The 56,382-nt window shown below is 62.6% G+C and carries 57 protein-coding genes and 1 pseudogene (2 of these 58 only partly in view); 45 read left to right on the top strand and 13 right to left on the bottom strand.

Translation table 11 applies throughout. The features are described 5' to 3' along the window. The 6 genes in view from AC58D2_RS16165 to AC58D2_RS16140 are tightly spaced (at most 55 nt apart) and all read right to left on the bottom strand, a layout consistent with a single transcriptional unit that may run on beyond the window. Positions 1-500 carry the 5' portion of a YybH family protein gene (locus AC58D2_RS16165; protein WP_215227878.1) on the bottom strand. It extends 16 nt beyond the left edge of the window, so 500 of the gene's 516 nt are visible here — the first part of the coding sequence; its start codon is at positions 498-500; the stop codon falls past the left edge of the window. A 19-nt stretch (positions 501-519) separates the two neighbouring features. Then, the gene (locus AC58D2_RS16160; RefSeq protein ID WP_215227879.1) at positions 520-1,584 is read right to left on the bottom strand and encodes a copper resistance protein B; all 1,065 of its coding nucleotides are present in this window, start codon (positions 1,582-1,584) and stop codon (positions 520-522) included. Beyond that, a complete protein-coding gene (locus AC58D2_RS16155; RefSeq protein ID WP_497392016.1) occupies positions 1,581-3,443 on the bottom strand; it encodes a copper resistance system multicopper oxidase in 1,863 nt (620 codons plus the stop codon). The genes AC58D2_RS16160 and AC58D2_RS16155 overlap by 4 nt, the downstream gene beginning before the upstream one ends. A 55-nt stretch (positions 3,444-3,498) precedes the next feature. Further along, positions 3,499-4,059 (bottom strand): RNA polymerase sigma factor, encoded by a 561-nt coding sequence (locus AC58D2_RS16150; protein ID WP_215227881.1) that lies wholly within the window; start codon positions 4,057-4,059, stop codon positions 3,499-3,501. Positions 4,060-4,065: 6 nt separating this feature from the next. Further along, a complete protein-coding gene (locus AC58D2_RS16145; RefSeq protein WP_215227882.1) occupies positions 4,066-4,506 on the bottom strand; it encodes a periplasmic heavy metal sensor in 441 nt (146 codons plus the stop codon). Further along, entirely contained in the window at positions 4,503-4,787 is a 285-nt protein-coding gene (locus AC58D2_RS16140; protein ID WP_215227883.1) for a hypothetical protein, read from the bottom strand. The genes AC58D2_RS16145 and AC58D2_RS16140 overlap by 4 nt, the downstream gene beginning before the upstream one ends. Positions 4,788-4,932: 145 nt before the next feature. Here AC58D2_RS16140 and AC58D2_RS16135 point away from each other — a divergent pair, with 145 nt between their 5' ends. The 19 genes and pseudogenes from AC58D2_RS16135 to AC58D2_RS16045 all read left to right on the top strand — a co-directional run bounded on the left by AC58D2_RS16135 (position 4,933) and on the right by AC58D2_RS16045 (position 28,288). Continuing rightward, complete coding sequence (locus AC58D2_RS16135) at positions 4,933-5,589, top strand: DUF2231 domain-containing protein (protein ID WP_215227884.1); 657 nt, start codon at positions 4,933-4,935, stop codon at positions 5,587-5,589. Positions 5,590-6,037: 448 nt separating this feature from the next. Further along, a complete protein-coding gene (locus tag AC58D2_RS16130) occupies positions 6,038-6,514 on the top strand; it encodes a DUF411 domain-containing protein (protein WP_447953487.1) in 477 nt (158 codons plus the stop codon). A 95-nt stretch (positions 6,515-6,609) separates the two neighbouring features. After that, positions 6,610-8,905: pseudogene (locus AC58D2_RS16125) on the top strand (heavy metal translocating P-type ATPase). Then, positions 8,902-9,318 carry an ion channel gene (locus AC58D2_RS16120; protein ID WP_494227733.1) on the top strand — a complete coding sequence of 139 codons (417 nt, stop codon included), beginning with the start codon at positions 8,902-8,904 and terminating at the stop codon, positions 9,316-9,318. The pseudogene AC58D2_RS16125 and the gene AC58D2_RS16120 overlap by 4 nt, the downstream one beginning before the upstream one ends. A 63-nt stretch (positions 9,319-9,381) precedes the next feature. Further along, positions 9,382-9,894, top strand: a complete 513-nt coding sequence (locus tag AC58D2_RS16115) for a DUF305 domain-containing protein (protein ID WP_447954361.1) — start codon at positions 9,382-9,384, stop codon at positions 9,892-9,894. Next, positions 9,891-10,388, top strand: a complete 498-nt coding sequence (locus AC58D2_RS16110) for a DUF6692 family protein (RefSeq protein ID WP_447953485.1) — start codon at positions 9,891-9,893, stop codon at positions 10,386-10,388. Before AC58D2_RS16115 ends, AC58D2_RS16110 begins: the two co-directional genes overlap by 4 nt. A gap of 49 nt (positions 10,389-10,437) precedes the next feature. Continuing rightward, positions 10,438-10,947: a DUF2231 domain-containing protein gene (locus tag AC58D2_RS16105; RefSeq protein WP_215227887.1), complete on the top strand. Its 510-nt coding sequence runs from the start codon at positions 10,438-10,440 to the stop codon at positions 10,945-10,947. Positions 10,948-11,493: 546 nt separating this feature from the next. Next, on the top strand, positions 11,494-11,802 hold the full coding sequence (locus AC58D2_RS16100) for a hypothetical protein (protein ID WP_497392011.1): 309 nt from the start codon (positions 11,494-11,496) through the stop codon (positions 11,800-11,802). Between the two features lie 281 nt (positions 11,803-12,083). Next, positions 12,084-13,520 carry a tyrosine-type recombinase/integrase gene (locus AC58D2_RS16095; protein WP_254895206.1) on the top strand — a complete coding sequence of 479 codons (1,437 nt, stop codon included), beginning with the start codon at positions 12,084-12,086 and terminating at the stop codon, positions 13,518-13,520. Between the two features lie 372 nt (positions 13,521-13,892). Beyond that, positions 13,893-16,568, top strand: a complete 2,676-nt coding sequence (locus AC58D2_RS16090; RefSeq protein WP_497392009.1) for a TonB-dependent receptor — start codon at positions 13,893-13,895, stop codon at positions 16,566-16,568. A gap of 231 nt (positions 16,569-16,799) precedes the next feature. Beyond that, positions 16,800-18,224 (top strand): aldehyde dehydrogenase family protein, encoded by a 1,425-nt coding sequence (locus AC58D2_RS16085; protein ID WP_157228455.1) that lies wholly within the window; start codon positions 16,800-16,802, stop codon positions 18,222-18,224. Between the two features lie 76 nt (positions 18,225-18,300). Then, positions 18,301-19,935 carry a GMC family oxidoreductase gene (locus AC58D2_RS16080; RefSeq protein ID WP_082013366.1) on the top strand — a complete coding sequence of 545 codons (1,635 nt, stop codon included), beginning with the start codon at positions 18,301-18,303 and terminating at the stop codon, positions 19,933-19,935. Between the two features lie 129 nt (positions 19,936-20,064). Next, a complete protein-coding gene (locus AC58D2_RS16075) occupies positions 20,065-21,609 on the top strand; it encodes a class I adenylate-forming enzyme family protein (RefSeq protein WP_026108915.1) in 1,545 nt (514 codons plus the stop codon). Between the two features lie 66 nt (positions 21,610-21,675). Continuing rightward, complete coding sequence (locus AC58D2_RS16070; protein ID WP_011415062.1) at positions 21,676-22,470, top strand: enoyl-CoA hydratase/isomerase family protein; 795 nt, start codon at positions 21,676-21,678, stop codon at positions 22,468-22,470. A 31-nt stretch (positions 22,471-22,501) separates the two neighbouring features. Then, entirely contained in the window at positions 22,502-23,752 is a 1,251-nt protein-coding gene (locus AC58D2_RS16065; RefSeq protein ID WP_443018679.1) for a thiolase family protein, read from the top strand. 37 nt (positions 23,753-23,789) lie between these two features. Next, positions 23,790-24,935, top strand: coding sequence for an acyl-CoA dehydrogenase family protein (locus AC58D2_RS16060; RefSeq protein WP_017499968.1), 1,146 nt, complete (start codon positions 23,790-23,792; stop codon positions 24,933-24,935). A 105-nt stretch (positions 24,936-25,040) separates the two neighbouring features. Beyond that, complete coding sequence (locus AC58D2_RS16055; protein ID WP_011415065.1) at positions 25,041-25,943, top strand: SDR family oxidoreductase; 903 nt, start codon at positions 25,041-25,043, stop codon at positions 25,941-25,943. Positions 25,944-26,140: 197 nt separating this feature from the next. After that, positions 26,141-26,572 (top strand): TonB-dependent receptor plug domain-containing protein, encoded by a 432-nt coding sequence (locus AC58D2_RS16050; protein WP_231737070.1) that lies wholly within the window; start codon positions 26,141-26,143, stop codon positions 26,570-26,572. A 9-nt stretch (positions 26,573-26,581) separates the two neighbouring features. Further along, positions 26,582-28,288 carry a TonB-dependent receptor gene (locus tag AC58D2_RS16045; protein ID WP_231737069.1) on the top strand — a complete coding sequence of 569 codons (1,707 nt, stop codon included), beginning with the start codon at positions 26,582-26,584 and terminating at the stop codon, positions 28,286-28,288. A 164-nt stretch (positions 28,289-28,452) separates the two neighbouring features. Here AC58D2_RS16045 and AC58D2_RS16040 read toward each other — a convergent pair whose 3' ends face one another. Further along, the gene (locus AC58D2_RS16040) at positions 28,453-29,454 is read right to left on the bottom strand and encodes a LysR family transcriptional regulator (protein WP_017499965.1); all 1,002 of its coding nucleotides are present in this window, start codon (positions 29,452-29,454) and stop codon (positions 28,453-28,455) included. Positions 29,455-29,534: 80 nt separating this feature from the next. Between AC58D2_RS16040 and AC58D2_RS16035 the strand changes: the two genes are divergently transcribed. The 14 genes from AC58D2_RS16035 to AC58D2_RS15970 all read left to right on the top strand — a co-directional run bounded on the left by AC58D2_RS16035 (position 29,535) and on the right by AC58D2_RS15970 (position 40,909). Next, entirely contained in the window at positions 29,535-30,680 is a 1,146-nt protein-coding gene (locus AC58D2_RS16035; RefSeq protein ID WP_026108913.1) for a CaiB/BaiF CoA transferase family protein, read from the top strand. Positions 30,681-31,167: 487 nt separating this feature from the next. Next, positions 31,168-31,494 (top strand): helix-turn-helix domain-containing protein, encoded by a 327-nt coding sequence (locus AC58D2_RS16030; RefSeq protein ID WP_017499963.1) that lies wholly within the window; start codon positions 31,168-31,170, stop codon positions 31,492-31,494. 86 nt (positions 31,495-31,580) lie between these two features. Next, positions 31,581-32,327 (top strand): LuxR family transcriptional regulator, encoded by a 747-nt coding sequence (locus AC58D2_RS16025; protein ID WP_066113774.1) that lies wholly within the window; start codon positions 31,581-31,583, stop codon positions 32,325-32,327. A 92-nt stretch (positions 32,328-32,419) separates the two neighbouring features. After that, positions 32,420-33,034, top strand: a complete 615-nt coding sequence (locus tag AC58D2_RS16020) for an acyl-homoserine-lactone synthase (RefSeq protein WP_058454899.1) — start codon at positions 32,420-32,422, stop codon at positions 33,032-33,034. Positions 33,035-33,039: 5 nt separating this feature from the next. Next, complete coding sequence (locus AC58D2_RS16015; protein ID WP_082731460.1) at positions 33,040-33,921, top strand: phytanoyl-CoA dioxygenase family protein; 882 nt, start codon at positions 33,040-33,042, stop codon at positions 33,919-33,921. A 30-nt stretch (positions 33,922-33,951) separates the two neighbouring features. After that, entirely contained in the window at positions 33,952-34,260 is a 309-nt protein-coding gene (locus AC58D2_RS16010) for a helix-turn-helix domain-containing protein (RefSeq protein ID WP_082657684.1), read from the top strand. Between the two features lie 34 nt (positions 34,261-34,294). Further along, positions 34,295-34,774 carry a S26 family signal peptidase gene (locus tag AC58D2_RS16005; RefSeq protein WP_369815587.1) on the top strand — a complete coding sequence of 160 codons (480 nt, stop codon included), beginning with the start codon at positions 34,295-34,297 and terminating at the stop codon, positions 34,772-34,774. Then, positions 34,762-35,403 (top strand): lytic transglycosylase domain-containing protein, encoded by a 642-nt coding sequence (locus tag AC58D2_RS16000; protein WP_058454896.1) that lies wholly within the window; start codon positions 34,762-34,764, stop codon positions 35,401-35,403. The genes AC58D2_RS16005 and AC58D2_RS16000 overlap by 13 nt, the downstream gene beginning before the upstream one ends. Positions 35,404-35,472: 69 nt before the next feature. After that, complete coding sequence (locus AC58D2_RS15995; RefSeq protein ID WP_497391999.1) at positions 35,473-35,913, top strand: hypothetical protein; 441 nt, start codon at positions 35,473-35,475, stop codon at positions 35,911-35,913. Positions 35,914-36,535: 622 nt separating this feature from the next. Then, the gene (locus AC58D2_RS15990; RefSeq protein ID WP_017499955.1) at positions 36,536-37,507 is read left to right on the top strand and encodes an ArdC family protein; all 972 of its coding nucleotides are present in this window, start codon (positions 36,536-36,538) and stop codon (positions 37,505-37,507) included. Continuing rightward, entirely contained in the window at positions 37,504-37,938 is a 435-nt protein-coding gene (locus AC58D2_RS15985; RefSeq protein ID WP_017499954.1) for a DUF2958 domain-containing protein, read from the top strand. Before AC58D2_RS15990 ends, AC58D2_RS15985 begins: the two co-directional genes overlap by 4 nt. Positions 37,939-38,023: 85 nt before the next feature. Further along, positions 38,024-39,835: a ParB/RepB/Spo0J family partition protein gene (locus tag AC58D2_RS15980; protein ID WP_017499953.1), complete on the top strand. Its 1,812-nt coding sequence runs from the start codon at positions 38,024-38,026 to the stop codon at positions 39,833-39,835. Positions 39,836-39,945: 110 nt separating this feature from the next. Further along, entirely contained in the window at positions 39,946-40,413 is a 468-nt protein-coding gene (locus AC58D2_RS15975) for a hypothetical protein (protein ID WP_017499952.1), read from the top strand. Then, positions 40,406-40,909, top strand: coding sequence for a hypothetical protein (locus tag AC58D2_RS15970; RefSeq protein WP_017499951.1), 504 nt, complete (start codon positions 40,406-40,408; stop codon positions 40,907-40,909). Before AC58D2_RS15975 ends, AC58D2_RS15970 begins: the two co-directional genes overlap by 8 nt. Positions 40,910-40,962: 53 nt before the next feature. On the opposite strand, the gene AC58D2_RS15965 is transcribed toward AC58D2_RS15970, so the two are convergent. After that, a complete protein-coding gene (locus AC58D2_RS15965; protein ID WP_017499950.1) occupies positions 40,963-41,190 on the bottom strand; it encodes a hypothetical protein in 228 nt (75 codons plus the stop codon). 360 nt (positions 41,191-41,550) lie between these two features. Between AC58D2_RS15965 and AC58D2_RS15960 the strand changes: the two genes are divergently transcribed. The 6 genes from AC58D2_RS15960 (at position 41,551) to AC58D2_RS15935 (ending at position 46,804) form a co-directional block, all read left to right on the top strand. Next, positions 41,551-41,871, top strand: coding sequence for a DUF736 domain-containing protein (locus tag AC58D2_RS15960; protein WP_017499949.1), 321 nt, complete (start codon positions 41,551-41,553; stop codon positions 41,869-41,871). Between the two features lie 332 nt (positions 41,872-42,203). Beyond that, entirely contained in the window at positions 42,204-42,365 is a 162-nt protein-coding gene (locus AC58D2_RS15955; protein WP_168196079.1) for a hypothetical protein, read from the top strand. 346 nt (positions 42,366-42,711) lie between these two features. Continuing rightward, positions 42,712-44,676: a relaxase/mobilization nuclease RlxS gene (gene rlxS / locus AC58D2_RS15950; protein WP_058454888.1), complete on the top strand. Its 1,965-nt coding sequence runs from the start codon at positions 42,712-42,714 to the stop codon at positions 44,674-44,676. Positions 44,677-44,703: 27 nt separating this feature from the next. After that, the gene (locus tag AC58D2_RS15945; RefSeq protein ID WP_231726911.1) at positions 44,704-44,928 is read left to right on the top strand and encodes a hypothetical protein; all 225 of its coding nucleotides are present in this window, start codon (positions 44,704-44,706) and stop codon (positions 44,926-44,928) included. Next, a complete protein-coding gene (locus AC58D2_RS15940; RefSeq protein ID WP_017499945.1) occupies positions 44,925-46,103 on the top strand; it encodes a nucleoside triphosphate pyrophosphohydrolase family protein in 1,179 nt (392 codons plus the stop codon). The genes AC58D2_RS15945 and AC58D2_RS15940 overlap by 4 nt, the downstream gene beginning before the upstream one ends. Beyond that, complete coding sequence (locus AC58D2_RS15935) at positions 46,100-46,804, top strand: uracil-DNA glycosylase (RefSeq protein WP_017499944.1); 705 nt, start codon at positions 46,100-46,102, stop codon at positions 46,802-46,804. Before AC58D2_RS15940 ends, AC58D2_RS15935 begins: the two co-directional genes overlap by 4 nt. On the opposite strand, the gene AC58D2_RS15930 is transcribed toward AC58D2_RS15935, so the two are convergent. From AC58D2_RS15930 to AC58D2_RS15910, 5 genes are read right to left on the bottom strand one after another with little or no spacing between them, the layout of a single operon-like run. After that, complete coding sequence (locus AC58D2_RS15930; protein ID WP_058454887.1) at positions 46,771-47,550, bottom strand: thymidylate synthase family protein; 780 nt, start codon at positions 47,548-47,550, stop codon at positions 46,771-46,773. The two genes, AC58D2_RS15935 and AC58D2_RS15930, sit on opposite strands and share 34 nt — an antisense overlap. Beyond that, positions 47,522-48,202 carry a C1 family peptidase gene (locus AC58D2_RS15925; RefSeq protein WP_058454886.1) on the bottom strand — a complete coding sequence of 227 codons (681 nt, stop codon included), beginning with the start codon at positions 48,200-48,202 and terminating at the stop codon, positions 47,522-47,524. Before AC58D2_RS15925 ends, AC58D2_RS15930 begins: the two co-directional genes overlap by 29 nt. 6 nt (positions 48,203-48,208) lie before the next feature. Next, complete coding sequence (locus tag AC58D2_RS15920) at positions 48,209-49,219, bottom strand: ImmA/IrrE family metallo-endopeptidase (RefSeq protein ID WP_082657683.1); 1,011 nt, start codon at positions 49,217-49,219, stop codon at positions 48,209-48,211. A gap of 3 nt (positions 49,220-49,222) precedes the next feature. Then, a complete protein-coding gene (locus AC58D2_RS15915; protein ID WP_017499940.1) occupies positions 49,223-49,597 on the bottom strand; it encodes a helix-turn-helix domain-containing protein in 375 nt (124 codons plus the stop codon). Further along, complete coding sequence (locus tag AC58D2_RS15910) at positions 49,594-49,932, bottom strand: hypothetical protein (RefSeq protein WP_058454885.1); 339 nt, start codon at positions 49,930-49,932, stop codon at positions 49,594-49,596. Before AC58D2_RS15910 ends, AC58D2_RS15915 begins: the two co-directional genes overlap by 4 nt. A gap of 342 nt (positions 49,933-50,274) precedes the next feature. On the opposite strand from AC58D2_RS15910, the gene AC58D2_RS15905 reads away from it, so the two are divergent. The 6 genes in view from AC58D2_RS15905 to trbE are tightly spaced (at most 2 nt apart) and all read left to right on the top strand, a layout consistent with a single transcriptional unit that may run on beyond the window. Further along, complete coding sequence (locus AC58D2_RS15905) at positions 50,275-52,302, top strand: conjugal transfer protein TraG (RefSeq protein ID WP_058454967.1); 2,028 nt, start codon at positions 50,275-50,277, stop codon at positions 52,300-52,302. A 2-nt stretch (positions 52,303-52,304) separates the two neighbouring features. Beyond that, positions 52,305-52,730, top strand: coding sequence for a hypothetical protein (locus AC58D2_RS15900; RefSeq protein WP_058454884.1), 426 nt, complete (start codon positions 52,305-52,307; stop codon positions 52,728-52,730). Continuing rightward, positions 52,727-53,749 (top strand): P-type conjugative transfer ATPase TrbB, encoded by a 1,023-nt coding sequence (gene trbB / locus AC58D2_RS15895; RefSeq protein ID WP_058454883.1) that lies wholly within the window; start codon positions 52,727-52,729, stop codon positions 53,747-53,749. The genes AC58D2_RS15900 and trbB overlap by 4 nt, the downstream gene beginning before the upstream one ends. After that, positions 53,746-54,099, top strand: coding sequence for a TrbC/VirB2 family type IV secretion system protein (locus AC58D2_RS15890; protein ID WP_017499935.1), 354 nt, complete (start codon positions 53,746-53,748; stop codon positions 54,097-54,099). The genes trbB and AC58D2_RS15890 overlap by 4 nt, the downstream gene beginning before the upstream one ends. Then, the gene (locus AC58D2_RS15885) at positions 54,096-54,368 is read left to right on the top strand and encodes a VirB3 family type IV secretion system protein (RefSeq protein WP_443026223.1); all 273 of its coding nucleotides are present in this window, start codon (positions 54,096-54,098) and stop codon (positions 54,366-54,368) included. Before AC58D2_RS15890 ends, AC58D2_RS15885 begins: the two co-directional genes overlap by 4 nt. Then, positions 54,362-56,382 carry the 5' portion of a conjugal transfer protein TrbE gene (gene trbE, locus AC58D2_RS15880; protein ID WP_058454882.1) on the top strand. It continues 448 nt past the right edge of the window, so only the first 2,021 of its 2,469 coding nucleotides appear in the window; it begins with the start codon at positions 54,362-54,364; its stop codon lies beyond the right edge, outside the window. The genes AC58D2_RS15885 and trbE overlap by 7 nt, the downstream gene beginning before the upstream one ends.

The raw sequence follows: 56,382 nt of genomic DNA, 5'->3' as shown, positions 1-56,382 counted from the left end.
CGCGAGGAAGAGTGATACTGAACAATCTTCCATCCTCCAGCATCGTGCACTAACACCGATGTCGCGACTCCTTCGCGCTCGACCACCCGCCCGTCGGCGAGTTCGATCCGGTAGGTGTATGTCTCGCGGCCGTAAGCCATGTGCCCCATTCTGGCGACCGCCACGGTCGGCTCGCCAAAAGTGAAGCTGGTGATCGCATCGAGCTCGGGGCCCAAGTGGTGCTCCATGTAGTTGCTGAAGGTGCCCTCAGCCTTTCCGTTCTCGAAGATCGCCGAATCCTGGATGAACAAGGCCGCCATAGCCTGCGCATCGCGCGCGGTCAGAGCCGTCCGATAGGCAACCAGCACGGCTTCGGCGCCGGAAACATCTTCGTCCATTGTAGCTGAGTGGTCCGCGTCGGACATGGCATGAGCCGAATGGTCCATAGTTTGCGCAAGGGTGGGCGCCGCCAGCATGGCAAAGCCGAGCGTCATCGAGGCTGCGAGAATGTGCTTCGTCATCGATTATTCCTTTGGGAGCTCAGAACCAGAATCGGATCCCGACAACGTAATTGGTGACACTGGGATCTTCGCCTGCTGCGCGGGCGAAATCGGCACTGTTCCCGATCTTCCATTCCTGCTCGATCCCTACATAGGGTGCGAATTCGCGCGCGAATTCATAGCGCAGGCGTAGACCTATTTCGAGCGTATCGAGACCGGCTCCGATGCCCAGCTCAGGAATGTCCTGCGCCGCCAGGTTTACTTCGGCCCTAGGCTGCAGGATCAGGCGCTGGGTGATGCGTTGATCGATTTCGCCTTCAAGGCGTGCGGTGAGATCTCCCTGATCGGAGAGGAACGCCGCCGCATCGACTTCGAAGCGATAAGGCACCAGTCCCTGAATACCCACAACCCCGTAGGTCCGATCGCGCGGTGCAAAATCCTGACGCAAGCCGGTCTGCAGATAGAACCACGGGCTTATTGCCCGGCTGTAGAGCGCTTGGACCTCAGCGCTTTCAATTTTCTCGCCAAAGCTCCCTTCACCCTCGGATTTGAACCAGAACTTGTTGATGTCGCCACCATAGTAGCCCTGGACGTCCCACAGATATCCATTTTTGTCCTCGCGAACCTGGTACTCCGCGCGGTCTGCCAGGAACCAGAGGAACGTTTGCCCGCCCTGTTCGCGGCGCAGCGCCTCGCGGGACCCGCGCATGGCCTCCGCGCCCCAAATGTCATCGGCCGCACGCGGCGGTCCCGATCCGGCATCCGCCGGCGGAGGACCCTCGGGGATCGGCATCGCCATCGCGCCCATATTCATCTGGGAATGATCCATTTCGCCCATGTCCATCTGCGAATGGTCCATGGGCATCACCGGGTCCGCAGTCGTCGCAGCGCCTTGTTCCATCGTTCCATGATCCATCGCACCTTCGGCGGGCGCAGGGTCAACGGCGGGCTTTGCCGGGGATGTGGCTGGCTTCTGCGCCGGCGCAGGCGTGGGTTCGGGGGTTGGCGTCGGCGTGGGCGCCGGCGTCGGCATTGTGTGACCGGCATGCTGCGCCATCGCGGGCGTCGCAACGCCTAGCATGAGGAGTGCGAACAGCGTCTTCATTCGCTTTCTCCCACGCGCTTGAGATCGGGCGCGCCATCTCGCGCTGCCACCGTGACAATCTGAAACATCCCAGCGTGCATGTGATAGAGCAGGTGGCAGTGGAACGCCCAGTCGCCAGGCTCGTCAGCGGTCAGGTCGAACATGGCGCTCCCGCCGGGCTGGACGATCACGGTGTGCTTCTGCGGCTGTCGGTCGGGCGGCGCACCGTTGACCAGTTCGAAGAAGTGCCCGTGGAGATGGATCGGGTGCGCCATCATGCTGTTGTTAACGAGCTTCACCCGCACCCGCTCGTTGTAGGCGAAGCGTATCGGCTCTTCGCTGACCGAGGAGAACTTCTTCCCATCGAACGACCACATGAACCGCTCCATGTTGCCAGTCAGGTGGATCTCCATCTGCCGCGATGGGGTACGCAGATCGTCATTGGGCGCAAGCGCGACGAGATCCTTGTAGGTGAGCACCTTGTGCCGCAGCCCGTCGAGCCCAATGCCCGGGTCGCCCATCCGGTCGACGGGATTCATCGCCACCATGTCGAGCCCCGGCCCCACCTTAACGTCGGGCGGGAGTTTGGAGGTATCGCGCATGTTCATGCCGCCCATGTCCATGCCGCCCATCGGCTCGGGCGCGGTGGTCATGGCTGGATTTGCTCCACCTCCCATCGTTCCATGTCCCATGGCGGAATGATCCATCCCCTCCATGGCGCCGCCGCTACCTGCCATGCCGGCCATGCCTCCTGCGCCATGGTCCATCCCGCTCATCCCCATGTCGGCCATGGTTAGCAGCGGCGGGTCGCGCAGCGCCGGGACCGCTGCACGCGCGCCGGGACGGCTGGCGAGCGTGGCCACCGCCATGCCGGATCTATCCATCGATTCGGCGACGATGGTCATCGCCTCGCCGGTTGGCTCGACGACGAAGTCGTAGGTTTCGGCGGTGCCGATCTGGAACTCCTCAACCGGCACCGGGCGCACGTTCTGGCCATCGGCCGCCACAATATGCATCCGCGCGCCCGGGATGCGGACGTTGAAGAAGCTCATCGCGCTGCCGTTGATCACCCGGATGCGCACCCGCTCGCCGGGGTTGAACAGGAACTCCATCCCCTCTTTTGGACCGTGTCCATTGGCAAGGTAGGTGTATGTCGAACCGGTCACGTCAAGGATGTCGGTCGGCATCATGCGCATCTTCGCCCACATCCGCCGGTCAGCGCCGCTCAGCGGATAGTCGTCGGTCCAGGTCGTCTTCTGGTAATTGAAGTAGCCTTCGCCCTTCTTGAGCTTGTCCATGATCGCATGCGGCATCATCGAGGTGAACTCGCTCAGCAGCAGCACATAATCGCGGTCGGCCTGCACCGGGTCGGTTCCGGCCGGATCGATCACGATCGGCCCATAGTGCCCCGCCTGCTCCTGGAGGTCCGAGTGACTGTGCCACCAATATGTGCCGCTCTGGCGGATGGCGGGGAGATCGTAGGTGAAAGTCTGTCCGGGCTTGATACCTGGAAAGCTGACCCCCGGAACCCCGTCGAACTGGAACGGTACCAGCAGGCCGTGCCAGTGGATCGAGCTGTCGGCATCAAGCGTGTTGGTGACGTTGATCCGGACCGGCTCGCCTTCGCGCAGGCGCACAAGCGGTCCGGGCACGCTGCCGTTGACCGCTATTCCGTGACCGCGGCGGCCCTGCACGAGGCGCGGCCCTTCACCGATGGTCAGGTCGATGCTGGCGCCGGACACTTCGTCGAACCCTTGCCGGATAAGGCCTCCGTTTAGATCAGCGCCCCGCGCCCAGGCCGGGGTCAGCGCTGTCAGTCCGATGACGCTGGCAGCACCCGCGCCCGCGCCCAGAAAACCTCGTCGATTGATCGTCTGCATTGGATGTCCCAAAAGCCCGTGATAATTCGGGTTACGCACTAGGCCGCTTGTCCCCTCATTCAAAATCAAGTTTTTTTCTGAGTGTGCGGCGCGCACGATAGACAAGCGCCTCGGCCGCCTTCTCGGTAATCCCTAGAAACGCGGCCGCTTCGGCGTGGCTTCGTCCGTCTATCGCCACGAGGACCAGCGCTTCGCGAAGTCTCACCGGCAGCCTGTCGATCTCGGCGAACGTCTGGAGAAGCGCCTGCCTGTCCGAGGCCTCGGTTTCAGGCGAGGGTGCCGAATCGGGTGCGAGTTCGGGCTCCTGCGCACCTCCAAAGCCTAGAAATTGCGCGGCCTTTCGCCGGCGCAACCGATCGCGACACTTGTTCAAAGTCATGGTGGTAAGCAGCGGGAGTACGGGGCGCCCCGGATCGAACTGCGCGCGGGAAATCCACGCCGAGGCAAGTGCGTTCTGGACAGCGTCTTCGGCCTCACCATGTGCGCCGAGCATTCGCACGGAAGTCGCAAGCAGCCGCGGAAGATGGGGTTTCACCAGCTGGGTGAACGCAAGACGGTCCCCGGCGACAACCTTAGAGACCAGTTCCTGCTCATCGGTTTTGCCATGCCCCGGCACCCGGCATCATTCCGGCGGCGAACCGGTCAGCGACCGGGCAACCTGCCGGTCGAATTCGCGCTGCTGGTTCTCGTCCAGGATCTCGCGCATCCCAAAAACATGGCGCACCGTCGACTTCTGCAGCTCGCCCAGGCTGATATGAACCTGGTCAATAGCGGCGCTGACCTCTGGGCCGTATTCATGCTCGCGATCCATGGCAGCAGCCAACCCTGCATTCGCACGGCGTACGGCCAGCTCGAGCTGTGCGTTCTCGATCGCGTAGCGTTCTTCCAGGCGGTCCAGTCGATCGTCCTGATCCGCCGTCAGCTCGAGCTGTTCGTGAACGAAATCGTGAAGACCGCTCGGCCCGGGCGATGCAAACCACCGGTCGGCTGCCAGCGCGCCGAGAATCCCGGCCAGAGCAGCCAGCAGAATGGCGGCAAGGATCTGATATCTGGAGAATCTCATGGTGCGGCGTGGAGCAGTGCGGAAGGCGACAGCCGGGCGTCGTTGCTCAGCAAATAGGTCGGGCTCTGAGCATAGACCGGTGCCTGGACCGTACCGGCTCCCGCACCGAGCCCGACTGCGAACAGGCCTGCGAAAAGCGCTGCACGGAATGTCCTTTCCCGCCGGGCGTTCATCTCACCCACGCGTTCCCAGACTTTCTCCATGAAATCGTCGGGCATGCACGGCGGGACTTCGTGAGCAAGGGCTTCCAGGATTGAATCCAGCTGATGTTTGACGGGCATCTCGCGATCCTTCGCTAACTGTCTGCCTCAATACATACGCGTGGCTTGCGCTCTCCCCTCACCAAATTTTTTGAGGGGAGGCCGCTTGGCATGCGTAGGTGGCTGTACAGGCATTGTTAACGCGCCGTGAAAGGACACCGCCGATATGAAACCAGTCCATCTTCTGACGCTCCTTTGTGCGGCAATGCTGTCCGTCAGCCCGGCTCAAGCGCATGGTGATGAAGATCATGGCAATGCAGCGAGCACCCCGGCGGCCTCCGCACCCAAGCAAGACAATCATGATGTGATGGAAGCGCAGCCCGCGTCGGGGCAAGCTGAAGAGGGCCATGGCGCTGCCGGTCACGACGAGGCCGCGGGAGGGCACGACGAAGCCGGCGAAGGCGGTTTCGTCGCCGTACTCAAGAAGCTACACCCCGCAACGATACACTTTCCGATCGCCCTGTTTCTGATGGCGGCGTTGACCGAGCTGTTCGTCATCGCGCGACGCGGCGCTGGTCTCGAACCCGCGGTTCGGGTCATGATCTATGGCGGCGCGGCCGGCGCCGTGGTCGCAGCTCTCTTCGGGTGGATCCACACCGGCATCTGGTTCGGCGGTGACACCGTGATGCAGGTCCATCGCTGGAACGGGACTCTGCTTGCCGCACTCGGCCTGGTACTTGCCGTGCTCGCGAGCGGCCAACGGGACAGCCGGGCGCCGCTGCGTGTTCTGCTGTTCACCATGGCGATTCTGCTTCTAGGCCAAGGCTTCCTCGGCGGGGAACTCGCCCATGGGCCCGATCACCTTGGACTCTCCTGGATTTGAAGGAACGTAATATGCGAAGCTTAAAACGGTACAGATTGCCCGGGCTGGTTATGACCGGCGCGGCACTTCTTGGGTTGTCGGCGTGTGATCGCCAGCCTTCCGCTATTCCGGAAGGTGAAGCGGTACCCGCCGACAGCTCTACACCCACGACCGAGGTAGCTCGACCGGTCCCCGCCCCCGCTCTGACAGCGAATGATCGGTCGAACACGACCCAGGCCGACACTTCACCGGATCAGGCCAGTAATCGCGTTTCACCGACACGCGCGGGGGACGACCCCGCCTCAGTCAAGCCGGCAGCCAAGCCAGCGGCTGCGTCTTCGAGCCCGAAGCCTGTATTGAAGCCCACGGCCAGCCCCACGGCACAGCCGGAAATGGTCGATCCGCATGCAGGACACGACATGCAGCCCATGCCCGACCACGACATGAGCGACATGTGAAAGGAGTGAAGATGACAACCAAAGATCTGCATCAGCCCGTTCGCCGATTTCGCGCAGGATTCTCCGCGTTGTCCCTGACGATCCTTGCGGCATGTACCAGCGCCGCGCAGGCCGCGCCCTATGTGATGTTCCGCGATCCGCAATGCGGATGCTGCGAGGAGTGGGCCAAGCACGTGCGCGGTGGGCTCGATCATGACGTTACGGTTCGCGAGGATCGGCCGATGACCGAGGTAAAAGATCAAGCCGGCGTGCCCGACGCTTTGCGCTCGTGCCACACGATGGAAATTGAGGGCTATGTGATTGAAGGGCATGTGCCCGCCCGCGAGATTGCCCGATTACTTAGGGAGCGGCCGGAGGGCGTGCGCGGCCTGGCCGTCGCCGGAATGCCGCTCGGGTCCCCCGGCATGGAAGCCGGCGGGAGAACGCAGCCCTATCAAGTCGTTTCCTTCGGATCTGGCAGCGAAACGGTTTACGCTACCTATCCCTGACAAGCCGCAAGGAGATCAGAATGAACCGGACGAACGACAGGCACCAACAGAGCGAGTCGGCCACGCCGGGCACCGCCATCGATCCGGTTTGTGGCATGACGGTCCAAATCGAAGGCGCCAAGCACAGTGCCGATCATGAGGGTGCACGGCACTATTTCTGCTCTTCACGCTGCCACGACAAGTTTCTCTCCGATCCCGAGCTCTATCTCTCGGGAGCCCACCTGAATGCCGTGGAGGATGTGCCGGAAGGGACGATCTACACCTGTCCGATGCATCCCGAGATTCGTCAGCCGGGCCCAGGGAGCTGCCCTATCTGCGGCATGGCGCTCGAGACTGACGGTCAGCCTCGACGAGGGTCCCGATCCCGAACTCGTCGATATGCGCCGCCGCTTCTGGTGGAGCACGCTCTTTACAGTTCCCCTGGCCGCTTACGCAATGGGCGATCTGATCCCGGGGATAAGTTTCGAACGCCTGATCGAACCGGCCTGGGCACAGTGGGCCCAGTTGCTGCTGGCGGCGCCGGTGGTCCTTTGGGGTGGCTGGCCCTTCTTCGTGCGGGCGATCCAGTCGGTCAGAACCCGCAATCTGAACATGTTCACGCTGATCGGGTTCGGCGTGGCGATCGCCTATTTCTTCAGCGTCGTGGCCACGGTCGCGCCGGATATTTTCCCTGCGGCGTTTCGCGATCAATCCGGGCGCGTCGGGGTCTATTTCGAGGCGGCGGCGGTTATTACCACGCTCGTGCTGCTCGGCCAGGTGCTCGAACTCAAGGCGCGGGGTTCGACCTCCAGCGCCCTACGAGCGCTGCTCGAGCTCGCCCCCCCTAGCGCAGTCAAGATTTTCGGATCGGGCGACGAGCGCGAGGTGCCGCTCGACGAGCTGGCGACCGGCGACCGCTTGCGTGTGCGGCCGGGTGACAAGGTTCCGGTCGACGGCGAGATCGAAGAGGGCTCGAGCGCCATCGACGAATCGATGATCAGCGGCGAACCGCTGCCGGTCGCCAAGAAGGCCGGTGACACGGTCATAGGCGGCACGGTGAACCAGACCGGCGGCTTCATTATGCAGGCGACCAATGTGGGCAAGGACACGATGCTGTCCAAGATCGTCCAGATGGTCGCCGAGGCGCAGCGCAGCCGCGCGCCGATCCAGCGGCTGGTGGACCAGGTGACAGCGTGGTTCGTGCCCGCGGTCGTCGTCATAGCAATCGTCAGCTTTGTCGTCTGGACGATCTGGGGACCAGCGCCCGCGCTCGCCTATGCACTGGTCAATGCCATCGCGGTGTTGATCATCGCATGCCCCTGCGCGTTGGGGCTTGCTACGCCCATGTCGATCATGACCGGCACCGGCAAGGGCGCGCAGCATGGCATCCTGATCCGCAATGCTGAAGCGCTCGAGACGCTCGAGAAGATCGACACTCTCGTGGTCGACAAGACTGGCACGCTGACGATGGGCAAGCCCGATCTGGTTGCGGTGACGACTGCGGAAGATATCGAGGAGGCCGGGTTTCTCGCCGCCGTCGCAGGTGTCGAGATGGGCAGCGAGCATCCGCTCGCACACGCCATCGTCGAAGGCGCGCGGGCGCGCGGGGTGTCGCCTGTCGAGGCCACGGACCTCGCCTCCACGACGGGCGAAGGTGTCGAGGCGATGGTGCATGAGCGCCGCGTCGCCATCGGCAACGAGAAGATGATGCGGCGCGTGGGAATCGATGACGAGACTTGGCTCGCTTCGGCGGAAAGCGGCCGCAAACAGGGCCAGACGGTAATGTTCGTTGCGGTCGATGGTCGCCCCGCCGGACTGATCGCCGTCGCCGATCCGATCAAGCCGACCAGCGCCGCGGCCATCGCGGCGCTGCACGCGCGCAAAATACGCGTGGTTATGCTGACCGGTGACAGCCGGGCTACTGCCGAGGCGGTCGCGCGCGAGATGGGCATCGACGAGGTTCACGCCAATGTCTCGCCCGAGGACAAGCATCGCGAGATCAAACGGTTGAAATCTGAAGGCCGCCGTGTCGCCATGGCGGGCGACGGCATCAACGACGCGCCCGCGCTAGCTGCCGCCGATGTCGGCATTGCGATGGGCACCGGTACCGATGTCGCGATTGAAAGCGCCGGGGTGACTCTGGTTCGGGGAGATCTGACGGGAGTCGTTCAGGCCATCGTGTTGTCGCGCGCCACGATGCGCAACATCCGCCAGAACCTGTTCTTCGCCTTCGCCTACAACACGCTCGGGATTCCCGTGGCGGCGGGCGTGCTGTTCCCGGTTTTTGGGATACTGCTCAATCCCATGATCGCGGCCGCGGCAATGAGCCTCTCGTCGGTGTCCGTGATAGCAAACGCGCTCCGCTTGCGCGGGCTTCGCCTCCCCACGCTGGCGAGCGGCATGGCGAAATGATCACCGCGCTTCTCATCGGCGTTGTGTTGTTCATTCTGGGTCTTTCGCTCCACCTGGGGATGCTTCGTCTGGCCAAGCGGGTCTCGCCCCCCGGGCGAGCTCCACGCGGACCCCGCCTGGTCGGCGGCTCGCTGATAGTCCTTGTCAGCCATTTGGCTGTGGCTGCCTTGTTTGCGCTCGGCTTTGCCTTCGCCGCCAGTCTCGGGCTGGGGGGGGTCGCCAAGGAACCGTCGATGACTTGGATGGATTACTATTACTTCTCGCTGATCACGGTCACCACCGTCGGTTTGGGAGACATTTATCCTACGCAGCATTTGCGGGTGATCACCGGAATTGCATCGCTCACCGGTTTTCTCCTGATCAGCTGCTCCGCCCAGTACGTCTATCAAACCATGAGCAAACAGGAGGAATGAATGGCCGAAAATCAACAATCACATCCATCGGGAGGGGGGGGCGGTTACGTACGCTTCATGTCGATGATCGCGACGTCCACCGTCGTCATGTTCTTGCTGATGTATGCGAACACCTACAGCGCCGATCACATGTTCTGGAGCGAGACCCGTTTCTGGATGGCCTTCGTCATGGGCGCGGCGATGATGGTGATCATGCTGCTGTTCATGTGGTCGATGCACAAGAACAAGACCAAGAATTTCATCATTCTGGGCACCGCAGTGGTGGTCTTCAGCCTGGCGTTGTGGCTGGTGCGCAGCCAGTCAACGGTCACCGATACCGAGTACATGAAGGCGATGATCCCTCACCACTCGATCGCGATCATGACCAGCGAACGGGCCCACATCCGCGATCCGCGGGTGCGCGAACTCGCCAAGGACATCATCGTCGCGCAGCGCCGCGAGATCGCCGAAATGAAATATCTGATCGAAGATATCGAGAGAAACGGAGTGCGCACCGCAGAACGGCAGCCGCGGCCCGCCGAAATGGCTCCCAAGGCCGCGCCCCTGGCCACTCCGGTAGAGGAGAATGCACAGTGATCCGCCTAGCACCGATTGCCGCACTTGGTTTGCTGGCGCTGACCGCCTGCAACCAGAACACCGATCCGGGGAACGACCGGGAGGCTCAACTCGAGCCTGCGCCGACACCGGCGCCCAAGATGGGCGCCGCCGAGGCACTGTCCGGCATCGCGACCGGAGCAATCCAGCCGGAGACCATGAGCGATGCCGATATCGCGAGTCTGGGGGGAATGAGCGGCAAGTGTTCGCTCCGTCTGACCGCGGTCGGCTTCCCGTCGTTCGTCTACGACGATCCGCAGGGCACGGGCGTCATCAAGCTCAACGGCAAGCTGATCCCGCTGGCCTCGCGCGGCCAAGGCAAGTTTGCGGATGGAGGCCTGCGGGTCGAGCTGCGCCCGGTCGATCAGGAGTTTGGCGACGATGGCAGGCGCGAAGCCGAGATGATCATCTGGCTCCCAGAAGCGAAGGATGAGCTGGGCTTCCGTGGGTACGAGGTGTGCCCCCAGAAGCGATGAAGGAAGCAAACAACGCTTAATCGAAGGAAGGTTTCAAGGAGTACAGCCCATGCCGCCGGTTCATCCCGCCCTTGTCCATTACCCCGTAGCACTGGGAGTCGCCTCAGTCATCGCCGACACCGTCGCCGCGGTTGCAGGGTTTCCGCAGCTGTTCGTCCTTGGCCAATGGTCGATGGCGATTGCAGCGGCAGGTGCGGCCGTGGCCGCGCCGGCCGGGTATTGGGACATGAAGCGGGATGACCTGGCGCATGAGACGCACGAACTCGTCCACCTGCACATGAAGTCCGGTCTGACACTCGTTGTTGCGCTAGTGATCGCCGCGATCTGGCGCTGGTCGCTCGATAGCCCGGGACTGATTTATCTGGTGTTTGCCTGGATCATCCTGTTCGGCTTGGCCCTGCAGGCCTGGATGGGCGGCGAAATCGTCTACGCCCATGGGGGCGGGGTTGCCGCCGCTGGGCAAGGAACTGCGCCTGAAGAAGAAGCCAAGAGGCCGTCGCGAAGGTTCTACCGCGTCGTGATGGGAACGGGTAGTGCTCCCCGAAAGAACGACCAGTGATCGGCCCGGGTGCGAGATCCAGCTTGATCTCACCGGGCACCGCCCGATTACAGGTCGGGGTCCTCGTTCTGAAACCAAGGCTGTTCTCGGTCTGGAGCGCGGCCCTCTGGGGCAGCAGCAGAACGTAGATAGTCTATGGTCCGACGGGGGAAAGTAAATCAGAGGATTGCAGCGCTTGGCAGGTAAGCGATCCAGGACATGCCGAGCTTGTTCAAATGCGTGTTCGCCTGATTGCGGTCGAAAACCTGCTGCTGGCTTTGCCGTCAGACGCTGATAGCGAACTACGGAAGAGAATAAAGTCCCGAGCGGCCGAAATTCAACCGCGCGAGGGTGCTGCCGATCATCCGCTCACCGAGCGAACGGCGGCTGAAATGCTCAAACTTATGGATCGAGCCACTCGCTAGCTGTGACGCCTTTATAGACGCCAGAGTATACATGACTGCTTTTGGACCAGGCCGCACCCACACGATAGCACGGCGAGCTATCGTGATCAGCGCAAAATCCGGCTTTTAGGACGATGAAGACGAGTATTGAGAGGATGTGGAAGTGGACGAAGATCTGAGCGGATGGGTGGTCGACATTGCCTGTTTGCGCAAGTACCCGACCGACGGCATCTTGGACAAAGCCAAGCGGCATACGCGCGGCTGTCTCCTTATGGGTCATTGCGTAGAAAGTGGTTACGGGTTGGTCACTGCGTCGAGCGAAGTGCGCCTCTTGGACACTTCGGCGACCGCTAAAATCGTCTCCTTGTTGCAATCCGACTGTGCGAGGGAACAGGAGATCCAGCTGAAAGTTCTGCGGAGCTCGGATGAAGATGGCGAGATGCAAACTCGCGACGTTCAGCTGGTGACATGATGCGCTAGCTTAGCAAAGCATGCTGCTCGCTCTCTGAGCAATGAGTCGAGATCCGAAATCTACGCTGGAAAAGGTCTCCGTCAGGGCTGTGGATAACTCCGAGGCCGGGGGTATCCTTGGGGGTATTCTAAGTTCCGTAAGAGAAGAATCGTTTAGATGTCAGTTCTTTACAGACAGGCTCTTGATCCCTCCTCCGCTACCAACCCGGATTGTCCACCAGTGACCCACTGAGGCCACTGGCAGACATTTTTCGAGGAAAATCAAATATTTTTCGCGTCCCGTTGCGTACGCCGGCGTCCCGGTGCGACCGGCTGCGGCCACCCACGGCGATTTGGATTGGGGGTATTTTGGGGGTATTTTTCGGCTGTCCCCAAAACAGGCGATACCCCCAGATGGCTTTGAAAGAACTTGAGGTCAAATACGCCACCAAGCGGCAGCGCCCCTACAAGCTGTCCGATGGAGAAGGCCTGCACCTGCTCGTCCAGCCGAACGGATCGAAGCTCTGGCGCCTGAAATACCGCTTCGACGGCAAGGAAAAACTGCTGAGCTTCGGCAAATATCCGACCGTCACGCTGGCGATCGCCCGCGAGAAGCGGACCGAAGCCAAGCGGCTGCTCGATCAGGGTGAGGACCCCGCCGAGGCCAGGAAGCGGGCGAAGAAGCAGAGGGCCGCGCTCAAGCTGTTCGAAGAGATTGCGCGGGCCTGGCACGCCAATCGTATTGAAGGGCTGGACTCGGCCCATGCCCTGCGCGTCATCAACCGGATGGAGCGCGACGTCTTTCCGGTCATCGGGAAGCGTCCGATCACGGAAATCGACCCGCCCGAGATTCTCGAGATGATCCGCGCGGTCGAAGCGCGCGGCGCCCTCGATATCGCCCGTCGCCTCAAGCAGAACGTCAGCCAGATCTATCGCTTCGCGATCGCGAGCGGCTGGGCGACCATCGATCCGACGCTCGGCCTCAACGATGCGCTCAAGCCCAAGCCGCCCGTCAGGCACATGGCGCGCGTGCCGCTCGCGGAGTTTCCGAAGCTGGTGCGAGCGATCTTCGCCTATGACGGCGAGGACACGCCGCGCCGCCGCGAGATCACCCGTGACGCGCTGCTGTTCACCTTGCTCACATGGGTCCGAACCAGCGAAACCCGCTTCGCGGCCAGGGACGAGTTCGAGGATCTCTATGGACCGAACCCGCTATGGCGTCTGTCGCCGGAGCGCATGAAGATGGAACGTGAGCATCTTGTTCCGCTGTCCCGCCAGGCCGCAATGATCGTTCAGCGCCGCTTGCAGGCGACGAACGATGCGTTCCTCTTTCCCGGAGCCAAGCCTGGAAAGTCTATTTCCGAGAACACCATGATCTATGCCTGTTATCGGATGGGGTATCTCCATCGGCAGACGGTACATGGGTTTAGGGGGCTCGGCTCGACCTGGGCGAACGAAGCCGAACGCTACAAGCCGGATTGGATCGAGATGGCGCTCGCTCACGAGGACGAGGATGAGGTGCGCGGCGCTTACAACAGTGCGCTCTATCTCACACCGCGAAGGCGGATGCTCCAAGACTGGGCCGACGTGATCGACGCGGCAACCGCAGTGTCGAATGTCGAGAAGAATCCTATCGAGTTCTCACAATTCATGCGCTGTTCCGCTCCCATCCAGCACCTGCCACCAAGCGACCAGAGACAGCCGTATTGGCAACGCCCCCTTCGGGCGGCTTCGCGATGAGCCTCAAAAGTCAGAACCGCCGATTTAGAGGCGCGGTTTTCTGCCATAGTTGTTAGAAATATCAGCTACTTAGATGCATCCGCGAATAGTAGAATGAACTCCAAGAAACCGTATCTCACTACATCTCATCATAGCTGATTCCCCTTGCAACTCGACAAGGGAAACCGCCGGGACCGCCAATTACGCCGATACATCGTCTGGAAGGGCTCGATTGGGGCGAGCAGAACGCGCGCATCCGTCCCGATGGACGCGCTCAGCGTGACTAATTCAATGAAATATATGGGGTTATTTGCGTCGCCACGAAGCGTCAGCGGTGCAGGCTCATCAGTCCTTAATCAATGAGTGGGAGGAATAGTTCGCCAACAAATTGAATTGGACGATGAGCCCCAAGGCGCGGCAAATGGCGCCAACTCAAAAAATGCCGTGGGGAGGACAGTCATGGTCACAGCCTTTAGGACAAATTTGCTTTGTGCCACCGCGCTATCGATCGCGTGTGCGCTTGCAGTGCCGGCACATGCCCAGGACGCTGCATCGCAGGGCGAAAAGCCCGAGGCGCAGGAAGGTGGCCTTGAGACAATCGTCGTCACGGCGCAGAAGCGCGAACAGAATTTGCAGGATGTTCCGGCCGCCGTTTCCGCCATAGGCGGCGAGACGCTGCGCACGCGCGGCATCACGGAGACCTCAGACTTGATGGGCGCGATCCCCAGCCTGCAAGTCACCACTCCCTATGGTCGCACCCAACCGAATTTCTCGCTGCGCGGGATTTCAGTGGCGAACGAATTTTCCGCCTCCACTGCGTCGCCGGTTGGCGTCTATGTCGATGAAGTCTATCAGAGCTTCCGGGCGAGCCATGGCCTGCAACTCTATGACATCGACCGGGTCGAGGTACTGCGCGGACCGCAAGGAACACTCTACGGTCGCAACACCACGGGTGGCGCGATCAGCTTCTTCACGCGCAAGCCGGATCTGGGAGAGGCCAATGGCTATCTGACCGCCGGCTATGCCAATTACGACACTTTCACGGTGCAGGGCGCCGCTGAAGCGACGCTGGTTCCCGACATCTTGGGCGTCCGCGTCGCCGGTACTTTTGCAAAAGGGGATGGTTGGCAGCGCAATGTACTGCCTGGGAATGAGCGCGACCTAGGGACCACCGATACGATCGGCGGTCGCATCTCGATCCGCTTCCGGCCCGATCCCGATCTCGACATCAATTTGAAGCTCTATGCCGCGAAGGACGATCCATGGGGCACCGCGCCCTATGCAGGTGGTCAACTCGCGGGCGGGCAGGATGCGCTCGGCTATTCGCGTTACGATCCGCAACCTTTCCTAGGCGGGCGGTTGCTGCGTGACAATGAGGTCGCAGTTGATCGGGTAGGTAAGAACATCAGCAAGTCGAAAGGGATAGCCCTCAACATCAAATGGGATGTCAGCGACCAATTCTCCGTCACCTCGATTACCGGCTACGACACCGGCGACTATATCAACAATCCTGATGATTGCGATGGCGGCCCAGCCGATCTCTGCTCGATCGGCTACACGTCGACGAGCAAGAATTTCAACCAGGATCTGCGTTTCAGCTATTCGAACGACCGCCTCGATATCATTGCCGGCCTTTATTATGGCAGGGACAAGGTCAAGACGGTCAACTACCCGGACTTTTTCGGGGCGCTGAGGCCGCTGCTGCTTGGCGCCGGTCTTCCGGGCAGCTACAATAACGCCGCAATCGGAACGCCCGACGCGATCCGCTATATCCCAGCCTTTGCCGCCAATCCGGCGTTGGGGCCTGGCGATGCCGGATTCTGCGACGCGATCGAGATCAATCCCAACGGCTTCCTTGATGCACGCTCGCTGATTGCACTCCAGACCGACATCGCGATCAATAATACGGGCAATGGCGGCATGGGGGGTAGCTTTTCGGCGGGCTGCGCCGGGGCAGGCGCGCCTCCGTTCACCCCGATCCTCGGCGAACAGCGTTTTGACGTGTCGCGCCCCTCGAAGGCGATCTACGGCGACGTAACCTGGAAAGCGACCGAGCGGCTGACCGTGGCGGTGGGTGCACGCTACACCCAGGATAAGGTCAATTACCTTAACGGCAGCACTTTCCTCTATGCGCTCGACGGTACGACGCCGGTTGTCAACCTGATCCCCTACAGCAATCCATACAACCCCAATCTCGCGCCGCTTGAGCAGCGCGAAAAGGCAAACAGGCTAACCGGCCGTATCAATGTCAGCTATGAGTTCGCCGATGATATCATGGGCTATCTCCAGTACAGTCGCGGTTACCGCAGCGGCAGCTTCAACGGGCTTGCCTATCAGGGCGTCAATCAAGTCTATTATATCCAGCCTGAAAAGGTGAATGCATATGAGGCGGGGCTCAAAACCCGGCTGTTCGATCGCCGCGTCCAACTTAACCTCGCGGGCTTCTACTACGAGTATTCGAATCACCAAGTAACGCAGGCGGTCGGCGCTACAACCTTCACGCGCAGCGCCAATGGTCGCCTGTTCGGTGGCGAGGCCGAACTCGCCTGGCAGGTGGCCGATACGTTGCGTTTCGATGCTTCGCTGGGCTATCTCAACAGCAAGTACAAAGGCAATGTGATCGATCCGGCAAACCCGGCCAGCCCGACATTGAACGTCAACGGCAATCCCTTCCCGAACGCGCCGGAGGTTACGTTCCAGGCCGGATTCGACTGGGATATGATCGATGACGGCACCAACAAGCTGACCTTGCGCGGTGATGCGTCCTACATGGGCAAGTACTATTTTGATCCGTTCAAGAATTATGGGCAGACACCGTGCGATACACCCCCAGCGGGATCGAACATAACGCTCGCGGGTAAGGCGATTACATGCGCAAATCCGGGCTACTGGCTCGCCAATGCGCGATTAACCTATGCGCACGACAATATGTCGGTTAGCTTGTGGGCGAAGAATCTGTTCGACAAATATTACTACACCTACGGCCTCAACCTGAACGTGTTCGGCTACGATTATCTGAACCGCGGCATGCCGCGCACTTATGGCGTCGAAGCGACAGTCAAGTTCTGATCGCTGCTGCGACGGGGGCGGCGGGCATCCTCTCCCGCCCGCTGCCCCCGATTTTTTCGACCTGACTTTCAGACCGAGGAGCATCCATAATGCGTTCCACCGGCAACGGTCCCTCATTCATCGGCACGGCGTACAGAATCGAGCGCGCTGTGATCACTGAGATCGGCGCAGCTGAAAGCACCGCCCAGGCGAGCAGCGCCGAGCGGCCAGCGCGCCTCCGGACGATTTAACGTGGATGCGTCTCGGAACAGAACTGAGCTGGAACGAATTTTCGCGACCCAACGCGAAGGGACGCGTGAGCAGGTTTCGCGCAGCTACGAAGAACGCATGGACCTGCTCGGGCGCCTTGGCCGGATATTTGAGCAGCACAGAGACGAATTGGTCGATGCCGTTGCCGCCGATTTCGGCATTCGATCCCGCTACGAGACTATCCTGCTCGACCTGATGCTTGGCATATCGGAAATTAAATTTGCGCGCCGCAATCTGAAGACGTGGCTGAGGCCGCGGCGGGTGAAGACTGACATCTTCGGCCTTCCCGGTTCATCGCGCCTGGTCCCCCAGCCCCTAGGTGTGGTGGGCGTTCTCGGCACGTGGAACTATCCGCTCGGCACCATATTCGTTGGCGCGGCCGGTGCATTGGCGGCCGGCAACCGCGTGATCGCAAAGCCGAGCGAAGTTTCCGCCAACGCCGCCGAAGCCAGCGAGCGGCTTGTGCGCCGGTATTTCGCCGAAGAGGAATTCGCGATTGTCCAGGGCGGGCCCGACATGGCACAGGCGATGACGGCCCTACCTTTCGACCATATTCTCTTCACCGGTTCACCCGCGGTTGGCCGCAAAGTCTATGAAGCGGCGGCTGCCAACCTTACACCTGTTACTCTGGAACTTGGCGGCAAATGCCCTGCCATCGTGGGCAAGGGTGCATCGCTTGCACAAGTCTGTGAAAGCTTAGTGTTCGGCAAGCTGCTCAACGCCGGCCAGACCTGCATCGCCGCTGACTATGCCTTCGTCCATGTCGATCAGATGGAAAGCTTCGTCGCCGCACTCCGCGCTCAGGTTGCCAAATGCTACCCCAACGCGGCAAGCAACCCCGATTTCACCAGTATCATCAATGACCGACAGTTCGCGCGGCTCCAAGGTTTGCTCGATGATGCCGAAGCCAAGGGCGCGACGGTGCTCAACCTCTCGGACAACGGCGATGGAACGCTTCCTGAACGGCATCGGATCGTGCCGTTGGCGGTTCTCGACGTTACCGATGACATGGCGATGATGCAGGAGGAGATTTTCGGACCGATCCTGCCGATCATGCCATATCGCTCCGAAGACGAGCTCATTCGCTACGTAAACCGGCATGAGCGCCCGCTGGCGCTCTATTATTTTGGCGACGAAAGTGAGGAACGGCGCAAGATCATTTCCGAAACGCACGCTGGCGGCGTGACTCTCAACGGCACGGTCATGCACGTCTTCCAGCGCCGGCTGCCTTTCGGTGGCATCGGACAGAGCGGCATCGGTGCCTATACCGGCGTCGCCAGTTTCGAGCGCTTCACTCATTACAAGCCGGTGTTCTCTCAGCCGAAACTCAGCCTGCTTGGTCAACTTCTGCCACCCTATTCGAGCAAGACCGAAGGACTACTCAACATCTTCGAAAAGATCCTCTGACGTGGCTGCGGCGGTTGATGCTGGCATGTTGCATGACGCCGGGTCGCCAGCATGGGTCGAATGACAAGGGAAGCAAATGGCTGACTATGTAATTATTGGAGGTGGGTCGTCGGGCGGCGTTATCGCCAGCCGGTTGTCCGAGGACCCCGATGTCACCGTTTGCCTGCTCGAGGCAGGCGGCCCAGGCACCTCGCCGCTTGTGTCCACGCCCGGCGCTTTTGGGGCGCTGATCCAAGACTATCGGATCAATACGCTCAACTGGCGGTTCAACACCGACCCTTCAAAGGCGCTCAACGACCGCCGCCTCTACAATCCGCGCGGGAAGATGCTGGGTGGATCGAGCGGTATGAACGGGATGGTCTATATCCGCGGCGACCGGTCGGATTTCGACCACTGGGCCGAACTCGGCAACGACGGCTGGGGTTACAACGATGTCCTGTCCTATTTCCGCAAGGCTGAGAATAATGAGCGCGGTGAGGATGAGTTTCACGGCTCGTCGGGACCGCTTCACGTATCCAACGGCAAGCGCGAATTCGATGTCTATGATGCTTTCATCGAGGCGGCGACTGGACTGGACCATCAAGCCAATCCGGACTTCAATGGTGCCAGCCAGGAAGGTGTCGGCATCTATCAGTTTACCGTGAAGGACGGGAAGCGCGCCAGCGTGAAGGCGTGTTACCTTGATCCGGTGATGGGCAGGCGCGGCAACCTCCGCGTCGAAGTACATGCCCGCGTCCATCGTATCAGGTTTGAGGGCAACCGCGCGGTGGCAGTCGAGTATTCCCAGGACGGGCAGTTGAAGACGATCCCGTGCGAAAAGGAAGTCATTGTCAGCGGCGGCGCCTATAATTCGCCCCAACTGTTGATGCTTTCCGGTATCGGACCGCGTGATGAGTTGGAGAAGCATGGAATCGAAGTGATTCATGATATTCCCGGTGTCGGCCAGAATCTTCACGACCATCCTGACCTGATGCTGATCTACCAGTCGAAGAAGCGGCTCGGGATCGCACTCAATGTCGTTGGCGCGCTCAAGACCGTGCGAGACCTATTCCAGTATCTCACGCAAAGGAAAAGCTGGCTGGCATCGCCGCCCACGGCTGCAGGCGGTTTCTTGCGATCCGCGCCGGGGCAGAACCGGGCGGACTGCCAGGTCCATGTCGTGCCGCTCGCCTATCGCGACCATGCGCGCGACTACAAGCTGATGACGAAATGGGGCTATGCGATCATTCTCAATATTGGGCGCCCAAAGAGCCGCGGCTGGGTTGCCTTACATGACTCAAACCCCGAATCCGATCCCAAGATGGACCTCAATCTCTTGAGTCATCCCGACGACCTCAAGACGTTGCGCAATGCCTTCCGTGTCGTGCAGGAGATCCTGCATTCGGATCGCATGAAGGCGATGATGAAACGGCCTCTCTATCCTGACCGCTACCTTGAAACTGATGAAGAGATCGACGCCTATATCCGGGCAGAAGCCAATCATGCTTATCATCCGGTGGGAACATGCAAGATGGGCACCGACGAGATGGCGGTGGTCGACAACCGCCTGCGCGTTCACGGCCTCGCAAATATCCGCGTGGCCGATGCCTCGATCATGCCATCAATCGTCAACGGCAACACCAATGCAACCTGCATCATGATCGGCGAGAAAGCCGCCGACATGATCCGGCACGATAATATGAGCAGCAAGAATAGCATCGCAGAATATTGAATTGGACGATTGGATCAATGCTGCAGACACAGATGCTTACGAAAAGAAGTCCGGAGAGGCCTATCGCATGTCAGTTTATTATGTGTCGACTGCGCCATTGTGGGCGAGCGCCTTAGAGGAGCGCGGCTGATGGACGTCCGTACGCAAATACGTCGCGCCGCACGTTATTTCGCCCAGCAAGAGGCTCTCGTTCACGGCCACAGGCGGTTGACTTTCTCGGAAGCCTGGTTGCGCGGCGTGAAGCTCGCAAATGCTCTTGCGGAGTGCGGCCTTCAACCGGGTGACCGGATTGCTACGCTGGAGAAGAACTCCATCGAGGCCGCCGACATCATACTGGCGGCTGCCATTGGAAACTATACGCGTGTTCCTCTCTATGCGCGCAACCGATGTGAAGCGCACGCCCATATGATCGCGAGTACCGGATCTCGGTTGGCGCTGGTCGATGAGGCATTGGCTTCGGAGTTGGCGGGGCTGGATGCCCAAGCTCCGACGCTTGAGCGGATCATTATCCGCGATCACAACTATGAGAATTGGTTGGCGACAGCCTCGGACCGGGATCCTGATCCCGTCGTCGCGCCGGAGGACTATTGTGTCATCCGCCACACCGGCGGCACGACGGGCAAACCCAAGGGCGTTGCCTATCGGCACCGTTCATGGATGACGATCTCCGCCGCATTTTTCAGCATCGGCCCCCAAGTGGCCCCAGGGGATGCCATTCTGCATGTCGGCCCGTTGTCCCATGCATCGGGCTTCCTGTTCGTGCCGGCCTGGTATTGCGGCGCCCGCAACGTGATGATGGACGGCTTCGATCCAGCGTCCTTTCTTGACACTCTCGAGCAGGAACGGATCAGCCATGCCTTTGTAGCCCCCACCATGCTCAATGCCATAGTGCATCACGACGGGGCATATGGCCGCCACTTTCCGAATTTGAAGTTTCTGCTGAGTGCTTCAGCGCCGATCTCCGAGCCGACGCTTCGCAAGTCGTGCCAGATATTCGGGAATCATGTTCTTCATTCGGGCTATGGACAGACCGAAATCCTGCCCATCGCGTCTATGGGGCCCAACGAGTGGTTCGGCGAATTTGAAGGTTCTGCCCCAATTCGGGCGGTCGGACGTCCCATGAGTGGCGCCGATATCGAAATCCGTAACGAGGACGGAAAGGTGCTGGGACCAAACGAGCCCGGCGAGATCGTCGCACGGTTCGAAAATGGCCAGATGGAGGAATTCTGGAACGATCCGGAGGAAACCGCCCGGCGCATGGAAGATGGCTGGGTCAAAACCGGCGATGTCGGCATGATCGACACAAACGGATTTTTGTATCTGCTCGATCGCAACAACGACATGATCGTGTCAGGCGGCTTCAATATCTATCCCACCGAAATCGAAAACGTAATTGCCGACCATCCCGGTGTACTCGAGGTCGCGGTCTTTGGCGTGCCCCATGAAAAATGGGGTGAAACGCCGCTTGCAATGGTGCGTGTCAAGCCCGGAGCACAAATCACGGAGACCGAGATAATAGATTTGGTGCGCCAGCGTCTGGGCTCCGCAAAAAAGCCAAGCAAGGTCGTTTTTACCGCCGAGCCACTGCCGTTGAGCAATGTCGGAAAGGTGCTTCGTTCAAAGCTTCGAGAGCCCTATTGGGCGGGCCAGGACCGGCGCATTTCGGGGGCATGACCGACGCAGCCATCCTAGCCACATCCTCTATTCCGGTGACCGCCTGCCGGCGCGCGGGAGACTGCAATGGACTATGAATACATCCTGGTTGAGCAACGCGGCCCAGCGCTTTGGGTGACCCTCAACCGGCCGGCAGCGTTGAACAGTCTGTCGTTGGCTTTGGCCGAGGAACTCGCCGCAGCGATCGAGGCAGCGGAAGCAGATGCGACGGTGCGCGCTTGCATTCTTACCGGCGCCGGACGGGCGTTTTGCGCTGGCGCGGATCTGCTCGCAATTGGCGATGGAACAGGCGGACAAACTCTCGCCGAACGCTTAAATCTGTTTCTGCCGCCGCTCGGTCAGGCTTTTAACAGGATCGAGACGTCGCGCCTTCCGATAATTGCGGCGGTCAACGGCCTTACGCTCGCCGGCGGCTTGGAACTGGTGTTGTGCTGTGATCTCGTCATTGCCGCGCACCCGGCCAGATTTGGCGACGCCCATGCAAATTACGGCCTGTTGCCCGGCGGTGGAGGGTCGGTTCGACTCCCTAGGAAGATCGGCGAAGCGCGTGCGAAACATCTGATGATGACCGGCGGGACCATCTCGGCTGCCGAGATGAAGGAAGCCGGACTCGTGACCCAACTGGTTGCTCCCGAGGATCTCATTGCGGCAGCGCAAGCGCTGGTAGAATCTCTTGCAGAAAAGAGCCGGCCAGGGCTCGCCTACATGAAGCAGCTAGTCCGCGCTGCGCAGGATAGCTCGCTCGAAGTCGGGCTGCGTCAGGAACTCGAAACCATGGCTGCTTACGCCTTGTCCAACGACATTGTCGAAGGACTGGCGGCATTCCGGGAGAAGCGGAAGCCCGATTTTTCCGACCGGTGAGACCTGATCGGATGCGGAACACATTGGAAGAATGGATCAACGAATGACCGACATATTCGTCATGGGGGTTGGGATGACCCCGTTCGGAAAACAGTTCGACAAGAGCCTGAAAATGCTCTGCGCCGAAGCTTCGTCGCAGGCCTTTTCCGACGCAGGATGCACCGCCGGCGATGTCGAAGCCATCTTCTTCGGCAATTGCGTCCAGGGGCATATGGAGGGCCAGGACATGATCCGCGGCGAAATCGTGGCGCGAGCGATGGGCATCTCAAGCGTTCCCGTGGTGAATGTCGAAAACGCATGTGCGACGGCTTCCACGGCCTTGCACATGGCCGCCGCCTATGTTCGATCGGGGGCAGCGGATGTCGTACTCGCGCTCGGCGCGGAGAAGATGTACTCGCCCGACAAGGCGCTCATGTTCAGTGCATTCGATGGCGCTTGGGACGTGCATGAAACCGAGTCGGGCCGCGCGCAGCTGCTGGCCATGGGCAATGGCGTCGATGTTCCGGAAGGAACGACATCGAGTCAGCCTTACAGCGTTTTCATGGATGTATACGCCGCGATGGCACGCGCGCACATGAAGACCTACGGCTCGACGCAAGCGCAAATCGCGGCCGTCTCGGCGAAAAATCACATGCATTCGACGCGCAATCTGCTTGCCCAGTATCGCCTCCCATATACCGTCGAAAGTGTACTCGCTGCGCCTCCGATCGTTTACCCGTTCACACTGCCGATGTGCTCCCCGATCAGCGACGGCGCCGCCGCTGCGATCATCTGCAGCGAAGCCGGTCGGCGCAAACTGTCGGCAGCCCCGGACAGGGCGCTAAGAATCCTGGCGTCTGTGCTGCAAACCGGCGCCGCGCGCGATCCCTTTGATTATGACCACCATGTCAGCCGCCTTGCGGCGAACCGGGCCTATGCGATGGCCGGCGTGGGGCCAGAAGATATTGGCGTCGCGGAGGTGCATGACGCCACGGCGGTTGGCGAGATCATTGAAATCGAGGCGCTCGGCCTGACGCCGCCTGGCGAGGGCGGACTCGCGGCAGAGCGCGGTGAGACGGCGCTGGGTGGGCGTATTCCGGTAAACACGTCGGGCGGGCTTGAATGCAAGGGACATCCGATCGGCGCCACCGGGCTCGGCCAAATCTACGAGCTTGCGCTGCAATTGCGCGGCGAGGCGGAAGATCGACAGGTTCCGAATGCCCGGTTCGCGATCGCGCAGAACGGCGGAGGTGTCATCGGGGTGGAAGAGGCGGTGGTCGCCGTCACGATCCTGGGCCGGTAGTTGTCAGAGCGCGCCTAGGGAAACACGGGGTCACGATATGAACTTTGAGCTGTCCGATGAACAACGCATGGCGGTGGAAACCGTCCGCCGCTTTCTCGACAACAAGCTTGAGCCGGAAATCCGCCGGCATGGGGAGCGATTCATCCCCAAACCGCTCATGAAGGAATGGACTCAAGCACTGACCGGCTATGGCCATATTACCGCACCGCATCAGGAGCAATGGGGCGGGCTTGATATGGGATGGCTCACTCATCTGCTCATTTTCGAGGAGATCGCCTATTCCTCGCTCGATGTGGCCATACCCGGCTTCATCAACGCGGTTGGCGCAGAACTCATCCGCCGCTTCGCCCCGGAGACGATCAAGCAACGCTATCTTGCCGACCTCGTCGCGGCCGAGAAGTTCGTTTCGCTCGGCATCTCGGAGCCCGATGTCGGCTCGGACGTCGCCGCCATCAAGACACGCGCCGTACGAGACGGCGATTTCTGGGTCATCAATGGCGAAAAGACCTGGATCACCAACGGAGCCTACTCGGACATCTTCATCTGTACGTGCAAGACTGGCGAAAATGAAGTCACTCACATCCTGGTCGATCGTGACGAGAGTGAGTATGAGGTGCGCGATATCCAGAAGATGGCGCTCAACGGCCAATCGACTGCACAGATATTCCTGTCCGATTGCCGCGTACCGGTGGCAAACACGATCGGCCGGGTCGGCGATGGATTGCGCAATACGTTGCAAGTGTTCGAGATTGCCCGCTGCCATATGGCGATGTGGAGTATCGGCATCGCACGGCGAGCAATGGATGAGGCGATCGCGTACGCTCGCGATCGCGCGCAGCATGGCAAGAAGATCGCCGGCCATCAGCTGATCGCCGACAAGATCGCCATCATGGCGACCAAGATCGACGCAGCCCGTCTGTTGACGCACCGGGCAATATCCCTCGTCCAGGCGGGCACGCGCGCAGAGACGGAATGCTCGATGGCCAAGTGGTACGCCACCGAAATGGCGATCGAAGCGACGCGCGATGCGCTTCAGATCCATGGCGGCAACGGCGTCACCCGCGAATTCATCGTTGAGCGGCTGGTGCGTGAGGCGATCATTTGCCCCATCCCCGATGGCACGACGGAGATTCAAAAGCTTGTTGTTTCGCGCGCCCTGACCGGCATTCAAGCCTTTCGGTAAGGCTCAGACGAAAACGACAGCGTCGACGGAAATGGAGCCGCGTGCCTGACTCGCACAGGATCAAATGCGCAGATGCGTCGCTCAGGTAAAAGAGGCAGACAAGCGATGGACGAAGAGCTTCGTTTCGATGGCAGGGTAGTGGTTGTGACCGGAGCCGGAGGCGGACTTGGGCGCCAGTACGCGCTGATGTTTGGCGGGCGCGGAGCCAAGGTGGTGGTGAATGATCTGGGTGGCGACGAGAAAGGGAGCGGCAGCTGCTCCACAGCCGCTGACAATGTGGTCGACGAAATTCGAGCCACGGGCGGTCAGGCGGTGGCAAATTATGCGTCGGTCGAGGAGGGCGCGCTGATCATCCAAGCCGCGGTTGACAACTTCGGAACCGTTGACGTCGTCATCAACAATGCCGGCATCCTGCGCGATGTGAGCTTCCACAAAATGACCGACGAAGACTGGACACTGCTTCAGCGGGTCCATCTGAATGGGACGCGGGCAGTGACGCAGGCAGCATGGCCGATACTGCGCGACAAGGGCTATGGCCGCATCGTCATGACCACGTCTGCAGCCGCAATCTACGGCAACTTCGGTCAGGCCAACTATGCCGCAGCCAAGCTCGGAATATTGGGGCTTGCGAACGCGCTGGCGGAGGAGGGGCGGTCCAGAAACATCCAGGTTAATACGATCGCCCCAATCGCCGCATCGCGTATGACCGCGACTGCCTTTCCACAAGAGTTTCTCGCCAATCTCAGAGCGGAAGCGATCAGTCCATTGGTCGGTTGGCTTGCGCACGAGAATTGCAGCGAAACCAAAGGGCTTTTTGAAGTTGGAGCCGGCTATATCGCCAAGCTTAGGTGGGAGCGCGCGCTTGGGCACGCCTTCGGAGCGGACAGGGCGTTCACGCTCGATGATGTCGCCCGGCACTGGGGTAGAATTGTCGACTTCACGGATGCCGAGCACCCGCTCGGGCTGAATGACAGCCTTGAGGCGGTAGAACGGGCGCTGAGAGCGTAATCAACCCGATGAATTACCATGATATTTTTGAGCGGCCGTCGGGCTGCCGATGGCGTCGTGCTGCCGCCAGATATCGATGAGCAGCAGGAATAGTTCTGCAGCGAATTGAATTGGACGACGGCCCTCAAATGCCGCCAAACGGCATGAACTACACAATATCTCCTGGGAAGAGAGGATCAGCCATGAGAGGATGTCTATTGGCTTCTGCCGCGTTGTTGTGCTCGGGAACAGCATTTGCCCAGGAAGCAACGCCCCAGGCGAACGACCAAACCGGGAGCGCCACGGAAGCGCTGGCTGAGGACATTGTCGTTACCGCCACCAAAAAGGGCTATGGCGAAAGCGTGCAGAAAGTACCGATGGCGGTCACGGCTTTTGGTGAAGCGCAGCTGGATGCCAAGTTCGTCCAGAATCTTCAAAGTCTGAGCTACGACGTTCCCAACGTCCAGCTCGAGGATGTGGGTACGGCACCGGGCTATGCCAATTTCACTATCCGGGGCCTCGGCATCAACAGCACGATCCCATCGATCGACCCCACCGTAGGCGTTTTCACTGACGGTATTTACCTCGGCATCAACGCTGGTGTCGTGCTGGACAACTTCGACCTTGAGGGGATCGAAGTTCTGCGTTGACCGCAAGGCTTGCTTTTCGGTCGCAACGTTACCGGCGGTGCCGTGGTTGTGCGGACCACGCGGCCCAGCTTCGATTTTGGAGCCAAAGCCAAGCTATCCATTGAAACGGGACTGAAAAAGACCGTAAGCGGCACGGTTACCGGACCTATCGTCGATGACGTTTTGGCTGCCAAATTGGCCGTCTACTACAGCGACGACAATGGCTGGTTTCGCAACCGCTTCGACAATCGCAGCTTCGGTAAATCACATGACCTTATCATTCGCCCGGCACTTTCGCTCAAGGGTGGCGACCGCTTCCGAATGGATCTCCGCTATGAGCATGGCGATGTCGAAAGCGATGGAGCCCCTGTCCAGAGTCACGCGCTGTTTCCCCGCGACAGCTTCAGGTTTTCGATCAATTTCCCAGGTTTCTATGATGCCAAATGGGACCAGGCGATCGTGGAAACCAACATCGATGTCGGTCTGGGCGAAGGCGTCTTCACCAACATCGCTGGCTATCGGAAATTCCGATCCTCCGCGGGCGCTGATATCGATGGAACACCACAGTCCTTCTTTCATGCCTTTTTCGAAATCGACCAGGATCAACTCAGCGACGAACTTCGTTATGCCGGAAGGTTCGGTGACGTCGAATTGACAACCGGTCTATACTATTTTTCCCAGGATCTTCGTTACGCCGAGCTGCGGAATCTTTTGGGCGGTGCTCGGATCGTTTCCGGTGGGGGTACGCAAGACCAGACAACATGGGGCATTTTTGCTTCGACCGACTGGCATTTCACCGATACGCTGACCTTGAATCTCGGCGCGCGGTATAGTTGGGAACGCAAAGCCGTTCGGGTCTCGGCCTTACGCGCAAATGGTTGCAATCTAGACACGCTGATCTGTGCAACCAATTTCGCCGACGCGGCAAAATGGCGAGGGTTTACGCCGAAAATCGGCCTTCAGTGGAAGCCGGATGACGACACGCAGATTTATGGCCTTTACACGCGCGGGTTCCGCAGCGGCGGATATAATTTGCGCAACACCGATCCCGCTGTGCCGCCGGGGCCATTCAATCAAGAGACCCAGGACAGTTTCGAACTCGGCGCCAAGAAGCAATTCGGGCGCCACCGGATCAACCTGGCGGCCTTCTACAATCGCATGAAGGACCTGCAGCGCGAGATCAACCTGCCCGGACCGCTTGGCGTCAGCCAGGTCATACGGAACACCGCCGACGCCACAATCAAAGGCGTCGAGGCCGAGGGGCAGTTTTTTCTTTTGTCCAACCTCGTGATTTCGGGTCAGCTCGGCTACGTGAATGGCCAGTATCGCAACGTCCAGTTCGACCTCAGCGGTGATGGCGTCATCAACGATGTGGATCGTGCGCTCAAATTGCCAAGGCTGTCGCCATGGACCTATGGCGTGGGGCTGACTTATGATCAGCAGCTTGGCGAATTGGGGACAGCAACGGCGCGTGTCAGCTTCACGCATCGCGACAAGGCGGCATTCACCGACAACAACGTCGGCTTCCTTCAGGGCGCCGATATGCTCGATGCGAGCCTCACATTGGCGACCGACAACAAGCACTGGCGCTTCTCCATCTATGGCCGAAACCTCCTGAATGAGGTGACGATTGGCGGCGATACACCTTTGCCGGCGGCCTTCGGGGGCACGGGTGCAAGCCTTTCACCGCTAAACAGGGGGCGCGTCATCGGCGGAGAAGTGGCGATTAGCTTCTAGGCCATTTTCGAGGCGAGTGGAATCACCCGCCAACTCGGAAAATGCCCAAGATCAATTTGCTAGAGCATTTCCTGCCGGAAAGCCGGTTCCCACTTCTGCGCGAAATGCTCTAGCTGATCGCGACGGATGCAGCGGATTTCCGATCGCACCCCGCCCCCTTGCCGTTAATCCGATGATGCGGTGCGCCATGCCTGACGAACAAGGCTGACGAGCGCACGGCCAGCCGGTTTTACCTGCCAGCGGCTACGCACAGCATAACAAAGCGTCAATGGATCGAATAAACCGATTCCCTCCAAGGCCACGAAATTGGCGCGAAACCATGAGTTCTCGGTGAACTGTTTTGCAACCATCCCGATAGCATCGGATGTGGCAACGATCCGTCGAACCAATTGAAAATAGTCTGTCATGTGGATCCAGTCAGCGGGACGCTTACCGCTTTTTTCGTACATCTGCTGAATGATCGATGTGTAGGGTTCGGAAGATGAGGGCACTACGAATTCGAACTGGACCAGCGGCTCCTTGCTGGTCGGGTTTATCCCCAGAATGGGATGATTGTTCCGCACAAAAGGCAGTATTTCGATCGAGGCGACCCGCTCGCACTTGAATTCCGGCCAGCGTGCAAAGGCCGCTTCAAGTCCAAAGGCGACATCGATATCGCCGCGCGACAGGAGTCGCACGCCCCTTTCGCTGTTGCCCGAAACGACTTCGACGCGCACTGCCGGATGGCGCCGCAGCAAAGAAACCAGAGGTTGGGTGAGCAACCAGTCGATTGACCCTGGGAACAGTCCGATTCGAAGCGGGCCCGCATAGGCGTCGGCGCGGCGGGCTGTATCTCCGAGTAGTTCAGCTGCGTCGGCAAGCAAGCGCGCTGCGCGATCAATAAATTCGCGTCCCTCCTCTGTCGGCATCGCGCCCCGTGAGGTCCGATGGAAAAGGGAATAGCCAAGATGCCGTTCGAGTTCAGCGACACTCTTGGTCACCGCCGACTGCGTGACACCAACCGCATCCGCTGCCCTGGAGAAGGAACGAAGCTGACCAACCGCGACGGCATGCTTGAGGCGAGAATCGAGCATGGACATGCCCCACAGGAATAATTGCTCCAGAGAATGAATTAGGCGAATCAAGGTCATTTTGCCAATCTTACTTTCGACACTGCCGCCCAGCACGACTGCAACCCGTCTCGAAATCTGGAGCGGCGAAACGGCCTGGATCAAAGCGCCAAGGTCTCAGACGCAGGTATGCCTGAATGACGAAAACTGGTCCGCTTGCAGGCCTCAAAATACTCGAAATTGCGGGCATCGGCCCGGCGCCGTTTTGCGGAATGCTGTTGGCCGACCTTGGCGCCGATGTCGTCGTCATTGAACGCGTAAGCCCTAACTCCGAAAATATCGATCTTGGCAGCGGCGCCATTGTGAACCGCGGGAAACGTGTAATTGCCTTGGATCTGAAGTCCCCCGAAGGCGTCGCGCATGTCCTGGATCTCGTCCAAAGGGGCGATGTACTGATCGAAGGCATGCGGCCTGGGGTGATGGAGAGGCTCGGCCTTGGTCCCGAGGTTTGCCTAGCGCGTAACCCCCGCCTTGTATTCGGTCGCATGACGGGTTGGGGGCAGCAGGGACCTCTCGCCCAAGCGGCCGGCCATGACATCAACTATATCGCGCTGTCAGGAGCCCTTTGGTATGCTGGGCATCCCGGTGAACCGCCAATGGCGCCGCCAAGCCTGGTAGGCGATATTGGGGGTGGAGCGCTCTATTTGGCCATCGGCGTCCTCGCAGCGGCAATGCACGCGCGGGATACCGGGAATGGGCAAGTGGTTGACGCCGCGATCGTCGATGGGAGCGCTCACATGATGAACTTGCTCCTGAGCCTGAAGGCCGCCGGCCAGGTTGCCAGCATACGCGGCTGCAGCATCCTTGACGGCCCTCACTGGTACTCGACCTATCGGTGCGCCGACGGGAATTTCATCTCAGTCGGATCACTCGAGCCCAAGTTCTATGCGCTGCTTTGCAAAAAGCTGGGGTTGGCCGGCGATAGCAGTTTTGACGACGGCTATGATCGTGATGCCTGGCCCGAGCTCAAGCAGCGTTTTAGCGAGATATTCGCCATGCGGACACGGGAAGAATGGCGCACACTGCTGGAAGGCAGCGATGCCTGCTTTGCCCCCGTGCTTGATCCGGACGAAGCGGCGCGCCATCCTCATATGGCAGCGCGAGGCGTCTATCGGGAGATCGACAATATCCTCCAGGCAATGCCGGCGCCACGTTTTTCGGGCTCGTCACTACCGATCCCCGGACCGATCCCGCTGCATCATGAAGATCCGAGTACAATTCGGCGGGGCTGGAGCAAACCGGACCGCTGCGGGATTACCGCCAGAACCGACTGTTGCGAGTAGTCGGTTGGCATGGTGGGCGGCCAGCGGCCCGACACGAACGGTGATTTCATAACTATGAACCAATGCGACGCTCCGCTTCGCTGCGCTGCATTCAAATCAAAGGAGACAACGACACACAGGCACGTCAAACTATCCGATGATTCCTGTACGCCACGCCGGAACGGCGATTGCGGACGTGTCCACGGGACGTTGTTCGCATCGTGATTCGCTCGGCGCTTGAAATCAATGCTCGCCCCGGATGTGACGACGCCGATGGGATTTCCACTGCGGCGTCCACGGCCAATGTCCTGGCGTGAGGGCTTCGGTCATCGACCGATTCGACCGTCCGAATGCGGTCTTTTGGCGCGCCTGAGAATCCGCATCAGAGTTGAGTGCGCGTTGTTCGGGAATCTCATTTAAATATTTGTAAAAACGTAATAATATAGATAATAACTCCAACCTGTATCCAGTGTGGAGTAATGGTCGCAGGGCGTGAACTTACGCCCTTATGGATGCGTCGAAGTCCTTCAGTTTGAATCTCAGGAAATTGCGGCTTGCGATGCGCATCACGCAAGAAGCGCTCGCCCATGATGCGGGCACGAGCAGCTCTTATCTGAGTGCGATCGAAAATGGCCGGTCGAGCCCGACGCTGAAAGCAATGGAGCGGCTCGCGAAGGCACTCGGCGTTAATGCCGTCTATCTCTTGTCCGGCCGGATATCGATCTCGATCGTTTCGGACGACGAACTGGAAATCGGCGCGATACTGGCGCGCCCGGCGGTGACGCTCCGGCGCCATCCGCACAAGCCGACGGGGCGGCCGAGCAAGACCAAGTAAATCATCGGGGGCTGCACGCGCGTGGGCTGGAACCACGCGCCCGATAGACGCGCCCGCAACGCGCGCGTCGAAAGGAGTGCCCCTCGGTGCCGTTTCGCGACCTCGATGCCTATATTAAGCAGGCCAGGCGCGCGAACAGTGATCGCGAGCTGTTCAGTTGCAGCGAGGCCGCCGCACGCCAGCTCGGCCTCCCATGGCTCGCGATCGTCCAGAGCATGGCCTTCTTTCAGCCCGGTGGGCGATATTTCCGCATGGACAATTTCCAGAGCTGGGGCGACGTTTTCGTCGCCGAAGGCTATTACCGCGACGATCCCGCCTTGCTCGCGGCGCGCTCGACAAGCCGGGCGTTCGGCTGGCACGAAATGGAGCGACTGCTGGGCGGCTTCACGCGGCGGCAGGCGCGCATCGTGCGCGAAGCCGCGCGTCATGGCCTGCGCAACGGCCTCACCGTTCCGATTGGCGTCGCCGGCGAGCCGCCCGGATGCTGTACGTTCGCAACGCGCGACGGGCAATTGCCGCCATCGCATATCTGCCGGATCGCGACGCTGATGGCGAGCGAGGCTTTTACCGAGGCGCGGCGCTTGCACGGCTTTCCGGCGCGCCGCCTGGAATTGCCCCATCTCAGCCCAAAGCGGCTCGAATGCTTTCGCTTGGCGGCGATGGGCAAGAGCGACGTCGAGATCGGGATCATGATGCACATCGCGCCAACGACCGTGCGCACCTACATGCGCGACCTGCGCGAGCATTTCGGCATCTATTCCCGCGCGCAGCTCCCGGCGATCGCGCTCGCCTGCGGGATCGTCTGCATCGAGGAGATCGTCCCGCGCTTCTGAGTAGGATCGCCGCATCCTCAATATTGACGACTGTTTGAACTCCGCATCTCTGCTCCTTTTGCGACCGTTCACGTTGAACGGGAGCTACTGCTATGATCCATATTGTCCAAGGGTGCTCGCTTACCGATGCGCGCGCCGCCTCGATGTTCGAGGACCGCAAGACCCTGTTCGTCGATCTGCTGGGCTGGGATGTTCCGGTCGTCGGCGGCCGCTATGAAATCGACAGCTATGACGGCGACAAGGCGGTCTATCTGATCGCCACCGACGATGGCTGCATTCACCAGGGGTCGATGCGGCTGCTATCGACAGAGGGCGCGCATCTGCTCGCCGATCGTTTCGCGTCGCTCTGCGAGTGCGATGCGCCCCGGGGGGAGCAGGTTCGCGAGATTACGCGACTTTGCCTGCCGCAACGATTGGGCGCCCCCGGACGCCTGCGTGTCCGCAACCGGCTCATCTCGGCGATGGTCGATCATGCGCTCGGCAGCGGAATCACCATGCTAACCGGCGTCGTGACCGCTGCTTTTCGCGAGGAGGTTTTGGCGATGGGCTGGCGCGCAGCGCCGCTCGGCCCCGCGCGCCGCATCGATGGCGCGTTCCTTGGAGCGTTCCGCATCGAGATCTGCGCCGGTACGCCTGCGCTGCTGGCGTCGAACGGCATCTATGTGCCGGGTGCGATCACTCCCGATGCGGCGGCAAGAGCCGCGTGAAGGGAATGGCGATGCACGACCCCGCCCGCCTAGCCGCGATGCTGCTCGCCGACGGTTATGTCATTGTCGATAACGCCGTGCCGACCGAGCTAATCACCGCGCTCGAAGCCGAACTCGCACCGCGCTTCGTCGCCACGCCCTTTTGCGAAGGCGGATTCTACGGAGCCCGCACCAAGCGCTTTGGCGCGTTGTTGCGGCGTTCACGGCATATCGCCGGCCTTGTGCTGCACCCGATCATCTGCGGTATCGCCGAAACGGTGCTCGGGGAATGGTGCGATCGTATCGTTCTCAACCTCACCCAGGCGATCGAAATCCATCCCGGCGCGCTCGCGCAGGTGCCGCACCGCGACCAGGATCTCTGGGGCGGCGTCAAGACCGGGATGCACTATCAGATCAACGTCATCTGGCCGATCGATCCGTTCACGCTGGAGAGTGGCGCGACGCTGGTCTGGCCGGGCAGCCATCACGATGCGGCATCGCAACCGGGCGATGCACGTCCGGTCGCCGCCGAAATGCCACCCGGCTCCGCGCTGCTGTTCCTCGGATCGATCCTGCATGGTGCCGGCGCTAACCAGTCCGATCATGTGCGCCGCGCGGTCATCACCTCCTATTGCCTCGGATGGCTGCGGACGTTCGAGAATCAGTATCTCGTCTACCCGCCCGCCATCGCTCGAGCGTTCGATCCCGATCTGGCCGCGCTCATCGGCTATGCCCAGCATCGCCCCAATCTCGGTAATGTCGAAGGCCAGTGCCCATCGGTGCTGCTTTACCGCGACGATATTGACGGCCTCCCGGCGATCGACGCGCTGCTTCCCGGTCAGGCGGACATGTTGGACGCCTACGTCGCGGATCAGGAAGCGGCGCGTGCGGGCCTGATCGGCGGGTAACGCGGGTTCGTCGGACTAGACGCTGCATCCATGACACACGATCCGAACGACAAAGCAGGCGGCGGCGCACGAACACCGACCGAGGTGGCGCCGCCCGCTGTGAACGGTGGAGCTGTATCTTCGACCGCGGAGCGCGCCCGGCGGGCACGCGAACATTGCCCGTTCCTGACAACCAAGCAGGCCGCGTTCCATCTCGGCCTCGCAGCGGACACGCTCAAGAAGATGCGCCGCGAGCGGCGCGGTCCGTGCTGCCGGAAACACGGCACCGTCTGGCGCTACCATATCGACGATATCGAGGCCTGGTCGCGCGCGAACATGCGGGATGGCGGAAATGGCTAGGCTGTTACCCTCCCGTCTGCCGGTTCGGGCCTCCGTGCTGATCAGTGTTGGCGTCGCCGCGCTGACGGCGACGATCGCGCTGCCCCCGACGCCGCGGCTGGTCTGGAACGTGTCGGCCAGCGCGCCGATCGGCCTCTATGCCGTTGGCGGCCGTCACGACATCGCGGCTGGCGACATGGTGCTGGCCCGCGTGCCCGACCGCTGGCGCCGGCTCGCCGCCGAGCGGCGCTACATTCCGATCAACGTCCCTTTGGTGAAGCGCGTCGCGGCCGTGCCCGGCGACCGCGTTTGCGCCCGTGGTCGCGATATCTCCGTAAATGGCCGCCCAGTCACTGATCGCCGCGAAGCTGACGGCCGCGGGCGGCCGATGCCGCGGTGGAGCGGATGTGTGACACTGAGAACCGGTGCGCTGTTCCTCCTGATGGACAGCCCGGATTCGTTCGACGGGCGTTATTTCGGACCGACATCGCGCGGCGACGTCATCGGCGAGGCGCGGCTGTTGTGGCTGGGCTGAGGGTCGCCATCACCGCCTTGGCGCTGCTAGCGGCGGCGCCGGCTGGCGCGCAGTCGGTCGTTCACTGGCGGCCTTATATCGAGGCAGCCTCGGCGCGTTTCGGCGTGCCGGTAGAATGGATCGAGCGCGTCATGCGCGCCGAGAGCGGCGGACGCACGATGCTGGACGGTCGCCCGATCACCAGCCACGCCGGCGCGATGGGGCTGATGCAGCTCATGCCCGGCACCTGGTCCGAAATGCGCGCGCGGCTCGGGCTCGGGTCCGATCCACATAGCCCGCGCGACAACATATTGGCGGGGACGCTCTATCTTCGCCTGATGTATGACCGCTTCGGCTATCCCGGTCTGTTCGCAGCCTATAATGCGGGACCGGCACGCTATGCCGAGCACGTGCGGACCGGCCGCGCGCTGCCCGGCGAGACCCGCGCCTATCTCGCGAGCGTCGCCGGAGTGCCCGTCAATTCCCAGTCGGCTGTCGCGGCCGCCAGTGCAACGCCGCGTACCGCCAATGCCATCTTCTTCGCGATCGGCGACCGGCCCCCTGCCGGCCGGAGCGAAGCCGGCGCGGCCACGCTGTTCGTCGTGCTACGCGCAGGGCCGCCCGAGACGGCTGCGCCAGGCCGTCCGTAGTGAGCACCGATCCGGGCTTCATGCGGATTCGTGTTTCTGCTATGTTCCGAGGCTATGGAGTTGGTCGTCATGCTGCTCGGTCTGATCCTTTCCGCCACCGGCATCGTCCTCTTCGCCTGGGCGATGTTCCGGCTCGCCGTCTTCGCGCTCCCGGTCGGGCTGGGTGCGGCCACCTTTCTGTGGGCGGCGGGTGGCGAGCTGGGGCTGTTGCTCGGCCTGCTTCTCGGCCTCGTCGTCGGCGTCGCGGCCTTGCTGATCGGACGCATGCTCATCGCGTCACGGTTGCCGGTTCCAGTTCGCGGGGCGGTCGCTTTTCTCTTCGCTGTGCCCGCCGGGATCGCCGGCGGCAGTGTCGTCTCCAGCCTGATGCAGCTCGGCGGTGCGGGGCCGACCGCGACCGGCATCGCCGCGGCGGTCGGCGCGATCATCATCGCCGGTGCCGCCATGATGAGCCTGTTGCCCGCGATGACCGCTTGCACCGGTTCGAACGGATCCCCGCTGCACGGTTGATCTGTTGGGGCCAGTGGGCCGAGTGCTCGCTCCTCGTGTCACCGCGCGCATGGCGACCACGACGAGAGTGCTTCAAGACGGCAGGGTCTGACCTGACGCATCCGGGTTTTCAGGCGCCTCGCGCCTGCGGCGCGACCGCCGCTCTATTCCGCTAGGCTCACATCCGTTCGCCAAGCTCCACCGGGCCACGCTTCGCNACCTGACGCATCCGGGTTTTCAGGCGCCTCGCGCCTGCGGCGCGACCGCCGCTCTATTCCGCTAGGCTCACATCCGTTCGCCAAGCTCCACCGGGCCACGCTTCGCGCGTCCCGGCCAAAGGTGACGATCGGACTGGCGGGATGCCGGAGCCTTGCTCCGGCCTGTCGTCGCCGCGCCTGACCGGCGCGGCGGCATTTTTCGTTGGGCCTTCCCCTCGTCGCGCGGGTGGGCGGCGCTCCCTTCTGGGCCCGGCCCGGCGTCCCGCAAGCCGGCCTTCGACTGCGCTCGGGTCCGGCTCCTCCATTGCATTTCGGCCCTGCGGGTGCGGACCGCCTCCTGGCCGCGCCCGGCAGGTCGCAATTCGCCGCCCACCCCCGCTCCGGGGGAGGCCCTGGGGTTTTTGGGGCGGCATTGGAGGATAGCCATGCACCAGACCGGCAGCCAACGCGCGCGCGCAGAGGGCAGCAAACGCCAGCCCCCGGCGGAGCGCGCCAATCTTTACGACGAGGTGACGGGCCGCATTGTTTCCGAACTTGAGGCGGGCCGCTTCCCTTGGGTCCAGCCTTGGGGCCGCCCCAATGGTCAAGGCTTCTCCGCCGCCCCCGGCCTCCCGCGCAACGGGCTCACCAGCCGCAATTACAGCGGCGTCAATGTCCTGATCCTGTGGGGAGCAGTGATCGAGAACGGCTATCCGTCGCAATCGTGGCTGACCTTCCGCCAAGCCTTGGAGGCGGGCGGCAATGTCAGGAAAGGCGAGCGCGGGACAAGGGTTGTCTATGCCGACCGCTTCACCCCCGAAGCCGAGAAGGAACGCGCGCGCCAGACCGGCGGCGAAGCCCGCGCGGTGCCGTTCCTCAAACGCTTCACCGTGTTCAACGTCGCACAGTGCGAAGGCTTGCGCCCCGGCCTTGCCACCGACCCCGCACCGCTTCCCGAACGCCAAGTCGTGCCGATCGCCGAAGCGGTCATTGCGGCATCGGGCGTCGATTTCCGCATCGGTGGGGACAAGGCCTACTATGTCCCGAGCGCCGACTATGTGCAGGTGCCCCCGCAACCGGCCTTCCACGAACAGATCAATTTCTACCGGACGGCGCTGCACGAACTCTGTCATGCCAGCGGCCACCCGTCGCGCCTCAATCGCAATCTGCGCAATGCGTTCGGCAGCAAGGACTATGCGCGCGAAGAATTGATCGCCGAGATGGGATCGGCCTTCCTTTGCGCCGCGCTCGGCATCGTGCCGACCGTTCGTCACGCCGATTATCTGGCATCATGGCTCGACGTGCTGCGCGAGGACAATCGCGCGATCTTTCGCGCGGCCAGTCAGGCGAGCAAGGCCGCCGATTGGCTGCTTGCCCGCTACGCCGAGACGCAGGACGAAGGGAGGGAAGCGGCATGATTACGCTCCCCCATGCGATCCTTTCGGCGCTGCGCGCGAATGCGCGCGCCAGCCGCCTCCACGAGCAGCGCGACGAACGGTTCGACCCGTTCCCGGTGGTCAAATTCTTCAATCCGGTCGGCGCGGCGACGTGGATCGCCACCGAGCTTTACGACGATGGAGACACGCTGTTCGGCCTCGCCGACTTGGGGTTCGGATGCCCGGAAATGGGCGTGTTCTCGCTTACCGAGATTGCGGGCGTCCGCTTGCCCTTCGGCCTGTTCATCGAGCGCGACGAGCATTTCGAGCCGCTGGCCCCGCTTTCGCTATGGTCCGATACCGCGCGGCGCATGGGTGCAATCGTTCTGGCCGAAGCCGAACTTCGCCGCATCACCGATAGCCGGAACGGCAACGAGCTTCCGCCGCCTCTTGATGATCGAGGGGCCGGATGACGCGCGGCGCGTTTCGCCGCATTGAGTGCCGGTCCCGCCCATCCAGCAAGACAAACGGGACCGGCGCTCCAGAAGGAGCAGACCAATGAAACTCGACTTTATCGACCATAGCAAGCTGGTTCCGTCCAAGGTGAACATGCGGCACGGACCCAAGCCCCCGGACGTGGGCGACATTCTGCCCTCGATCCGCAAGCGCGGTGTCATCGTGCCGCTGATCGTGCGCCCGCAGGCGGGCAACGATAATGGCGTCCACGAAATCGTCGCCGGGCGGCGGCGCTGGACGGCGAACGCCATCGCGCTTGTCGAGGGCATCGACCACGGCCCGCTTCCCGTCGCCATCCTCGACGCCGGGGACGACGCCGACGCCATCGAGGCATCGCTTCTCGAGAACACCCGGCTCGATCCCGACGAGGTGACGCGATGGGAAACCTTCGCACGGCTGGTCAAGGAGGGCCGCGACATTGCGGATATCTCCGCGACGTTCGGCATTCCCGAGCTTGGCGTGAAGCGTATCCTAGCGCTCGGCAACCTGCTTCCGCGCATCCGCGATCTTTACCGCAAGGAGAAGATCAACGCGGCGACCGTCCGGCATCTGACGCTGGCGAGCAAGCAGCAGCAGAAGGCATGGCTGGCGCTCTACGACGATGACGACGCCTATTGCCCGACCGGCCAGCAATTGAAGGCATGGCTGTTCGGCGGGCAGTCGATCAAGGTCGAACATGCCCTGTTCGACGTCGATGCGAGCGGCCTTGCGATCGTCGCCGATCTGTTCGGCGAAGACCGCTATTTTGCAGATGCCGACGCGTTCTGGACCGCGCAGAACGCCGTAATCGACGCGCGCAAGGAGGACTATCTGGATGCCGGATGGTTCGACGTGGTGATCGTCCCGCCCGGCGAATATTTCTACCGCTATGAGTTCGCCAAGGCACCCAAGCGCAAGGGCGGGCGCGTGTATATAGATGTGCGCGAAAGCGGCGAGGTCGAGGTCCACGAAGGCTATGTGACGAGCAAGGAGGCCAAGCGGCTCGAACGCGGCGAGGCAATCGAAACCGGCCCCAAAGTGCCGCGCCCCGAAGTGACGAGCACGATGCAGACCTATATCAACCTGCACCGTCATGCCGCTGTCCGCGCCTCGCTGACCCGTCATCCCAAGGTCGCGCTGCGCTTGATGGTCGCCCATGTCATCGTCGGGTCGCCACTGTGGACGGTCAAGCCCGAGCCGCAGACCGCGCGCAACGACGATGTGCGCGAAAGCGTCGAAACTTGCCGCGCGGAAACCGACTTCGACGCGAAGCGCCGCGCCGTATTGGACCTTCTCGGCTTCTCGCCCGAGGAACCGACCGTCACAGGCGGCAACGGCGACGACTTCGGACTGGTCGGCGTGTTCCTGCGCTTGCTCGACGTGCCCGACCGCGCCGTAATGGACGTGATCGTCATCGTCATGGGCGAAACGCTCGCCAGCGGCAGCGCCGCCATCGAGGCGGTCGGCGGCGAGATCGGCGTCGATATGGCCCGCTACTGGCAGGCCGACGACGCCTTTTTCGAGTGTGTCCGCGACAAGGAGGTGCTGACCCGCATCGTCGCCGAGGTGGCGGGCGAACCTGTCGCCGCCGCCAATGCGAAGGAACCGGGCAAGGTCTTGAAGCGCATCGTCCGCGACCATCTGGAGGGTGCGAACGGGCGGCCCAAGGTCGAGGGTTGGGTGCCGAAATGGATGGCGTTCCCGCCCGCTACCTATACGGCGCGCGGCGGCGTCGGCACCGTCGCGGCTCATGCCAAGGTGCTCGCGGCGCGCCCCGACCGCGAGCCGGAACCGACCGGCCCCGGCGCGGTGATTGCGCTTCCGGCCCCTGCCAAGGCCGAGCCGCAGGAACAGCCCGAGCGCGAAGCCGCATGAAACTGGACGGGCGGCGGCGCACCCGCCGCCCGTTCCGTCCCCCATAAAATCGCCGCGCCGCTCGGCCGCAAGCGGCCCTCGCGGCGCGGATTTCAGACAGGAGACTTGTCATGGCCGACCGTGTTTCGGCATCCATCACCATCGGCGGGACGCTCCCCGCCAGCCAGCTTCCCGCCTTCGCCGAGGCCATCGCGAACGAAGGGCTGTCCACCGAATGGGACGGCGAACCCTTCGCGCTCGGCGATCTGCCCGAGGGCGAGCCCTTGGCGCTCATGGCGCACGAGGTCGCCTGGGGGCGGTTCGAGGGACTCGAAGCCTTCTGCATCGCGCATGGGCTTTTCTTCGCGCGCTGGTCGGGCGCCTATGCCTGCCAGTGGGGTGCGGAACGCACCGTGTTCACCGGCAGCGGCGAACCGCAAAGCTACGCTGCCGACGAGGACGACTATATCCTCATGGGGCGCTGCACCGCCGAGCGATTGGGCAGCTATGCGGCGATCATCGCGCATTTCGATGCGGCCGACTTCGCGGTGCCCCCGCTTGTCATCACGCCCGAACGGGAGGAGGCGAGCAATGGCTGACATCTGGATTCAGGGCAGCTTCGCCTTTCGCTGCACCGCCGCCGAGTGCGCGCTGATCGAGGAAGTCGCAAACGCTGGCTACGCGCTAGCGAATGACGACGCGCCCGATCCGCCGAGCGCGGCGCTGCTCGCAGCCTTTCCGCCGGACGATGCGAACGCGCGGTGGAGCGGGTTTCGCGAGGCGTTCAACGATCCCGAATTTCCCACCATCGGAGCCGATTTCATCGCTGAAACCTGCCCCGACGATCCATCCGCGCGGATCGTGTGTTTCGCCAGCATGGACGATTTCGATGCCGCTGCCATCGCGGTGGTGATCCAGCGATGTTGCCCCGAAACGCTCGCCAAGGGGCCGATCGGCTTTGAATGGGCCATGACCTGTTCCAAGCCCCGCATCGGGGAGTTCGGTGGCGGCTGGTGCGCGATTTTCGCAGACCGCATCGAGATCGACGCGACCAACGAGGCGCTGTCGCGCGCGCTCGCGGGCGACGGCAACTAGCCCAAATCGCGCCGCACTGCGCGCTCGCGTGCCGAAAACCCCTGCCGCCTGACCTACCGGGCGGTGCGGCGGATCACCGTCCGGGCGCTTCCGCATAACGTGCATTCGTCCTTCTGCCGCTCGAATCCGCGCGTGCCGCCGAGCGCGCAGGTGACGACATTGGCCTGTGCGGTAACCGACAGGTTGAGCCGGTCAGTCACGCAGGCATCGCACACCGCCGCGCCGTCCAGCCGCACGATCAGCCGTTCGATCTGCCCCGCAATCGTCGTTCCTTCGTTCATCGCCGTGAGGCTATAGCCGCGGCCTCGTGGCCGCGAAAGCAATCATGGCTTCCCGGAAAGACGCCGGACTGGGCTTCCTGTCCGCGCGCGCATCTCGTCCTTTCGTGTCTCACCAACCCGTCGCCGGCTCCTTGGGCGCATGACCTGGGACGGCCGCGCGCCTCGCGAAACCATCGCGCGGAACTGATTTCCCCGCGCCGCTTTGGCGGCGCTCCTCGCGGCCGCTTCGCTCCAAATCAGCCCCGCGCTTCCGGTCCTCCGCTTCGCTTCGGCCTGCGGTTCGCAGCGCGCTCAAGGGCCGTCCCTTCGGTCCGCCCATCGCCCGGCATCGGGTCGGGCGAATGTGCAAGGAGACGAGAAATGCCCTCAATCGGTCATGTCCAGCGCCAGAACGACGGTTCGTTCCGGGGCGCCTTGAAGACGCTTTCGGTCAATGCCGAGATCGCCATCATCCCCAACCGCAGTAAGACCGGGGACCAGCCCGACTACCGCGTGCTGTCGAACGGCGTCGAACTGGGCGGCGGCTGGATCCGCACCGGCGAGGTGAGCCAGCGCGAATATGTCCGCCTCGCCATGTCGGCCCCCGAACTTGGCGGCCGCACCCTCTACGCCAATCTCGGCCGCGCCGCCGGGCAGGACGACGACGACGCGTTCGCCGTTATCTGGAACCCCGGCGACTGAGCCGGATCGGCCCCGCGCCGGTCACCCGGCGCGGGGCTTTCCTCATGCCTTGAGGGCTTGGCGTGGGCCTTTTCCTGCACCGGAACGCGCTTGCGGGCCTGCAGAGAGGAAGAAATCCGCTCAGCAAGCACCGAGTATCCGGCGGCGAACGGACCGCCTCAACCATCGACGGTTCCCCCAATTTTCACGCCACCTGCGTTCCGCTTCGCTCCACTCCGGCGACGAGAAAATCGGCTCCCCCGTCGCCCGCTTCGCGGCCGCTGCGCGGTGGTTGACCCCGCCCGCTCCCCGCCGGGCGATGGCTCATCTTTCGCTTGTATCAGGAGGATGAGATGTCGGTTGAACAACAGATCGAGGAGCTTCGCGCGGAGCTTTCATGGTGCGATGACGCGGGAGAACGGCGGCAGATCGAAGCCGAATTAAGGGCCGCTGAGAAGAGGCTGAAGCGGTGCAATCGGGCGCTGCGTCAGGCCGAACAGGCAGGCTGGCAATAAGGCGATGCGCTGTTGAAGGGGCAGGTTCGCGGGAGTGGTGCCGCATGGCGCCGCTCCCCTTTTTTGATCGGGAAGGCGGGAAGGCAAAGCGGGCGTCTGGGGCGGCAGGTGGCAGTCGGGCTCGATGGCAAGATAGAGGCAAAATCTCGCGATTTTGTAAGTGTTTGTCTGCACATCGTTTTTTGAAGGCTTTTGCGAGACTCGCCCTTTGAGTGCGAGACAGGGTTGCCAGGAATGGCGGTTTTCTGGGCTTTTCCGATCCCAATCGCGAGACTCCTTGCGCTCTGGCGAGGACGCGCCATTCTTATCGGCGGGGAGCGTCATTCCGGTATGGAAGGACGCCGCTATGCGCGATGATGAGTTCGAACCGCACCTGGGCCGGATGCGCTGCCGGGGCAAGGAGCAGCGCTACCTGAGCCGCGTCGTGAAAGCGGCAAAGCGCGCAGGGCTAAAAACCGGCAGGCGTGGCCGCTTCGACGGCAGCCGGATCGGACGTGGCGCGAGCGTTGCACGGGTGCTCAGATCGCGCGACCGATTGGGCGCGTTCCGGTCGCGCCGCGTGATCGTCAAGATACGGCCTGTTGGACTTGGCGGGAAAGGTATGGGCGGCGCGAAGGCGCACTTGCGTTATATCCAGCGCGATGGCGTGACCCGCGAGGGCGAGCCCGGCGCGCTCTATTCGGCCGACGAGGATGTCGCCGACGGCAAGGTGTTCCTCGAACGCTGCGACGGCGACCGCCGCCAGTTTCGATTCATCGTGTCGGCCGAGGACGCCGACCAATATCCGGACTTGAAGCCCTTTGTGCGCAGGCTGATGACGCAGATGGAGCAGGATCTCGGCACGAGGCTGGATTGGGTGGCAGTCGACCATTTCAATACCGGCCATCCGCACACGCATATCGTTGTGCGCGGCGTGAATGACCGGGGCGAAAATCTGCTGATCGCGCGCGAATATATTTCGCACGGGGCCAGGCAACGCGCGATCGAGATCGCCAACCTCGACCTCGGGCCGCGCACCGACCTTGAAATCGAGGAGCGGCTTCGCAGCGATACTGGCGTGGAGCGGCTGACCGCGATCGACCGACGGCTGATCCGCGACATGGATAGTATGCGCCTGGTCAGCGCGAGCGACAGCGACCCGTTTCACCAATCGGTTCGCGTCGGCCGCTTGCAGAAACTTGGGCGCATGGGACTCGCCTCGCATATCGGCAGCGACACCTGGCGGCTCGAGCCCGACCTCGCGAACACACTGCGCCGGATCGGGGAGCGTGGCGATATCATCCGTACCATGCAGCGCGAGCTGACCGCGCGGAAGCTCGACTGTGCCGCGGCCGATCGCGTCATCTATGATCCGACGGCGCAGGAAGCCGCGCCGATTATCGGCCGCGTTATCATGCGGGGATTGGCGGACGAGCATGAAGACCGCCATTATCTGCTAATCGACGGCATCGACGGGCGCACGCACTATGCCGAGATCGGCGAGGGCGAGATGGTCGATCCGACCCCCGAAAACGCCATCGTCCGGATCGTGCCGCGTGAGGGCGGCGTTCGCCCGGTCGATCGCACGATTGTCGAAGTCGCCGCCGCGAACGACGGACGCTACACGATCGACGCGCATTTGCAGCAGGACCCGAGCGCCAGTGAAGGCTTCGCCGAAACCCATGTCCGCCGGCTGGAGGCGATGCGGAAGATCGCCCGCAATGTCGAACGCGATCCCGATGGAAGCTGGATCGTCACGCCCGATCATCTTGACAAGGTGGTTCGGTTCGAGGCGCGCCAACTCCACGACCGGCCCGTCGCCATCGAGGCGCTGTCGACCGTCCCGCTCGACAATCTGCCAGCGGCCGAGGCCGCGACCTGGCTCGATCGTGAGCTGGTTGCCGCCAGCCCAGCGCCGGTGCGCGATGCCGGGTTCGGCCGCGAGGTTCGTTCAGCGCAGGCGATGCGACGGCAATGGCTGATCACCGAACAGCTTGCAGACGAACAGGATGGGCAGACGGTCTATCGGCGAGGGATGCTCGCCGCGCTCCAGCGGCGAGAATTGCTGCGTGTCGCCCGCCAGCTCTCCGACAAGTTAGGCGTTCCGTTCGCCGAGGCCAGAGAGGGGGAGGCTGTTCAAGGCAGGCTCGTGCGCGCAGTCGAGATGACGAGTGGTCGCCATGCGCTCATCGAACGGTCGCGCGATTTCACGCTGGTGCCGTGGCGCTCTGTTCTCGATCGCCATGTCGGCAAATCGGTCTCGGGCATCATGCGCGACGGCGGGATCAACTGGACACTCGGGCGGCAGCGCAGCGGGCCGAGCGTCTCCTGATCCGGAGGATTCGGGCTTCCTATTTTCATGAAATTATGTTTTCATGGATTCATGAAAAATATCGCAGCGCAAACCGATGTCGGCGACGAGCATCTTCAGGTGCAGATTCCTGCCGTTACGAAACGCGATCTCGGTCAACGGTCGCTCGATTCCCGCGAGCCGATCCGGATGATCGTACTGCGGGCACTTGAAGCCTATGGCGTGAGCGTCCCCGCAGACGCGATATCGGATCGCCGGAAGGGCAGGCGATGAGCGAGGATTTCGAAGCTCTCACTGTTGCGGATTATGCGAAGCAGGCCGCGCGGACTGATCAACGCAGCGGTGGCCGCGCACTGGGCTTCTCGATGCTTGGCCTTTTCGGCGAAGTCGGCAGCTTGCTCAGTGAGGCCAAGAAAAAGCAGCGCGACGATGCCTCCTACCTGGGTTACGCTCACGCCGTCGCGGAAGAGCTTGGTGACGTCCTTTGGTATCTGGCGGCGATCGCACGGCGCAGCCGCATGGCGCTCAGCGACATCGCTGCCGCCGCGGCGACAAACGGCGGACAATGGCAGACGGGCGGCAACGAAACGCTCAGTTTCCATGCGCTGCAGCCGCAGCACATTCCGCTTGCCAAGGCACCGATGCCGCAGTTCGAGCATAGCCTGCTCGCGCTGGCAGGCGACGTTGGGCTGCTCATCAACGATTTCCAGGCGGGCGGTCTTGCGAAGGACCGCGAAGCACTCGCGGGCCGGCTGGTCGCGGTCATGCGCCGGTTGATCCAGGCGGCAAACGAATCCGGTGTTACCATCGAGGCTGCCGCCGTGAAGAATCTTCACAAGATCTTCGATCGCTGGCCGCGCGAGCGCATCTATCCGGCGCCGACCGATGCGGCGCTCGACCCAGAAGAGCAATTGCCGCGGCGGATGGCGATCGACGTCTATGAACGCACCGTTCGCGGGCAGACATTCGTGTATCAACGCTCAAGCGGTGTGTATGTCGGCGACCGGCTCACCGACAACGCGCTCGAACCCGACGACTATCGCTTCCACGATGTCTTTCACTACGCTTATGTCGCGGTGCTTGGCTGGTCGCCAGTGCTGCGTGCGCTGCTCCGTCTCAAGCGCAAGAGCGATCCGAAACTCGACGACGCCGAAGACGGTGCTCGGGCGATTCTCATCGAAGAGGGCATAACTTCCTGGATTTTCGGACAAGCGCAGCAACTCCGGTACTTTGAAAACGTGAAGCGCGGTGGCCTTCCGCTGGACATGCTGAAGCATGTCCGCCAGTTCGTCGCCGGCTACGAATCAGAACGCTGTCCGCTGTGGCTTTGGGAGGAAGCGATCCTCCAGGGCTATACGGCTTTCCGCTTCCTTCAGGAGCATCGGCGCGGCCGCGTCCTGATCGACTTCGCCAATCGCCGCCTGCGTATCAAGGAATTGCCGTCATGACCCCGAAATCCTTTGTGTCCACCCTGGCGGCGACCGAACTTCCCTCAGTGTTCAATCCCTGGCGCGATCGCTGCACGGTCCATGACCGCAGCGACGCCGCCGCCCGGCGCCGCGACAATCTCGAAATGCTGCTCACCGCGGCGCTTGATCATCGCGTCGAAACGATCTGGATCGCGCGTGATCTCGGCTATCGCGGGGGGCGGCGTACGGGCGTACCGCTGACCGACGAAATTCACCTCGGACATGCCGGTACGCTGATGGGCGGCATCGCATTCGAACGTGCGACGCAGGGACCCGCCGTGGCGGAGCGCACCGCGGCGATCGTCTGGCGTGTGCTAGAGCGGATCGGTCAGCCTGTCATGCTCTGGAACGTTTTCCCGTTCCATCCCCATGAAGCGGATGATCCGATGTCGAACCGATGCCACACGCGAAGCGAGCGCGAGGCGACCTGGCCGATATTGCAAGCCCTCGTGTCAATGATCCGGCCCCGCCAGATCGTCGCGATCGGGCGCGATGCTCACCTGGCGCTGGACGGTCTCGACATTCCGACCACCGCGGTCCGCCATCCGAGCTACGGCGGGCAGCGCGAGTTCATCGAGGGCATGTTCAGCCTGTACGGTGTCGCGGATGACAACGATGAGCCGCTAGAACTGCCGTTGGGCGCGCCTCACGCCGCAGCAAGGAGATGTGCGCTCGCCTGATCGCAGCGCTCAAAGAGTTGCTTAAGATCGCCGCGGTTCCAGTTGGCGGTGTCGACCGTGGCGTTGGTCGAGACGATCGTGAGCGGACCCAGCGCGACCCCGCCTTCCTTGGCGATGAATTCGAGCAGACGGCCGAGGCCGATCAGATTGCCGAGCAGTTTTTCGATATAGTAGTGATTGCGGTAGAGCGCGGTCATGCCGAGGCGACGATCGTCGCCCTTGCCGATCAGCTTGAGACTGGCAAAGCTCAGGCACTGACCGCCGTAGGGCGAGTCATTCACGTCGCGGGCGGGGTCGAAGATCAGCAGTTCGAATTTGTTGAGCGCTCGGACGTTCGGGTTGCGCAGGCGCTCGACGATGCCCCAGATTTGATTGATTGGCTGGCCGTCGGCGCGGGGCAATTCCATCATCCGTTCGAAATAATAGCCCGACCAAGCGCCCGACCTCCGGACCTTCGGCAGCACGTTGTCGCGAAACCGGTCGAAGAATTGCGGCGCGCCGTAGCGCCTGTACAGCGCTGCCGGAAAAATCGTGTTGGCGACCGTCTCGATGGGCTTCTTGCCATGGCCCGAAAGGAAGGCATCGACTTCCGCCACGACGGGATCGGCGAGTGTTGCGCGCGCAGTCGGCTCGGCCACGGAGATGACGACATTCTGCGCCTGGTGTCCGGTGGCGAGGTCGACGAGCCGGACCGCCTCGCGCCAGCCAGCAACGCAGTCAGGCTGCGGCGGTATGGGAAGATACATCGACTTCCTCCGTCAAATTTGCCGTGGCGAAAAGGCGCGGCGCTAGAAAGCGCTCAGTAAGCCAGGCGTGGCCTTCCAAGCCCCAACCTGGTCCCCAGCTGTTGCGGATGAGAATGGCCGGGATGCCGTCCACGGTTCCATGCCCGACCGCGACGACCGCGTGCCGTTGCGCTGGCTCGGGGAGTTCGTCGTTCGCCGGATCGACGACGCCATCACCGCGCGGCTGGAAGAAAGACCGTGACAGCATCGTCAGCATGAGCACCGGCGTGTCACGGTCCAGCGCGGCAAGGATGGATGACAGGTCGGTTCCATCCCTCTGTCCGTTGCGGCCATAGAGCGGGCCAACGGTCGCCGGCGGCGTCCACAGTCGATGATCGGCTGGAACCGCAGCCAGATACGGCCAGCCTTTCTCGTCGGGTTGGCCATCGAGCCGTAGCGCGTCCAGCATTGTGGATAGCAGTGCGCCGCTCGTCGGCGGTCTGCCCGCCCGTTTCTGCGCGGCATGAAAGGCGAATTCACACGACAGCGGTGCCCAGCCGTCGCGAAGCCCGGCGTGGGTGTCGCTCGCGGCGAATGCGAGGCATGTCGGCCGCGCGCCTTGATCGCGCGCAGGTCCGAACAGCGGCCGAAGGTCACGGACGATATCGATCATGGGGCGTCAGGCGGCCTCGAGCAGGTGCCGCCGTTCGGCGCGCGACAGGCCCGTCTGTTCCGGGCCGGTGAGGTCGAAATCGAGCGTCAGGCTGGTGAGGGCCGGCGCAGGCTGCCACGGCCGCCGCTCGTCGAGCGACATGCGGCCGCGCCGCGGCGCATCGGGCGCCGCGGTGACACGGCGGACAACGGGACCACCGATGCCATCGCCGTCGATTGCCTCACGCTCGTCGCGAACGACGGCGAAGCCGCTGGCGATCAGTTGGTCGAGATCCCAGAGATACCCACCGCCGCTATGTTCTTCGAGCCGCAGCACGAAAAGATCATTGCGACTGCCATCGATCCGCGAGCCGGCATCGCGCTCGGTCAGCAGCCAGACGTCGCCGCGATAGTTGTCGGGCCGATAGTCCTTGAGGAGATCGACCTTCAGGCTGCGCGGCTGCGTCCGGAGCAGGTCGGTCATCACCGATGGCGAAATCAGATTGTAGCGAACCAGGGTGCGGCACGTCGCCTCATAGCTGGCGCCGATCCGCAGCGAGAGCTGATAGACGACATTGGGGCGCCGGAAATGATCGATCTGCCATCCTTGTCGCGCGCTGTGCGCGAGCATCAGCCATTTCGGCATCATGAAGGCGATCGCAAAGGCGTCGGCTTCGGTTTCCTCGAAGTTGTTTCCCGGTTCGGGCGACATCGGCATCCGGCGCAGGATGCTCTCATCGTCGAGGCTCGGCTCGTGTCGCATCGAAAAATGCCCGAGTTCGTGCGCGGCCGTGAAGCGCTGGATGCTCATCGGTCGTTCCGTCGTGACGAGAACGCCAGGAGCAGGTGCGCTGAGATAGGCGCCGAGCAGGCCTTTCAGGGGACGAAGCAGCAAGGGTAGACCCACGGCATGGATCGCGCCGAAGACATCGACGCTGCCGCCTTGGGTCTCGATCAGTGCGCGCGTATCGAGTTCGCGATGCAGGCGGCCCGCTGCCATCGTACCAGCGCGAACCGCGCTCGCATAATCCGACGCCATCGATCAGCTCCGTTCGCCGCCAGACCGCGAGCGGAGATATTCGGCAAACCGGCTCAGCTCGGCCCGGTCCTCAGTCGACAAGGCCGCAACGCGTCGCGCCAGATGGGCGACATCGGCGGGAAGGCTCGCGGAGGCCTCGTCTTCGCCGGTAAAATAGGCCACCGACTGGCGGTAAAGACGGGCAAGCCGCGTCAGTTCGATCGCTTCAACGCGGCGCTGGCCATTCTCGATATCGGTAAGCGCGGTCCGGGGAATCTTGAGATAGGCAGCAACTTCTTCCTGCTTGAGGCCGAGATATTTCCGTGCTTCGCGCAGACGGTCGCCCAAGCGCCGCCGCTCCTGCTCGTCGCCTTCCTGGCGGAGTGCGAGATTGGTCATGGCTTCGACCCTTTCTTCTTAACCCAGACGCGTTCGATCTTAGGGAGGAGGTCGTCAATCGCCTTCTCGATCGAATTGTAGCCGCCGGTGCGGACGATGCTGTCGCGAAGCTCGATGTCGAGGACCTGCTCCACCGCGCAAAGCGTGTCGACCACGGACAAGGAGTCGAGTGGCACGGGCGCCTGGATGATCTTCGGGTTTTCCGGAGGTAGGGCAATTCCGCGCACCTGTGCCTCAGCCCTGGCCACTTGCAGCAGTTCGTCGACCAACGCCCTAATGGCGTCGGCTTTGGGAAACGCGGTTGCCGCGGGCTTCGGAGGAGCGATTGTCGCCATGCATGCCTCGCACGATTTCACTACATTAAATGCGATATAATGTCTGATAATCCGACACGCAAGCCCGAATTTGCAGCTCGGATTTTTGCAGGGTGTAGCGGGTCATCGGCGGTGCGGTGTGGTGGTCAGTGCCACCTCGAGGGACAACGGCAGGGCAGAATCATCAACTCGGGTCATAGCTCGATCAAAAGAACAGAGCTGGAATATTGAGTCAGTCGCCGACGAGTGATCTCCTTCGGTCACCCACCAGCCCCCAGCGGCTCCGTTCATTTCGGGCGGCCCATAGCCGAGTCTTGAAGCCGCGCCCCGACCGCATCCGGCGGTATGGGCGGGAGCTTCAACGTGACCCCGACCAAATTGCTCATCGGCCAGATCCTTGTCGTGTTCGCAATCGTGATCGCGGGCCTCTGGGCGGCGACCCAATGGGCGGCGGCGATGCTCGCCTACCAGCCCGAACTTGGTCCGGCCTGGTTCATGGCTGGAAGCACGCCGGTCTATCGTCCCTGGGCGCTCTTCCCCTGGTGGTATCACTACGATGCCTATGCGCCGCATGTTTTCGACAAGGCCGGCGCGCTCGCCGGCGCGAGCGGTTTCATCGGCTGCGGCGCGGCGATCGCAGGCTCGCTCTGGCGCGCGCGGCAGTCGCGCCAGGTCACCACTTATGGTTCCGCGCGCTGGGCCAAGCCGAACGAGATCGAGCGGGCAGGCCTTCATGGTGACGCCGGCGTGTTCCTGGGCCGCTCGCGTGGCCGTTATCTGCGCCATAACGGCCCCGAACATATCATGGCGTTCGCGCCGACCCGTTCGGGCAAGGGCGTCGGGCTGGTCATACCGACGTTGCTCGGCTGGACCGGCAGCACCGTCGTTCACGACATCAAGGGTGAAAACTGGCAGCTCACCGCCGGTTGGCGCGCGCGCTTCTCCCACGTCCTGCTGTTCAACCCGACCGATCCCGCTTCCGCCAAATACAACCCGCTGCTCGAAGTCCGGCGCGGCGAGCATGAGGTCCGCGACGTCCAGAACATCGCCGACATCCTGGTCGATCCCGAAGGCGCGCTCGAACGGCGCAACCATTGGGAGAAAACCAGCCACAGCCTGCTGGTCGGCGCGATCCTCCACGTTCTTTATGCCGAGCCGGAAAAGACGCTCGCGCGGGTAGCCACATTCCTGTCGGACCCCCAGCAGCCGTTCGTCACCACGCTCCGGCGGATGATGACCACCAATCATCTCGGCACGAAGGATGCGCCGATCGTGCATCCGGTCGTGGCGTCGGCGGCGCGCGAGGTGCTCAACAAGTCCGAGAACGAGCGCAGCGGCGTCCTCTCCACCGCCATGTCATTTCTCGGCCTCTATCGCGACCCGACCGTCGCCGAGGTCACGTCGCGCTGCGACTGGCGGATCGCGGATCTCGTCGAGGCGGGCCACCCCGTCTCGCTCTACCTCGTCATTCCGCCATCGGACATCAGCCGAACCAAGCCGCTGGTACGCTTGGTGCTCAACCAGATTGGTCGCCGCCTTACCGAGAAGCTGGATGCCGATCCTGCCAAGGCGGGCAAGCACAAGCTCCTGATGATGCTGGACGAGTTTCCGGCATTGGGGCGCCTCGACTTCTTCGAGACCAGCCTTGCGTTTCTTGCAGGCTATGGGGTTCGCGCCTTCCTGATCGCGCAGTCGCTCAATCAAATCGAGAAGGCATATGGCGAGCACAACTCCATTCTCGATAACTGCCATGTCCGTATTGCCTTCGCGACCAATGACGAACGCACGGCGCGGCGGATCTCGGACGCGCTCGGCATCGCCACCGAGCAGCGCGCGATGCGCAACTACGCCGGCCACAGGCTCGCGCTGTGGTTGGCCCATGTCATGGTCAGCCGGCAGGAGACGGCGCGGCCGCTCCTGACCACCGGCGAGGTGATGCAGCTCCCGCCCAAGGACGAACTGGTGCTCGTTTCCGGCATGGCGCCGATCCGCGCGAAGAAGCTGCGCTATTACGAGGATCGCAATTTCCGCGAGCGGATCGCGCCGCCGCCCCAGCTCGCGCCCGGAGACTATCCCGATCGCCCGCAGGGCCGCCCCGACGATTGGAGCGGGCTGGTCCGCGCGCCTGACAGCCGGCTTGGCAAGGCCGACGACGACGCGAAAGCCGATGAGGACGGCGGCTTGCAACAGCAGCGCCATCCCGGACTCGGCGAGGAACAGACCAAAAAGCCCGAACCGCCCAGGCAGCTCGATCTTCTCGGCCTCGACCGCGACGACACCGATCCCGTCGCCGAAAAGCACGCGATGGACCGCGCCGGCACCACCGGCACGCTGATCCGCGCCCATACCATCAACCAGGGTCGCGACAGCGACACACTGCCGAGCTTCTGACGATGGCGGCGATCAAACCCAACCGCGTCCGCTACCAGCTCTTCCTGCCCGAAGATCTGAGCCACCGCTTCGAGGCGCTGGCGAGCCAGCCCGGCGCGTCCAAATCGGCGATCCTCACCGACGCGCTCACCGCCTGGCTCAACCGGCAGGCGGCGAGCGGGCTGGAGAACAAGTTCAGCCAGCGGCTCGATCGCATGTCGCTCGCGCTGGGGCGTGTCGAGCGTGACGGGCATGTGCTGCTCGAGAGCCTGGCGCTGTTCATCCGCTATGAACTGATGGTGCAGGCCCCTTTGGCCGAAGCCGACGAAGCGGCGCGTGCGATCGGCCGAGACCGCTTCGAGGCGTTCATTGCCCGCGTCGGCGAAGCGCTCGCCAGCGGCCAGCGCACGCTTGCTGCCTCCGCGAAAGACAATGGAGGTGGGCGATGAGCGACACGCTTTTCGGCTCCGATAATTCCGCAGGGCGTCGGCGCGCGATGCTGCGCACCGCGATGGGGACGACTATCGCGGCGGCGCTGGCCGATCCGATGGTCATCGAGATCATGGTCAACCCGGACGGCGTGTTGCGCCTCGATCGACTTGGCGAAGGCCGGATCGATACCGGCACCAAATATGAGCCCGCGCAAGTCGAGCGGATCATTCGTCTGGTAGCATCCCACGCGCGCACCGAGGTTCATGGCAATGCGCCGATCGTTTCGGCCGAGCTGCCGCCGCACGGCGAAGGCGCGGGCGAGCGGTTCGAGGGTATCCTGCCGCCGGTCAGCCTCGCGCCATGCTTCTCGATCCGCAAGCCCGCGGCGCGCATCTACACTTTGCTCGACTATGTGCGGGACGGCATCATGCTCGCCGACACGGCGCGACTGCTGTCGATGGCCGTGGTCGAGCGCAAGAACATCCTGGTCGCGGGCGGCACCAGTTCGGGCAAGACGACGCTTGCCAACGCGCTGCTCGCCGAGATGGCGCACCTCGATGAACGCGTCATCATCATTGAAGACACGCGTGAGTTGCAATGCGCCGCGCCCGACGTGGTGGGGCTGCGCACGCGTACGATCGGCACTGCCGGAGCCGGCGGCGTCACGATGGCTGATCTTGTCCGCTCGACATTGCGGCTCCGCCCCGATCGCATCGTCGTTGGCGAGGTGCGCGGGCGCGAAGCGCTCGACATGCTCAAAGCCTGGAACACCGGGCATCCGGGCGGCATCGCAACCGTCCACGCCAATTCGGCAGTGTCGGCCCTCTACCGGCTCGAGCAGCTCGTGCAGGAAAGCGTCGTCACCGTTCCGCGCCGGCTGATCGCCGAATCCATCGACATGATCGTGTTCATCGCCGGGCGCGGCCTCGCGCGCCGCGTCGACACGATCGCGCGCGTCGCCGGCCTCGATCCCGACGGCGGCTACGCCGTCCTCGACCTTACTCCCGACCACGCCCTCGAACCCCAAGGAGAATGACCATGCGCTTGTCCCGTATTCCTGCCCGTATTCCTGATCGTCGGAGCATCTTCCTCACCGGAGCCGCCATCGGCCTCGGGCTTGCGCTCGCCGCCACCGCGCAGGCCGCCGGCTCGGGCATGCCGTGGGAGGAACCGCTCCAGCAGGTGCTGGAGTCGGTCCAGGGTCCGGTCGCCAAGATCGTCGCGGTGATCATCATCATCGTCACCGGTTTGACGCTGGCGTTCGGCGAGACAGCAGGCGGGTTCCGCCGCCTCATCCAGATCATCTTCGGCCTGTCGATTGCGTTCGCGGCGTCGAGCTTCTTCCTCAGCTTCTTCAGCTTCGGCGGTGGAGCGCTCATCTCGTGATCGCCTCCGGCAGTCATATCGAGGGTTTCGAGGCGCCGATGCACCGCGCGCTCGCCGAGCCGATCCTGCTCGGCGGGGCGCCGAGGGCGATCGCGATCGTCAATGGTACGATCGCGGCCGCGCTCGGGCTCGGTCTCCAGCAGTGGATCGCCGGGCTGGCCATGTGGGCGTTCGGGCACACCCTCGCGGTGTTCGCCGCCAAACGCGATCCCGACTTCGCCCCGGTCCTGGTTCGCCACCTTCGCCAGAAGGGGCATCTGTCATGCTGAATCTGCGCGAATACCGTCAGAAGGCCGCCCGGCTCGCCGATCACCTTCCATGGGCGGCGCTTGTCGCGCCCGGCGTGGTGCTCAACAAGGACGGCAGCTTTTCGCGCGTCCTCAGGTTCCGCGGCCCCGATCTAGAATCCGCCACCGAAGCCGAGCTTGTCGCCGCCTGCGCGCGGGCGAACAATGTCCTGAAGCGCTTCGGCTCGGGCTGGGCACTCCATTTCGAGGCCGAGCGGCGCGAAGCGCTGGGTTATCCCGACAGCAGCTTTCCCGATGCGGCGTCGTGGCTGGTCGATGAGGAACGGCGCGCGGCGTTCGAAAGCGCGGGCGCGCATTTCGAGAGCCGCTATTATCTGACGCTCACCTTCCTGCCTCCGCCCGATCAGGCGGACACGGCGGGCCGAGCGCTGGTCGAGCGCAGCGACGACGCGAAGGGCCGCGACTGGCGACAAGCGCTTGCCGGCTTCATCGCCGAGACGGATCGCGCGCTTGACCTGTTCAGAGGCTTCATGCCCGAGGTGCGCGCGCTCGGCGACAGCGAAATGCTGACCTTTCTCCACGGTGCGATCTCCGCGCGCCGCCATGTCGTCGCCGTGCCCGAAACGCCCATCTATCTGGACGGGCTGCTGGCCGACACGCCGCTGACCGGCGGGCTGGAGCCGATGCTGGGCGACCAGCATCTGCGGACGCTGACCATTCTCGGATTTCCGAACGCGAGCCGTCCCGGCATCCTCGACGGACTCAACCATGAGGATTTTGGCTATCGCTGGGTGACGCGCTTCATTGCGCTCGACAAGACCGACGCAACCAAAGCGCTCACTCGCCTGCGGCGGCAGTGGTTCAACAAGCGCAAGTCGATCACCGCGCTGCTGCGCGAAGTCATCTACAACCAGCCGGTCCAGCTTCTCGACAGCGATGCCGACAACAAGGTGGTCGATGCCGACCTGGCCTTGCAGGCGCTCGGCGGCGATCATGTCGCGTTCGGCTATCTGACGACGACGATCACCGTTGCCGATATCGACCGCGCCCGCGTCGAGGAAAAGGTCCGCGCGGTCGAGCGCATCGTCAACGGGCTCGGCTTCACCTGCATCCGCGAGGGCATGAATGTGGTCGAGGCGTGGCTGTCGAGCCTGCCGGGCCATGTCTATGCGAACGTCCGGCAACCGATCGTCCACACCCTGAATCTCGCGCATCTCATGCCGCTGTCCTCGGTATGGGCAGGACCGGCGCGTAATCCGCATCTCGACGGTCCGCCGCTGCTTTATGCGGAAACCAGCGGCTCGACGCCGTTCCGTCTCAGCACGCATGTCGGCGACGTCGGTCATATGCTGATCGTCGGACCCACCGGGGCCGGAAAGTCGGTGCTGCTCGCAATGCTCGCGCTTCAGTTCCGGCGATATCCAGACTCCCAGGTCTATGTCTTCGACAAGGGATTTTCGGCGCGCGCGGCCGTGCTGGCGATGGGCGGCGCGCATCACGCGCTCGGGCTTGGCGGCGAGAGCGGTCATGCCGATGACGAGGGCGGGCGAACGATCGCCTTCCAGCCGCTGCGCCACATCGATCGCTCCAACGAACGAGCCTGGGCGGCCGAATGGATCGGCGCGCTGCTCGCCCATGAGAAAGTACTGGTCACACCCGAGATCAAGGAGGCCGTCTGGTCGGCGCTCACCAATCTCGCGACTGCCCCGATCGAGGAACGCACGCTCACCGGCCTGTCGCTGCTGCTGCAATCGGCACCGCTGCGATCGGCGCTCACGCCCTATACGCTCGAAGGACCGTTCGGCCGCCTGCTCGACGCCGCCGAAGACGATCTAGCGATCGCCGACGTGCAGTGCTTCGAGACTGAAGCGCTGATGGGGCAGGCGGGCGTCGTTGCGCCCGTGCTGACCTACCTGTTCCACCGGCTCGAAGAGCGCTTCACCGGGCGGCCGACGCTTCTCGTACTGGATGAAGCCTGGGTGTTCCTCGACCACCCGCTGTTCGCCGCGCGCATTCGTGAGTGGCTGAAGGTGCT

Source organism: Sphingopyxis sp. CR5 (assembly GCF_059693785.1).
The sequence above is the reverse complement of the archived record's forward strand: the minus strand, read 5'-3'. Positions and strand labels throughout refer to the sequence as shown.

Bases quoted from the DNA above. Each gene is read 5' to 3' on its own strand.
- AC58D2_RS16160 (WP_215227879.1), bottom strand. From the start codon at position 1,584: ATGAAGACGCTGTTCGCACTCCTCATGCTAGGCGTTGCGACGCCCGCG.
- AC58D2_RS16155 (WP_497392016.1), bottom strand. From the start codon at position 3,443: ATGCAGACGATCAATCGACGAGGTTTTCTGGGCGCGGGCGCGGGTGCT.
- AC58D2_RS16145 (WP_215227882.1), bottom strand. From the start codon at position 4,506: ATGAGATTCTCCAGATATCAGATCCTTGCCGCCATTCTGCTGGCTGCT.
- AC58D2_RS16140 (WP_215227883.1), bottom strand. From the start codon at position 4,787: ATGCCCGTCAAACATCAGCTGGATTCAATCCTGGAAGCCCTTGCTCAC.
- AC58D2_RS16135 (WP_215227884.1), top strand. From the start codon at position 4,933: ATGAAACCAGTCCATCTTCTGACGCTCCTTTGTGCGGCAATGCTGTCC.
- AC58D2_RS16130 (WP_447953487.1), top strand. From the start codon at position 6,038: ATGACAACCAAAGATCTGCATCAGCCCGTTCGCCGATTTCGCGCAGGA.
- AC58D2_RS16120 (WP_494227733.1), top strand. From the start codon at position 8,902: ATGATCACCGCGCTTCTCATCGGCGTTGTGTTGTTCATTCTGGGTCTT.
- AC58D2_RS16115 (WP_447954361.1), top strand. From the start codon at position 9,382: ATGATCGCGACGTCCACCGTCGTCATGTTCTTGCTGATGTATGCGAAC.
- AC58D2_RS16105 (WP_215227887.1), top strand. From the start codon at position 10,438: ATGCCGCCGGTTCATCCCGCCCTTGTCCATTACCCCGTAGCACTGGGA.
- AC58D2_RS16080 (WP_082013366.1), top strand. From the start codon at position 18,301: ATGGCTGACTATGTAATTATTGGAGGTGGGTCGTCGGGCGGCGTTATC.
- AC58D2_RS16075 (WP_026108915.1), top strand. From the start codon at position 20,065: ATGGACGTCCGTACGCAAATACGTCGCGCCGCACGTTATTTCGCCCAG.
- AC58D2_RS16070 (WP_011415062.1), top strand. From the start codon at position 21,676: ATGGACTATGAATACATCCTGGTTGAGCAACGCGGCCCAGCGCTTTGG.
- AC58D2_RS16065 (WP_443018679.1), top strand. From the start codon at position 22,502: ATGGATCAACGAATGACCGACATATTCGTCATGGGGGTTGGGATGACC.
- AC58D2_RS16060 (WP_017499968.1), top strand. From the start codon at position 23,790: ATGAACTTTGAGCTGTCCGATGAACAACGCATGGCGGTGGAAACCGTC.
- AC58D2_RS16055 (WP_011415065.1), top strand. From the start codon at position 25,041: ATGGACGAAGAGCTTCGTTTCGATGGCAGGGTAGTGGTTGTGACCGGA.
- AC58D2_RS16035 (WP_026108913.1), top strand. From the start codon at position 29,535: ATGACGAAAACTGGTCCGCTTGCAGGCCTCAAAATACTCGAAATTGCG.
- AC58D2_RS16030 (WP_017499963.1), top strand. From the start codon at position 31,168: ATGGATGCGTCGAAGTCCTTCAGTTTGAATCTCAGGAAATTGCGGCTT.
- AC58D2_RS16020 (WP_058454899.1), top strand. From the start codon at position 32,420: ATGATCCATATTGTCCAAGGGTGCTCGCTTACCGATGCGCGCGCCGCC.
- AC58D2_RS16015 (WP_082731460.1), top strand. From the start codon at position 33,040: ATGGCGATGCACGACCCCGCCCGCCTAGCCGCGATGCTGCTCGCCGAC.
- AC58D2_RS16010 (WP_082657684.1), top strand. From the start codon at position 33,952: ATGACACACGATCCGAACGACAAAGCAGGCGGCGGCGCACGAACACCG.
- AC58D2_RS15995 (WP_497391999.1), top strand. From the start codon at position 35,473: ATGCTGCTCGGTCTGATCCTTTCCGCCACCGGCATCGTCCTCTTCGCC.
- AC58D2_RS15990 (WP_017499955.1), top strand. From the start codon at position 36,536: ATGCACCAGACCGGCAGCCAACGCGCGCGCGCAGAGGGCAGCAAACGC.
- AC58D2_RS15985 (WP_017499954.1), top strand. From the start codon at position 37,504: ATGATTACGCTCCCCCATGCGATCCTTTCGGCGCTGCGCGCGAATGCG.
- AC58D2_RS15980 (WP_017499953.1), top strand. From the start codon at position 38,024: ATGAAACTCGACTTTATCGACCATAGCAAGCTGGTTCCGTCCAAGGTG.
- AC58D2_RS15975 (WP_017499952.1), top strand. From the start codon at position 39,946: ATGGCCGACCGTGTTTCGGCATCCATCACCATCGGCGGGACGCTCCCC.
- AC58D2_RS15970 (WP_017499951.1), top strand. From the start codon at position 40,406: ATGGCTGACATCTGGATTCAGGGCAGCTTCGCCTTTCGCTGCACCGCC.
- AC58D2_RS15965 (WP_017499950.1), bottom strand. From the start codon at position 41,190: ATGAACGAAGGAACGACGATTGCGGGGCAGATCGAACGGCTGATCGTG.
- AC58D2_RS15960 (WP_017499949.1), top strand. From the start codon at position 41,551: ATGCCCTCAATCGGTCATGTCCAGCGCCAGAACGACGGTTCGTTCCGG.
- AC58D2_RS15955 (WP_168196079.1), top strand. From the start codon at position 42,204: ATGTCGGTTGAACAACAGATCGAGGAGCTTCGCGCGGAGCTTTCATGG.
- rlxS (WP_058454888.1), top strand. From the start codon at position 42,712: ATGCGCGATGATGAGTTCGAACCGCACCTGGGCCGGATGCGCTGCCGG.
- AC58D2_RS15945 (WP_231726911.1), top strand. From the start codon at position 44,704: ATGAAATTATGTTTTCATGGATTCATGAAAAATATCGCAGCGCAAACC.
- AC58D2_RS15940 (WP_017499945.1), top strand. From the start codon at position 44,925: ATGAGCGAGGATTTCGAAGCTCTCACTGTTGCGGATTATGCGAAGCAG.
- AC58D2_RS15935 (WP_017499944.1), top strand. From the start codon at position 46,100: ATGACCCCGAAATCCTTTGTGTCCACCCTGGCGGCGACCGAACTTCCC.
- AC58D2_RS15930 (WP_058454887.1), bottom strand. From the start codon at position 47,550: ATGTATCTTCCCATACCGCCGCAGCCTGACTGCGTTGCTGGCTGGCGC.
- AC58D2_RS15925 (WP_058454886.1), bottom strand. From the start codon at position 48,202: ATGATCGATATCGTCCGTGACCTTCGGCCGCTGTTCGGACCTGCGCGC.
- AC58D2_RS15920 (WP_082657683.1), bottom strand. From the start codon at position 49,219: ATGGCGTCGGATTATGCGAGCGCGGTTCGCGCTGGTACGATGGCAGCG.
- AC58D2_RS15915 (WP_017499940.1), bottom strand. From the start codon at position 49,597: ATGACCAATCTCGCACTCCGCCAGGAAGGCGACGAGCAGGAGCGGCGG.
- AC58D2_RS15910 (WP_058454885.1), bottom strand. From the start codon at position 49,932: ATGGCGACAATCGCTCCTCCGAAGCCCGCGGCAACCGCGTTTCCCAAA.
- AC58D2_RS15900 (WP_058454884.1), top strand. From the start codon at position 52,305: ATGGCGGCGATCAAACCCAACCGCGTCCGCTACCAGCTCTTCCTGCCC.
- trbB (WP_058454883.1), top strand. From the start codon at position 52,727: ATGAGCGACACGCTTTTCGGCTCCGATAATTCCGCAGGGCGTCGGCGC.
- AC58D2_RS15890 (WP_017499935.1), top strand. From the start codon at position 53,746: ATGACCATGCGCTTGTCCCGTATTCCTGCCCGTATTCCTGATCGTCGG.